This is a genomic window from Marinilactibacillus piezotolerans (genome assembly GCF_900169305.1).
GTDB classification, from domain to species: Bacteria; Bacillota; Bacilli; order Lactobacillales; family Carnobacteriaceae_A; genus Marinilactibacillus; species Marinilactibacillus piezotolerans_A.
On record NZ_FWDP01000004.1, the window covers coordinates 1 to 57,671 of the forward strand.

A 57,671-nucleotide genomic window follows, 5' to 3' on the forward strand; every position below is an offset into this window, starting at 1 on the left:
ACCAAACAAGTAAAGTGGAACGAGCCGTTCAGGCTCTCTCGAAATACAAGAGTTTCTCTTAGGCTGTCGTCAGACAGACAAATAGAAACGAAGTATTTCAGAGGAGCCTGGCGAGTGAAACTAGAACAATGTTGGTCTAAGCGTATGCGGTGTTGTCAAACATGTGAGTGAGCAAGATCAGCTATCTAGTTTTCAGAGAACAAGGTTCTCTTACAATAGAAAAGAGTCATTGTGCGGTAATGATGGCGGGAAGGATCCACCTGTTCCCATTTCGAACACAGCCGTTAAGCTTCCCAGCGCCGAGGATAGTGAGGGGTTTCCCCTTGTGAAAGCAGGACGTTGCCGTGCAGCTCTTATCTTAATTCGGAGGTTTAGCTCAGTTGGGAGAGCATCTGCCTTACAAGCAGAGGGTCAGCGGTTCGAGCCCGTTAACCTCCATTTTTTCGAGACATTAGCTCAGTCGGTAGAGCATCTGACTTTTAATCAGAGGGTCGCAGGTTCGAACCCTGCATGTCTCATAACACGTTAAGTGTTAATTATATATGAAGATCACAACGCGGATGTGGCGGAATTGGCAGACGCACTAGATTTAGGATCTAGCGCTTCACGGCGTGGGGGTTCAAGTCCCTCCATCCGCATGTAGTTTCTTCAATTCATTTAATGCCGGCTTAGCTCAGTTGGTAGAGCAACTGATTTGTAATCAGTAGGTCGAGGGTTCGACTCCTTTAGCCGGCATCATTCAGCGGAAGTAGTTCAGTGGTAGAACATCACCTTGCCAAGGTGGGGGTCGCGGGTTCGAATCCCGTCTTCCGCTTGGTTTACTTTTTGGAGTAATCAAGCAATCGAATAATTTTGATCTACAAAGTTTTTCATACCCTGATATCAGCCGGGGTGGCGGAATTGGTAGACGCACAGGACTTAAAATCCTGCGGTGAGTTTTCACCGTGCCGGTTCGACTCCGGCCCTCGGCACTTAATTTAATAAGCACCCTTAGCTCAATTGGATAGAGTACCTGACTACGAATCAGGCGGTTAGAGGTTCGACTCCTCTAGGGTGCATTTAAAGACACGGGAAGTAGCTCAGCTTGGTAGAGCACTTGGTTTGGGACCAAGGGGTCGCAGGTTCGAATCCTGTCTTCCCGATTTCTTATGAAGAAAACACCGTTTATATTTTTCTTACATAGGATCATGGCGGTGTAGCTCAGCTGGCTAGAGCGTACGGTTCATACCCGTGAGGTCGTGGGTTCGACTCCCTCCGCCGCTATAATGGATATAGTTCGCGGACCTTTAGCTCAGTTGGTTAGAGCAGACGGCTCATAACCGTCCGGTCGCAGGTTCGAGTCCTGCAAGGTCCATTTACACTTTATATTATCGCGGGGTAGAGCAGCTGGCAGCTCGTCGGGCTCATAACCCGGAGGTCGCAGGTTCGAATCCTGTCCCCGCAATTGCCATTTTTGTAGTTGCTTCAGCAACGTACAGCCATGGTACAATCGAGCGAAACCTCTCAATGTTTCATCTAAATTTTTCATTCAAAAGGTCCCGTAGTGTAGCGGTTATCACGCCTGCCTGTCACGCAGGAGATCGCGGGTTCGATTCCCGTCGGGACCGTCTAACTTAATGCGGGTGTAGTTTAGTGGTAAAACCACAGCCTTCCAAGCTGTTGTCGCGAGTTCGATTCTCGTCACCCGCTTTTTGTTTGGGGCCTATAGCTCAGCTGGTTAGAGCGCACGCCTGATAAGCGTGAGGTCGGTGGTTCGAGTCCACTTAGGCCCATTTCGTATCAATATTATATTGGTATGGGGAAGTACTCAAGTGGCTGAAGAGGCGCCCCTGCTAAGGGTGTAGGTCGTTTACGCGGCGCGAGGGTTCAAATCCCTCCTTCTCCGTTCTTTAAAATTAATAGGCCCCTTGGTCAAGCGGTTAAGACACCGCCCTTTCACGGCGGTAACACGGGTTCGAATCCCGTAGGGGTCATTAGTGGATAACCACTAAAGTATAGAAGTATTTTTGGAGGATTACCCAAGTCCGGCTTAAGGGAACGGTCTTGAAAACCGTCAGGCGTGTAAAAGCGCGCGTGGGTTCGAATCCCACATCCTCCTTAACAAAAGGGTTATTGTAACAAAATGGTCCCGTAGTGTAGCGGTTATCACGCCTGCCTGTCACGCAGGAGATCGCGGGTTCGATTCCCGTCGGGACCGTTTTTGTATTGGCGCAGTAGCTCAGTTGGTAGAGCAACGGATTGAAGCTCCGTGTGTCGGCAGTTCGACTCTGTCCTGCGCCATTTAATGCTGCGAGTGTAGTTTAGTGGTAAAACTACAGCCTTCCAAGCTGTTGTCGCGAGTTCGATTCTCGTCACTCGCTTAAAAATCATGACTATTTAAAAAAGTGTTTCAACTCGATTAAGAGAGTTGAAACACTTTTTTTGCTATAGTGATTGATTTCTACCAATATAGGTCGATTCCTTAAATCTTACAGTCGATGTATCGAAAAATTATGAAGATTAAAGTGTTTTTTTAAAGCAGATAATACGGGTGACTTCTTCAAACCCCATCTGTAAATGATAGGCTGCGCTGACTGTATTGTTCAATTCACAATCGCTGGCAAACTCTTTACAGTTATTTTGTTTTGCCTAGAAATCGCAGGCAGAAAGCAGAATTTGAGCAATCCCTTTTCTGCGATGTTCTGAGAGGACATAAACGCCCTCCAAATAACCGACGGGCGTGGTCGATGTTTCTTCTACATAATCCATTCGGAGGGAGGCATGAGCAAACCCGATGGCTTCGTTTGCTTCCAGATACAGATAAATTATTTCAGATTCATTATGGGTGACTTGGGTAAATTCATGAGTCAGTTCTTCCTCTGTTGTTGATTGCCAGAGCTGGCTGGCTAATACTGCAGCAAGATGAACCGCGTTGATTGTCATTTCAGTCAGCATAAAGCTACACGCTCCTAAATGTTAAATTAATGAATGAAAAGAGTACCAATTGTAATAAGTATTAAATAATTGGCAGAGAAACAAAAAACAAAAAATAATGTCGTTTTATAAGAAGGGTGTTTCCACAGTATTGGCACCGTAACCATTGATATTAAAGAAATCAAACTCCACCAAGCATAATGAGGCCAGGTCATCATCAATGTGACAAAGTAGGTCATAATCAGTAAAGCAAGCATGAGTCTTTTAGAACGTATTTCTTGCCAGCTTGTTGCTTCTAATAAAAAAGCAGGGATCAGTAGTGGAACAACAATATAGAGGACTTGATTAGGAATAAACCCGGTATGGATATAAAAGCTGAAACTATTCAATAAGAAAGTTTTGAGCAGTGGTAAAAGAATAATGGATAATAAATCTAGTTTATAGTAAATAGACAGATACTTACCCTGAGCGAATAGAGTGTAACTGAAAAGCAGCAGCCCAGCGGTCAAAGAATGAACAAGCATGAAGTATGACAGGCACATCAGAATCAGAAATTCAGTGAGCCAGTACTGATTGATTAGTGCATCTTTTTTTAGTATAAAGTATCGGCGCATTTTGGATTCTATCGTCTGATTAAGTATGAGATAGAGATAAAAAACAAAAAATGAAAATAGATTAATTGAAGAATAGGGAGTAGCATAAATTGTACCAAATAATAAATAGAGTCCTGGAAGAGCAAATGATAAAAACAGCGGATTTTTAATAATGTTCAATGATTTCAATAGTTCTTTCCGTCCTTTAAAAGTCTTTTGCTTTATCATAACATAATTGATTTATTCTTATCTCAATATTCTCAATTTAAGAATGATTGTTTCATAATATTATGGTAAACTAGTATAGGTTTACAATGAATTCCCGATAGGACGGCCACAGACCTGGTCGGAAGCCTTGTAACCGATAATAATGTAGGGGGAATACTACAATGGAAGAAAGAAAATTATTTACCTCAGAATCTGTCTCTGAAGGTCACCCGGATAAAATTGCGGATCAGATTAGTGATGCTATTTTGGATGCTATATTAGAGAAAGATCCTGATGCTCGTGTTGCCTGTGAGACAATGGTCACAACCGGTTTAGTTTTAATTGCCGGTGAAATCAGAACCAATACTTACGTAGATATGCAGAAAATTGCGAGAGATACGATTAGAGAAATCGGTTATACACGTGCGAAGTATGGGTTTGATGCAGATACGTGTGCTGTGTTGGTTTCCATTGATGATCAGTCTCCGGATATATCTATCGGTGTAGATGATTCGGCAGAGTTTAAGGCAACAGACGGTGAAGATGAATTAAATAAAATCGGTGCAGGGGACCAAGGTTTGATGTTTGGATTTGCTTCAAACGAAACGCCTGAGTTAATGCCGTTACCGATATCGTTGAGTCATAAACTAACCAGAAGGATTGCTGAGATCAGAAAAACAGGAGTAGTCGGTTACTTGCGACCTGATGCAAAAGCTCAAGTCACAGTAGAATACGATGAACAAGATCAGCCAAAACGTATTGATGCAATAGTGGTTAGTACGCAGCATTCACCAGAAGTACCATACGAAACATTGAAACAGGACATTATCAATCATGTGATTAAAGAAGTCATTCCCGAAAAATGGCTGGATGAAGAGACGAAATACTATATTAATCCTACTGGTCGTTTTGTCGTAGGCGGACCTCAAGGAGACGCCGGTTTGACAGGACGTAAGATTATCGTAGATACGTATGGCGGATATGCTCGTCACGGCGGCGGTGCATTTTCAGGGAAAGATGCTACTAAAGTCGATCGTTCTGCTAGTTATGCAGCCAGATATATTGCTAAAAATCTAGTTGCTGCTGGTATTGCAGACAAAGCAGAAGTTCAGCTGGCCTACGCTATTGGGGTAGCTCATCCAGTTTCTATAGCCGTTGATACCTTCGGAACAGGAAAAGCAGCACATTCTGAAATCATTGAAGCAGTTCGTCAAGTATTTGACTTGAGACCAGCTGGTATTATCAAAATGCTGGATCTTCAAAGACCTATCTACAGACAAACAGCTGCTTACGGGCATTTCGGCAGAACAGATATTGAACTGCCATGGGAAAATACGGACAAAGCAGAACAGCTGAAAAAATTATTGTCCATTTAGAAAGCTGAATCATGCAGTAAAAAGACTGGAGCATAAGTGTTCTAGTCTTTTTCTGTTTTAAAAGAATCAACAATAAGATAGTTAATTCTTTCCATTTTGATTGGAATTTACTAAGATAGACAGATAAAGTGTCAATAGGAGTGAAAACATGCAAGTGCGTTTAGCAGAAGGTGTCACATTGAATATTATTCGAACAGACAAATTTAAAACAACTACGATCAAATTTAAATTCAAATCACTCTTAAGGACAAAAGATGTAACACCAAGGACATTGATATCTAATTTACTGAATACAAATAGTCTCCATTATCCAACACAAACTGATTTCAGAAAAGTCCTTTCAGATCTGTATGGAGCTTCTTTATCAACAGATGTTTCTAAAAAAGGAAATGTCCATATTCTCTCGTTAGATATGAGAGTCGTAAACGAACAATTTGTAGAGGAAAAAGATCTATTAGAAAAAGCACTTCTTTTTTTACAGAATATTTTATTCTATCCTAATGTATATGGAAAAGCTTTTCATCGTGAAACGACTGTAAGAGAAATCGAGAATCTTAGAGATGAGTATGAAGCCATTTATGATGATAAGCAAGACTATGCTTCTCTTAAATTGAATGAACTGACTTTTGATTCTGAAGCTCAAAAATTGCCATCTTTCGGTAGAGAATCTGATCTCCAAAAGATTACAGCAGAGGGAGTATATGAAGTCTATCAACAGATGCTTTCAAAGGATGAAATTGAAATTTTCGTATTAGGTGAAGTCGAAGAAGAAAAAATAAGAAAAGTTTTTGAAAAATTTGAATTTAACGATAGAGCCTTGAAGACCACTGAGCTCTTTTACCGCCATCCTGAAAATAATAATGTGAAAGAACAGACTGAGAAGCAGAGGATTACCCAGACAAAACTGAATCTTTCCTTTGTAACCGATATTTATTATCGTCAAGCAAGTTATTTACCAGGACTAATTGTCAATGGCCTTTTCGGAGGATATGCACATTCGAAACTCTTTGTAAATATCAGAGAAAAAGCGAGCCTCGCTTATTCGATTTCAAGTGGTTTAGATACATTCACCGGCACAATGTTTGTAGAAGCTGGAATTGAAGAGAGCAGAGCTGACGAAGTAGAGCGTATGATTTTAAAAGAGTTAGAAGATATTCGGCAAGGGAAGTTCAGCGATGATGCTTTAAACCAGACTAAAGCTTTATTGAAAAACGATTTCTATCAGTCTGAAGATAGTGCGAGCAGTCAGATTGAAAGACGATACGTAAGCAAACTAGCTGGGCTGCCGGAACTTGAGTTAGAAAAATGGATAGCAGATATTGATGCAGTCACTAAAGAAGAGGTTGCCGCGACTGCAAATCATATCTTCTATAAAGCAAAATTTTTATTAGCAGGGAAGGGTTAGTTTGGATATTATTCAGTACGATCACTTAAAAGAAACATTATATAAAGAAGTGCTGGCAAATGGTTTGACAGTATTTATGCTGCCGAAACAGGACTATTATAAAACTTATGCATTATTCAGTACAGATTTCGGATCGATAGATCAAGAATTCAAACCGCTCAATGATTCGAAGTTGATTCAGTTTCCAAATGGTATCGCTCATTTTCTAGAGCATAAGATGTTTGAAAAAGAAGAAGGGGATGTTTTCGATCGTTTTTCTAACCAGGGAGCTTCAGCGAATGCTTTCACTTCCTTTACAAATACAGGCTATTTATTCTCCAGTACCAGCCGATTAAAGGAGAATATTCATACTTTATTGGATTTTGTTCAAAAACCTTATTTTACTGACGAAACCGTTAAAAAAGAGAAAGGAATTATTGCACAAGAGATTCAAATGTATGATGATTTACCTGAATGGAGGGTATTGTTTGGATTATTAGAAAATTTATATCCGAATCATCCGGCCAGCATCGATATTGCCGGTACCGTTGAGAGCATACAGGACATTACGGCAGAGATGTTGTATCAGAACTATTCAACTTTTTATCATCCATGCAATATGCAGCTGTTTATTACTGGCAATATTGATCCTGAAGAGACTTTAAATTGGATAAAGGACAACCAAGCCTCAAAAGTATTTTCACCGCCTGAACCAATCATAAAAGCAGTGCCTGAAGACAGCAGTACAGTCTGTTCTTTTAATAAAATAGAAATGTCAGTAAACAAACCGAAAGTCTTGGTAGGTGTAAAGGGGAAGCAGCATAAATTAAAGGGAATAATGGCGCTGAAACAAGTGATTTTAATAGAATTTCTGCTGAAACTGTTATTTGGTGAAACCTCGTCAACCTACTTAAGACTTTATGATGAAGGGTTGATCGACGACAGTTTCGATTATGACTATACTTTTGAAAGAAGCTTTGATTATATCAGCGTTGGCGGTGATACTAAAGAACCGGATTTACTGGCTGATATTTTGCAAAACTTGCTGCAAAATGCTGCTGAGAATCCAGACTTAAATGAACGGCATTTTCAAACAGTTAAGAAAAGAAGTATTGGTCAAGTGCTGCAGTCATTAAATTCCTTAGAGTTTATTGCACATCGTTTCAGTGATCTGCAGTTTGGAGATGCTACGATTTTTGATGTTGTTCCTTTGATGGAAGAAATTCAATTGGATGAGGTTAAAAGTGTTGTGGCAAGTTACATGTTAAAAGAGTGTTTTTCAACGTTTCAAGTACTGCCGGAATCAGAGTAAGACGCTCAGCGATATGTAATGAAATCTTAAGGATTAACTGCTTTCATACGGGGAATCACCCTATACTCAATGTTTTTCGTATGGTATACTTTTAGAAATGAAACGTAGAAGGATGTTATATTTCTACTAGATATATGCGTTTTCTATAAAAGCATATTCAGAATCTTAAAAAAGTATTTTGAAGCAGAAGAACATTAAAAAATCAAACCATACAATATTATTATTTGTTATACTAAAAAAGACGGTTAATAGATGTTTATTTATCATGGTTCAACAAAGAAACAACATTAGGGTAGGTGACAAGGTTGAATGAAGTAGGCGAAAAGCTTAAAGATGCTAGAAAAGCCAAAGGATATACATTAGATGATTTACAACAAATGACGAAAATCCAAAAAAGATATTTGATCGCTGTTGAGGAGGGCAATTTAGATGTGTTGCCTGGAAATTTTTACGCTCGCGCATTCATCAAGCAATATGCTGATACTGTTGGGTTAAACGGAGAACAGCTGCTAAAAGAGCACTCTGGCATTCCAGATACCAAAGGGGAGGACTATACTGAAAAGGTTATAACAACTCAGACAAGGTCCAAGAAAAAGAGTAATGGGATGATGAATACCATTCAAGATAGTCTTCCCACCATACTGATTGTTTTACTGGTGCTTGCAATCGTTGTCGTGTTTTATATATTTGCCTTTAATAATTCCGGTGAAAATACGCAACCTGTTATCAATCAAGAAGAAACTGCTGATGACCAGGGTGTTGAAGTAGGAAGTAACGAAGAAGCTTCAAATGATGAATCAACCGGAAATGAATCTGAAGAAACAAATCAGAATGAACAATCTGACGAGACACCTAGTGACACAGAGACAGATGAAAATGCAGCTGAAGAGCAGCAAGAGGAAGAACAAGAAGAAGGATTGACGGTTTCTCAAGTTTCCAGTACTGGCGGAGAAACAACTTATTCTGTAACAGGTACTCAAACACCTGATCAAGAAATAACACTTTCTGCAGAAGGCGGAGATTCTTGGGTCAGTGTAACAGTCGACGGCACAACCGTTGACCAGCAGCTGCTTGAAGCCGGAGGTTCTCTAACAGCTCCATTAGGTGAAGGGATTCAAACCGTCACAGTCGTTATCGGTAATGCTGCGGTGACTTCTGTACAATTGAATGGTCAACCTGTTGAACCAGCTGAAGAATCTGCAAATGCAGTAAGACAAGAGCTTATATTTGAGTTTGAATAATTTTTAGAACATCCATGCAGATGAAAGACCGGGAGAGTAAGAAATTTTTAGGCTTATCTTTGGTCTTTCATTTGGATGCATAGGAGGACGTAATGAATTTACCGAATAAGTTAACCTTGCTCAGAATTTTTATGATACCGATTTTCATCTTATTAATTGTGCTGCCATGGAACTTGGGTACAATAGATGTATTGGGTTCTGTAATCGAATGGCGCTTGTTACTAGCAGCGATCATTTTTTCTGCAGCCAGCTTCACAGACTGGCTGGATGGTTATTTAGCCAGAAAAATGAATATAGTATCCAACTTCGGAAAATTTGCTGATCCATTAGCAGATAAAATGCTGGTTATGACAGCTTTGATTCTTTTGATAGAATTAGGTTTGGCACCTGCATGGGTCGTTGCAATCATTGTCTGCAGGGAATTAGCAGTTACCGGATTGAGACTGTTGCTAGTAGAGCAAGGCGGGACAGTGTTGGCGGCAGCTTGGCCGGGAAAAGTCAAAACAACTACACAGATGTTTGCCATAATCCTATTATTATTAAATAACTTTCCCTTTAATGGTATTGGGATACCCGTTGCAACGATTCTACTATACATCAGTCTGATTTTTACAATTTATTCTGGTGTTGATTATTTCAATAATGCCAAACATGTCTTCAAAGGAACATTTAATTCCTAATATACTGTGCATAATATATTATTTTTCAAGGTAAGTAGTCTAAGGATTGCTTGCCTTTTTTTGTAATCAAAAAAAGAGTGAGAACGTTCAGCTTATGATAAAATGATGACACGTATAGAAAGTTTCGCGACTTTCTCAATCGTTTGTCAGTATATATAGTAGGAGGATAATGATGAGAGCAGAAATTATTTCAATTGGAACAGAATTATTAATGGGCCAAGTAGTGAATACCAATGCGGCATTTTTGGCAAAAGAACTCTCTTTATTAGGCATTGAAGTTTACCATCAAGTAACCGTTGGAGATAATGCAGAGCGCTTGAAAGAAGCGATAGAGGTAGCAGAAGCTAGAGCAGATACGATTATTTTATCAGGCGGTCTGGGACCGACTGAAGACGATATTACAAAAAAGGTGGTATCTGAACATCTGGGTGTTGACCTTGTTCTTCATGAAGAAACAGAAAATAAGATTATCACCTATCACAAAAATTCAGATTTTGAAATGCCGGAGAACAACCAACTGCAAGCGCTTATGCTGATGGGATCTATTGCTCTGCCTAATGACACTGGTTTAGCAGTCGGCATGTTTCTTGAAAAAGAGAAAAACAGTTATGTACTGCTTCCCGGTCCGCCAGATGAACTGCAGCCGATGGTAAACAATCATTTAAAAAAGGTGTTAGTAGAGCAAGTGCTAAATGAGCATAAGCTAGTTTCTCGCGTAATAAGAATTTTCGGCATTACAGAAGCTAAGCTGGCTCTTGAACTTGAAGAAATGATTCAACAACAAACCAATCCTACTATTGCCATTTATGCAGAGAGTGGAGAGTTGACTGTTCGTGTAACGGCTAAAGGGGAAACTGAAGAAGAGTGTGAGAAGCTGCTCGACAAAGTCGCTTCATCCATTGAGGAGATCGTTGGTGAATACATTTTCGGTTACGGAGAAAACCGATTGTCGGATGTGGTCAAGGAGATTCTGATTGATCAGAAAAAGACAATTACAGCAGCAGAAAGTTTGACTGGTGGAGCATTTTTGAGCAGTATCTCTAGTAATCTAGCCGCCGGATCAGCATTTGAAGGCGGGATCGTAACGTACAGTGCAGAACAGAAAATTCAATCACTGGGTGTATCAAAAGAGATTGTTGAAGAATATGGCGTAGTCAGCGCTGAGTGTGCAATTGAAATGGCTGAAAAAGCTAAAGACATGTTTAGTGCTGATATTGCAGTTTCCTTGACAGGTGTAGCAGGACCCGGATCACTAGAAGGAAATATTCCTGGTACCGTTTGGATCGGTATTGCGCATAATGATGGAGAGTCTTTTGCCAAACATTATCACTTTGCGTATAGACGAAACAAGAATAGAAGACTGGCCGTACAGAATGCAATGGACCTGGTAAGACGAGTGTTGTTGGGACTTTCAGTTGAAAAGTCAGTCTATTTCGGAGAAGACAAGTCGAAAGAAAACTAGTAAAATGAATCAGAATTATTGCGAATGAATGTTCGATTTACTGTTGCTTTTTATATCTGAAAACAGTATAATATAGAAGTAGCAGAGAGAATACAGACTTGTAATTTTGCAGAAATTAAAAGAACTTTTCTTATTGATCTATATAGGTTTATAGGATGTCTCTCAGGTTCTGAATTAAACACAATTAAGAAGAATGAGTATAAGTATATAGTCCTGAATTAATAGGAGGAGAACTGATTAATGACAGATGATCGTAAAAAAGCGTTAGAAACTGCATTGAAGAAAATCGAGAAGAACTTTGGTAAAGGCTCCATCATGAAAATGGGAGAAAAAGTCGATACTCAAGTCAAAACGATTCCGAGTGGATCGCTGGCACTGGATGTAGCATTAGGAATAGGCGGATATCCTCGAGGTCGTATTATCGAAGTCTACGGTCCGGAAAGTTCCGGTAAAACCACGGTTGCTTTACATGCAATTGCTTCTGTACAAGCAAACGGCGGAATTGCAGCATTTATTGATGCCGAGCATGCGCTGGATCCTAAATATGCACGAGCATTAGGCGTAGACATTGACGAGCTTCTGCTATCTCAACCGGATACTGGCGAGCAAGCTCTTGAAATCGCTGATGCTTTAGTTTCTAGTGGTGCTGTAGATATGATCGTAGTCGACTCAGTTGCTGCACTAGTACCTCGTGCTGAGATTGATGGTGAGATGGGTGCTTCCCATGTTGGGTTGCAAGCCAGACTGATGTCACAAGCGCTTCGTAAATTATCTGGATCCATCAACAAGACGAAAACGATTGCCTTATTTATCAATCAGATCCGTGAAAAAGTCGGTGTAATGTTTGGAAATCCTGAAACAACCCCCGGTGGACGTGCGTTGAAATTCTATTCAACAATTCGTCTTGAAGTACGTCGTGGAGAATCAATCAAGTCCGGTAAAGACATGACTGGGAATAAAACAAAAATTAAAGTTGTTAAAAACAAGGTTGCACCACCATTCAAAGTGGCGCTTGTTGATATTATGTACGGTGAAGGGATTTCTCAAGTTGGAGAACTTGTCGATATGGGTGCAGATGCAGAAATTATTGATAAAGCCGGTGCATGGTATTCATATGGCGATGAACGAATTGGTCAAGGACGCGAGAACTCCAAACAATATCTGGTTGAACATCCAGAACTGTTAGCTGAGATTCAAAGAAAAGTCCGTGTAGCCTATGGTGTTGGAACTGAAGAAGAGGTGCGGATTGAAAATGAAGCAACTCAATCTGAAGGTGCCGCTGAAGTTGATAGTAATACTGATACTGAAGAAACTCATTCAGAACCAGAAACACTAGACGTTTAATCTGAATAAATTTATATACTACAGGATACGTCGGCCGAACCAGCTTGCGTATCCTGTTTTTGCAGGTCCCGAAAGAGATCGGTCTTGTTGAAAATATGCATATTTTAACGATTTTTCAAAAAATGACCGCAAATTCATTCTCTTTCTTCAAACTGTATTGACACAGTGACGGAAGACCTTTAAAATTAAATTGTCTGTTACAGTATTATGTTAAGAATAAATAAAGAATATCAGTATTATTCGTGTTCTTTAATAAAGGTCTGATTAACATAAGTAGTACCTGACTATTTTTATACATGAATAAAATGTAAAACTAAATAATGATACGGAGGTGACCAAATGACTCTATTTTACGTAATAGCCTTTGCCTTCGCTATCGTTACTTTAATAATCGGAATAGTTGCAGGAGCATATTTTAATAAAAAAAGCTTTGAAAAAAGACTAGCTGATTCAAGAAAAACAGCTGAGAATATCGTAGAAGATGCGAATAAAGAAGCTGAGACCTTGAAGAAAGAAGCGTTGCTGGAGGCAAAAGAGGAAATCCATTCTTACCGTACAGAAGTAGAATGGGAGTTGAAAGAACGACGCTCTGAAGTAGCTCGTCAAGAAAATCGTTTGGACCAGAGAGAAGATAACTTAGAACGTAAAGCTAATACCATGGATAAAAGGGAAAGTGCTTTACAGAGCAGAGAAGATCGATTAAACAGCAAACAGAAAACGATCGAAGAACTTGAAAGAAAAGCGGATGAACTGATTGAACAGCAAGAAGAAAAACTGCATTCAATCGCAGCTTTATCTCAAGAAGAAGCAAAATCTATCGTATTATCCAACACTGAAAAAGATCTATCTCGAGAGTTAGCAATTATGGTTAAACAATATGAAGACAAAGCGAAAACAGAAGCAGACCGCAGAGCTAAGAACTTGATTACTCAAGCAATCCAGCGTTCTGCAGCTGATAAAGTCACGGAAACGACAGTCAGTGTAATCAATCTTCCAAATGATGATATGAAAGGTCGTATTATCGGTAGAGAGGGACGTAATATTCGTACGCTGGAAAGTCTGACAGGAATGGATCTTATTATTGATGATACACCAGAAGCAGTAGTTCTGAGCGGATTTGATCCTATTCGACGCGAGACTGCAAAAATGGCTCTTGAAAAACTGATCTCTGATGGACGTATCCATCCAGGCCGTATTGAAGAAGCTGTTGAGAAGTCACGTAAAGAAATGGATGAGCGCATCCGAGAAATCGGAGAAGAGGCTGTCTTTGAATTAGGTATTCATTCGATTCACCCTGATTTAATTAAAATCATCGGACGCTTACACTTTAGAACTAGTTACGGTCAAAATGTGTTGAACCACTCAATTGAAGTTGCAAAAGTAGCTGGTGTTATGGCAGCAGAGCTAGGAGAAGATATTCAATTAGCTAAACGTGCTGGATTACTACATGATATCGGTAAAGCTTTAGACAGTGAAGTTGAAGGCTCTCACGTTGAGATCGGTGCACAAATTGCAATGAAATATCAAGAAAATGAAACGGTTATTAACGCCATTGCTTCTCACCACGGTGATGTCGAAGCAAGTTCAATTATTGCGGTATTAATAGAAGCAGCAGATTCCATCTCTGCCGCAAGACCTGGCGCTAGAAGCGAATCTCTGGAAAACTACTTGCAAAGACTTGAAAACCTTGAACGAATCTCTAACAGTTTCGAAGGGGTTAAAGAAAGCTATGCTATTCAAGCAGGTAGAGAAGTTCGTATTATAGTAAGACCGGATCAGCTTGATGATAGCATGTCTGCCAAACTAGCACGCAGTGTTCGTCAACAAATTGAAGAAGATATGGACTATCCGGGCCACATTAAAGTAACGGTAATCCGCGAAACGCGTGCCGTTGAATACGCAAAATAATATTAATAGAATGATTCGAAAACTAGAGCAGCTTCCAGCGCTCTAGTTTTTTTGTGCGTTTTCTGCAAATCTTTTTTATAGCAAAAAACCGACAACTCATTAGAGTGCCGGTAGTTAGCAGTATCCTGGTTTACTGTATACAATTTATTAAATAAACAATCTACAGTTTACTGTTGAACAAAAGCTTTAAAGATATAACGTACGACCGGACCCATAATAATAATCTGCAGCGGAGCTGCTACAATATGTTTTTTACCGAATATCACAAGAAAATCTAGTATCATCGAATCTGAAACAGGACTTACATGAATATAAGTAGTGATGAGTCCGTAAATTGACATAAAAAAGGCCATTCCAAGCACCATAAAAATGGATATTGCTAAAATCTTATGCAAAGGTTTTTCTGTTTGTTCAGTCAACTTCAAAGCGATTTTTTTTGCATTAGGTCCAACGACAAATATATCGAGCAGTAACGCAATGACATATCCGACGACAAGTTCTAAGGTAGTTTCCATAAAAGTCATCTGACCTAATATCCCATTTAAATATAGATTGTAAAGTGACATGACTAGTACCATGCCAAAACACATAATCATTCCAAAAATGATGGATTCTTTCTTTGTTGCAGGCATTTATACATTCCTCTTCTCAAATCATTTCATCAGTATACTTGATTTGTGAGCAGCTTCGTAAGTAAAAGTCTGATGAGAATTTTTAAATATAACAGAAATGACAAGCTTTAAGGGTCATACTCCAAAATAATGATATTTAAAGATAAAAGAGATGGCTGATTCACTTTGATTTATACAGCAGAATACTGGTAAAATAGGAAGTACCTAATGGAGAAGAGGAATAGCAGTGAAAGTATTGTTTATTGGAGATGTTGTAGGGTCGATGGGTCGCGAGATGATTCAAGACTATGTACCAAAGTTAAAAAATAAATTCAAACCGCAAGCGACTATAGTAAATGGTGAGAATGCTGGCGCTGGCGGCAGAGGAATTACTGAAAAGATCTATAAAGAGTTTCTCCAGTGCGGCGTGGATGCTGTTACGATGGGCAATCATACATGGGATAAAAGAGAAATCTTTGAGTTTATAGATGATGCAAAGAAATTGATTCGTCCAGCAAACTATCCAGCAGCTGCTGATGTTCCTGGAAAAGGCATTGCTTACATCAAAATCAATCAACAAGAGTTGGCTGTGATCAACTTGCACGGGCGCACATTTATGGGAGATTTTGAAGATCCTTTTAGAGTCGGAGAACAGCTTGTTGAAGAAGCAAAGAAACGGACTCCTCATATTCTGATTGACTTTCATGCAGAGGCAACCAGCGAAAAAGAAGCGATGGGATGGTTTATGGATGGTAAAGCATCCGCTGTCGTCGGTACGCATACACATGTCCAGACTAATGACCAGAGAATTTTATCGTCTGGTACTGGTTATATGACGGATGTCGGCATGACAGGATTTTATGATGGAATCCTGGGCATGAAAAAAGGACCGATACTGAATAAATTTTTAACTCAGCTTCCCAATCGGTTTGAAGTGCCGGAAAACGGTCGAAAACGGCTGAATGGCTGCTTTATAGAATTCGATAATCAGACAGGGAAGACCAAACATATTGAATCTATTCGTATTGATGATGATCACCCTTTTGACCTTTAAACCGCAATCGATCCATTAAAAGTGATAAAGAAAAGTTAGATAAAAGGAGTGAGGCAGCATGCCTCAAGTAACAAAACATACCCCAATGATGCAGCAGTACTTAACGATCAAAGAACAGTATCCGGATGTTTATTTATTTTACCGGCTAGGTGATTTTTACGAACTGTTTTTTGATGATGCTGTGGAAGTGGCTCAGATATTAGAGCTGACATTGACCAGCAGAAATAAAAATGCTGCTGAACAAATCCCAATGTGCGGAGTGCCGCATCATTCAGCTCAACGCTATATCAATATACTGATCGAAATGGGGCATAAAGTGGCGATCTGCGAGCAAGTTGAAGACGCAAAAGAAGCCAAAGGAATGGTTAAACGAGAAGTCGTACAAGTGATTACTCCAGGGACAGTGATGAATGCTGCTTCCGTAGAAGCAAAAGAAAACAATTATATTGCAGCTGTTTTAGAAACGGATAACACTTACAGCTTTGCTTATGCGGATCTTACTACTGGAGAGCTGAAAACAGCGCTGCTGCATACCCAAGAAGAAGTGAGAACGGAACTGCAGTCCTTAAAAATAAAAGAAGTTGTATTTGAAAAAGAAAATCAACCTGATTTTCAAGAAAATTTAAAGACTCAGCTGGAACTGGTTATCTCATACAGCAAAGTGAACAAAGAATCAGAGTCCTTTGATTATTTGAAGAAAAAGTGTGAATCTGTGCAGTTGCATGCGGTCATTGATTTACTGCTGTCTTATCTGTCGAGCACGCAAATGCGGAGTTTAGATCATCTCCAGGCAGCTGAGCAATACGAGATTTCACACTTTTTAGTATATGGACAAGAGGCACGCAGAAATCTTGAGCTATCGACTTCTCTAAGAGACGGGACAAAAAAAGGAACACTGCTTTGGTTATTAGATGAAACTAAAACAGCAATGGGCGGAAGAATGTTAAGACAATGGCTGGAAAAGCCGCTGATCTCGAAAACAGCTATTGAAGCAAGACTAGATATTGTCGGTGTACTGATGGATCACTTCTTCGAACGGACTGATTTATCAGATTGTTTAAAACAGATTTATGACCTGGAGCGATTGGCGGGAAGAGTTGCTTTTGGATCTGTCAATGCACGAGATCTGATTCAATTAAAACAGTCATTGAATCAGATTCCTTCTTTAATGGCGATCATTCACTCGATGAATGATCAGCGTGAGTGGGATCATTTATTAGAAAAAATCGATCCGGTTGAAGAAGTTGCAGAATTAATTGAACAAGCGATCGAAGAGGAACCGCCGCTGTCTGTGACAGATGGTGAAATCATCAAAATGGGTTACCATGAGCAGTTGGATGAATATAAAGATGCGATGATCAATGGTAAAAAATGGCTTGCCGGTCTGGAGGCCAGCGAGCGAGAAGAAACCGGAATCAAGAATCTTAAAATTGGTTTTAATAAAGTGTTCGGCTACTTTATAGAAGTAACAAAAGCCAATGTGGATAAAATTGATAATGAACGCTATGAGAGAAAACAGACGCTTACAAATGCAGAACGATACAGCACGCCGGAATTAAAAGATAAAGAATCCTTGATTCTGGAAGCAGAAGAAAAGTCAAAAGCATTGGAATATGCTCTTTTTGCTGAAGTAAGAGAGCAAGTCAAAACCCATATCGACCGCTTGCAGCGTCTAGCTAAAATCGTAGCGGAAATTGACAGTCTGCAGTCGTTTGCAGTCATAAGCGAAATGTATAATTACACAAGACCCGAATTTAATACTGCTTCGCAAGATATTATGATTAAAGAAGGACGCCATCCAGTCGTTGAAAAAGTCATGAAAGAACAAAAGTATGTACCCAATGATGTTGAATTAAGAGAGGGTACAGATGTTTTGCTGATCACAGGTCCGAATATGTCAGGGAAGAGCACATACATGCGCCAACTGGCTCTAACGGTCATTATGGCACAAATGGGCTGTTTTGTACCAAGCCTGTCAGCTGAACTTCCTATATTCGATCGCATTTTTACTAGAATCGGTGCAATGGATGATTTGATTGGTGGACAAAGTACATTTATGGTGGAGATGATGGAAACAAATCATGCTTTAGCATATGCTACTTCAAAAAGTCTTTTGTTATTTGATGAGATCGGACGCGGAACAGCGACTTATGATGGAATGGCTTTAGCAGAAGCGATTATTGAATATGTTCATGACAATATCGGTGCAAAAACCCTTTTTTCAACACATTATCACGAGTTGACAGTACTGGATGAACGCTTAACGAAACTGAAGAATATTCATGTAGGAGCCGTCGAAGAAAACGGTAAATTGGTCTTCTTGCATAAAATGCTGGAAGGACCGGCTGATAAAAGTTATGGCGTACAAGTCGCCAAGCTGGCAGGGTTGCCTGATTCCTTGATTGAGCGTGCTGATGCCATATTGACGCACCTTGAGGACCAGAAGGACGAGTTATTTGAAACTGTTAGACCAAGCGTTGAAGTTGAGCAGAATCAACCTTATGAAATAGAAGAACTAAAAGAGAAAAATAAAAAAGCAGAAAATATAGACAACACGGTTGATGAACAGCTGACGTTGTTTACTACAGCTGAATCAGAAGTTGAAGAGTCTGTGATTCAAGAATTGAAACAGACAAATTTATTAAACTTAACACCGCTTGAAGCCATCAATCTGCTCAACCAGCTGCAGAGCCAGTTGAAAAAGTAGATCAATGTGTATTAGACCACTTTTAAATAGAGAGGGGGGCGCAAAATGAGTGCAATTAAAATCATGTCTGCTACACTAGCTAATCAAATTGCCGCGGGAGAAGTGATCGAAAGACCCGCTTCAGTTGTTAAAGAGCTAGTGGAAAATGCGATTGATGCAAACAGCAGTCGAATTGATATTACAGTTGAAGAAGCGGGCTTGAAAAAAATACAAGTTACAGATGATGGAGAAGGTATCCATTCTCTGGAGGTCGAATCTGCTTTTGAACGCCACGCTACAAGCAAATTGATTTCCAATGAAGATCTTTTTCGTATTCGAACACTTGGATTTAGAGGAGAAGCGCTGCCCAGTATTGCCTCTGTTTCGATGATCTCAATCGAAACCGCCCAACAAGATCAGCCGGGCAGGGCTTTATCTCTAAAAGGCGGAGAAGTCGTAGACAACAAGCCGGCTGTATCACGAAGAGGAACAACGATCAAAGTAGAGCAGCTGTTTTATAATACGCCTGCTCGTCTTAAATATGTTAAGACGTTGAAAACAGAATTGGCCCATATCAGCGATACAGTGAACAGACTGGCATTGGCACATCCTGAAATCAGTTTTCGGTTAGTCAGCGACCAAGCGGTTCTGCTGAAGACTTCAGGAAATGGAGATGTTCGTCAAGCGGTTGCGGGTGTTTACGGAGTGCAGACAGCCAAAAAAATGAAGCCGATCACAGCAGAAAACTTTGATTTTAAGGTGAGCGGTTATATCTCATTGCCGGAATTGACTAGAGCCAGTAAATCCTACCTGACGCTTATTGTGAATGGGCGACATATTAAAAATTATAGTCTGGCCCAAGCTATTGTTGATGGTTACGGGTCAAAACTCATGGTAGGAAGATACCCGATAGCAGTTATTAATTTAGATATGGATCCGCTGCTATTGGATGTGAATGTGCATCCAACCAAGCAGCAGGTTCGTATCAGTAATGAAAAAGCGTTAAGTGAATTGATCAAACAAGCTGTAAAAGCAGTTATGGATCAGGAACAGAGAATCCCGAATGCTTTGAACAATATTTATTCCAGTAAAAGAAAATCCGAAGACTATAAGCTGGAGCAGACAGTGCTGGATTGGAATAGTCGCTCAGAAGTCCAAGAAACCAACCGAATCAAGGCAGATATCATAAATGCTGAGAATCAGACCATGCCGGCAGAACCGTCAGATGATGGAGAATCAATAGAAGTTGCGCTGAACAAATTAGACTCAAAATCAGATAATCTGAAAGAACCAATGAAGTCAGAACCTAACGAACGACGTGCTTCAACTTTTGAAAGAGAATCTGAGGAGATATATACTGCTCAAGCAACATACAGTGGTAGAACAAGCGAACCGCTTATTGATCAGGCACATGATGTAGAGTCGCCGCTTCAGACGGCCAATAAGACGCTGAAAGAAGCAGAGGCGAGTCAAACATTCCCACTGCTTGAGTATGTAGGTCAAATGCATGGAACGTATCTGTTCGCTCAGAATGAAGAAGGGCTCTATATTATTGATCAGCATGCTGCTCAAGAACGAATCAAGTATGAATATTACAGAAAAGAAATTGAACATCAAGGAACTGCCAAACAAGAACTGTTGGTTCCAATCGTTTTAGAATATCCTTCAAATGATGCCATTACCATAAAAGAAAATCTAGATAAACTGGCACAAGCCGGGGTAGAACTAGAGGGGTTCGGTCAAAATAGTTTTCTGGTCCGTCACCATCCAACATGGTTCAAATCTGGACAAGAGGAGTCTATTATTAGAGAAATGATCGATTTTTTACTGGAAACAAAAGAGTTGTCGATCGCAAAATTCAGAGAAGCTACAGCCATTATGATGAGCTGCAAACGATCCATCAAGGCTAATCATTATCTGACACCGATGGAGGCAAGGGCATTGCTTGAAGACTTGAAACAAACTAAAAATCCATACAATTGTCCGCATGGCCGTCCAGTTTTAGTGAAACTGACAAACAAAGATATGGAGAAAATGTTTAAAAGGATTCAGGATCCGCATTAATCAAGCGGGCAGCTGTGTCAATAGCTTTAAATCTTGTGACGTTGCTGATACAATATAGACTACGAGGAGGGATGTTGTATGGCTAAACAATATTCAGATGAAGAATTAAAACAGAGATTGACTAGAGAACAATATGAAGTGACACAAAACAGCGCAACAGAGAGAGCATTTACAGGAGAATATGACGATTTTTATGAAGAGGGTATCTTTGTAGATGTCGTCAGCGGAGAACCATTATTTTCTTCTAACGACAAGTATGATGCTGGCTGCGGATGGCCGTCATTTTCTAAGCCGATCAAAAAAAGAGGCATTGCAGAACTTCGTGATACCTCACACGGTATGGAAAGAGTAGAAGTGAGAAGTGCTGAAGCTGATTCTCATTTGGGACACGTCTTCAATGATGGACCAATGGATCAAGGCGGACTACGCTATTGCATCAACTCAGCTGCAATGAGATTTGTACCAAAATCAAAATTAAAAGAAGAAGGATACGAAGAGTATCTTCCAGAATTCAATTAATTTATCCGAACTGTCCAGCTCAAAGAACCTTTTTGGGCTGGGCATTTCTGTGTTACAATAGACAAGAATCTATTTTGAAAAGGGGAACTTATGTGTATGAATACATAAAAGGAATCTTGACGCATATCTATCCCAGCTATCTGGTTGTAGAGACAAATGGTGTCGGGTATCATCTTTTAATGGCAAATCCATTTAGATATACAGACTATCACGGACAAGAAGTCATGATTTATCTTTATCAGAATGTGACTCAAGATGCGATACAGTTGTTTGGTTTTAAATCTCATGAAGAAAAAGGGTTGTTTCTTAAGCTGATCAATGTTTCTGGGATTGGTCCTAAAAGTGCATTGGCTATTTTAGCAAATGAGGATCACTTGGGTCTGATACGGGCAATTGAACAAGAAGATACAGCATTTCTGCAGAAGTTTCCCGGTGTAGGGAAGAAAACAGCCTCTCAAATCGTTTTGGACCTTAAAGGAAAGCTGTCTGAATTAAGTGTAGATCAATTTACTGGTCAATTATCAGAAGAATTGAAGTTGGACGATCCTAAGCAGAATCTTTCCTTGGAAGAGGCGATTGAAGCACTGTACGCTTTAGGATATGCTAAAAGAGAAGTCGCGAAAGTGAGTAAAGCTCTAGAAAAAATGGAAAAAACAACGACAGATGGTTATATTAGAGAAGGACTGAAATTGTTGATGAAGTAGTGAAGAACGCTGAGTGAGCAACACTCGCTTTATGGAGGTGAAAAGATGGAACATGAGGATAGAGTGATCTCGGACGAAGCAATCAATCCGACAGAGCTTTCTTTGGAGAAATCGCTGCGTCCGCAGTATTTCCGCCAGTATATCGGTCAGGATAAGATCAAAGAAGAATTAATGATCTATATTGAAGCTGCTAAGAGCCGAGAAGAGGCATTGGATCATGTATTGCTTTATGGCCCTCCTGGTTTAGGGAAAACAACAATGGCTATGGTCATTGCAAACGAGATGAATACGGCAATCAGAACAACCAGCGGACCAGCTATCGAGAAACCGGGAGATTTAGTTGCGCTGTTAAATGATTTGGAACCAGGCGGGATTTTGTTTATTGATGAAATTCATCGTCTGCCAAGAGTGGTGGAAGAGATGCTGTATTCGGCTATGGAAGATTATTATGTCGATATTATTATCGGTCAGGGAGAGACAGCTCATCCTGTTCACTTTCCACTTCCGCCATTTACCTTGATTGGTGCAACAACACGGGCTGGAAATCTTTCTGCACCGCTTAGAGATCGTTTTGGTATCTTGGCACATATGGAATACTATGCGGTTTCTGATCTGACCAACATTGTCGAACGAACTGCTGATGTATTAAATACTAAAACAGATCAAACAGGAGCAATAGAAGTGGCAAGACGGTCAAGAGGAACACCGAGAATTGCCAACCGACTATTAAAACGCGTACGGGATTATGCTGAAGTGGTAGGTGAAGGGATTGTTACGGAACAAATCGCTTCGAAAGCACTGAATCTACTGAATGTAGACAGTCATGGACTAGACAGAGTAGATCAAAGACTGCTGAAAACGATGATTGAACTATACAGTGGCGGACCAGTAGGCTTAAACACCCTTTCTGCGAATATCGGAGAAGAAATGACGACGATCGAAGATATGGTTGAACCTTACTTACTGAAAGAAGGGTTCATACAGCGGACACCTAGAGGAAGAGTCGCTACTTTAAAAGCCTATCAGCATTTTAATATTCCGATGAAATAAAAGGGACTGTCACCAGTCAAAAGAGGAGAGAACAACGTGGCATTAGTAACAGAAGATTTTGATTTTGAATTACCGGAAGAACTGATTGCACAAACACCACTAAAAGACCGGGCATCTTCGAGAATGATGGTGCTTTCTAAAAGCAGTCGAACGTATAAAGATCAAACCTTTGAAGATATTATAGAAGAATTGGATGCTGGAGATGCTCTAGTAATGAACAACACTCGAGTCTTGCCGGCAAGGTTATATGGTGAGAAAGAAGAAACTGGAGCACACATTGAACTGCTTCTTTTGAAAAATATTGAAGGAGACCGATGGGAAACATTAGCGAAACCAGCTAAAAAGGCAAAAGTCGGATCCAATATTCGTTTTGGAGATGGCCGATTAGTTGGTACTGTAACAGAAGAATTAGAGCATGGCGGCCGAGTTATTGAATTTTCTTATGAAGGGATTTTCTTAGAAACTTTAGAGTCGCTGGGAGAAATGCCGCTACCGCCATATATAAAAGAAAGACTGGATGATCCAGATCGTTATCAGACTGTCTATGCAAAAGAAAACGGATCTGCTGCTGCACCAACTGCAGGGCTGCATTTTACTGAGGAAATTCTTCAGAAAATAAATGACAAGGGAATAAACATTGTTTTCTTGACTTTGCATGTTGGACTTGGAACATTCCGTCCTGTAAATGTGGAAAACCTTGATGAACATAAGATGCATGAAGAGTTTTATCAGTTGACAGAAGAAGCAGCAGAAACATTGAATAAAACGCACGAAAATGGAGGCAAAATCGTAGCAATTGGAACGACATCCATTAGAACGCTGGAAACCATCGGAACGAAATTCAACGGGAAGTTGGAAGCAGATAGTGGCTGGACTGATATCTTTATCTCACCAGGCTATGAGTTCAAAGTGGTTGATGCCTTTTTGACGAATTTCCATTTGCCGAAGTCTACGCTGATTATGCTGGTGAGTGCTTTTGCAGGTAGAGAATTTGTGTTAGACGCTTATCATCATGCGGTTGAGGAACGATACCGTTTCTTTAGTTTTGGTGATGCGATGTTCTTGAAAAAATAATGCAAGAAATGAATAGAAATCGAGGGATAGAATGATCGACCATCCAATTAAATATCATTTAGAAAAAAAAGAAAAGCACACTGGAGCAAGACTAGGAAAAATCGAAACACCTCATGGCACTTTTGAGACTCCGATGTTCATGCCGGTAGGAACCCTGGCAAGTGTTAAAACTATCGCACCTGAAGAACTAGAAGAAATGGGTGCGGGGATTATTTTGAGCAACACCTATCATTTGTGGCTGCGCCCGGGTGAAGATATTGTAGAAGAAGCCGGCGGACTGCATGAGTTTATGCAGTGGGACAAGGGAATCTTGACCGACTCAGGTGGTTTTCAGGTGTTTTCACTATCCGATATGCGAAATATCGAAGAAGAAGGTGTACACTTTAGAAGCCATTTAGATGGATCAAAGCTGTTCTTATCTCCTGAAAAAGCCATCCAGATCCAAAATAGTTTAGGTTCTGACATTATGATGAGTTTTGATGAATGTCCACCGTTTGACGAAAGCTATGATTATGTGAAAAAATCAGTAGAACGTACGTCTAGATGGGCTGAGCGCGGTCTGCAGGCACATCAGAAATTTGACAAGCAGGGACTTTTCGGCATCGTTCAAGGGGCCGGATTTGAAGACTTGAGAAAACAGTCTGCCAAAGACCTTGTCAGTATGGACTTTTCAGGATATTCAATTGGCGGTCTGTCCGTTGGCGAACCAAAGAAAGAAATGTATCGAGTATTAGATTTCACTACGCCGCTGCTGCCTGAAGACAAACCGCGTTATTTGATGGGCGTCGGAACGCCGGACGCTTTAATTGAAGGGGTCATGCGAGGCGTAGACATGTTCGACTGTGTTCTTCCGACGCGTATTGCTAGAAATGGAACGACAATGACCAGTAAAGGCCGAGTAGTCATCAAAAATGCAGTTTATGCCAGAGACTTTCGTCCATTAGATGAAAATTGCGATTGCTATACTTGCCGCAATTATTCTCGTGCTTATATTCGCCATTTGATCAAGTCAGATGAAACGTTTGGATTGAGATTAACCAGCTACCACAACTTATATTTCTTACTGGATCTGATGAAAAAAGTCCGTCAAGCTATCCGAGAAGACAACTTGCTGGAATTCAAGGAAGCTTTTTTTGAAGAGTATGGATATAATAAACCCAATCCTAAAAACTTTTAATTCGAACAAATCTTTAGTAGCATTCGCTTACAAAATCTGATAAGGTTATAGGTGTCATTAGATGAATAGCCATGGGTTATCTCATTCGTACGTAACCGAGAAGTGAAAAAAGCAAGTATATGTACAATAGTCACTTTTTTCATCAATGAATTCTCGACTATAGAATTAAATAATGGAGGAAAACAAATGGAAGCATTAGTAGGATTATTAGGGACGATTGGTCCTTTTATCGTCATTATAGGAATTGCGTATTTCTTGATGATCAGACCGCAACAAAAACGTGCTAGAGAAGCACAGGATATGTTGAACTCACTTCAAAAGGGAGATTCAATTGTAACCATCGGCGGTTTACACGGTGTGATTGATGAAGTACAAGCAGACGGCAAGACGGTTGTCGTTGATTGCGAAGGGATTTACTTAACGTTTGAACGCCGTGCTATTGCACGAATCGTTACAAAAGCAGACAGTGCAGCAAGTCCAGCAACAGAAGAATTAGGAACAAATACACCGGATAATACGGACGAAGAAAAGTAATCCGTTGCACGTTTGATCGTAAGAGGAGGGGTTCTTTTTGGACTATCAACAGCAGTCTTTTTTTAACTATGAAATCTGGTTAAGAATGAAGCAGGAAGAATTTTCGATGCATGGATACGATCAGGTAACGGTAGATGATCTATGGAAGTACTGCAATACCTTTTTGTGGAAACATTCTCGTCCAGAGAGGTATCATCAGGAAGTGAAAGCAATTATGGACATTACGTTAAATGATTACTTTAATTTTGCTTCACTGGAAGCACAGGTCTACAATGTTTCATCATTAGATGAAATGGAACTTGAAGATTTGCTGGGATAATCTATTGAGCAGAGAGCGGAAATCCGTTCTCTGTTTTTTTGCGATCAGTGAGAACGTTTATTCGAAAGAAATTCGTGATTTAACAAAATTTCTAGTATAATAAAGAGGAATCTTTTGAATCTAATGTTAAAATCAATACATTAATATTATTATTAAAGAATAGCAGGAAAGGCTGAAAAGAGGTAAGTCGATGAAGTATGGCATATTGACGTTTGATGAACCGAAAAGAGACATCTCTAGAAAAATCATTCATATCGATATGGACGCTTTTTATGCTTCTGTAGAAGTCCGGGAAAATCCCTCTCTAAAAGGAAAGCCTGTGATTATCGCTCGCCACCCAAAAGAAAATGGCGGCAGAGGAGTCGTGGCTACGGCCAGTTATGAAGCCCGTCAATATGGTGTCCATTCAGCAATGAGTGCCCAAAAGGCATATGAACTCTGTCCAGACGGCATATTTGTCTCCGGAAACTTTGAACTGTATCGATCTATTTCCAGGGAAATTAGAGCGATCTTCAGCCGATATACTGATTTAATACAACCTTTGTCACTGGATGAGGCTTATCTTGATATTACAGAAAATAAAATTCAGTTGAATAGCGCTACACTGATTGCACAACGTATTCAGAGAGAAATCTATCAAGAGTTGCGGCTGACTTGTTCTGCTGGCGTTTCTTATAATAAATTTCTGGCTAAACTAGCATCAGACTTCAAGAAACCATCTGGCATAACGGTCATTCCGCCAGAAGATGCACATCATTTTTTAGTAGAACTGCCAATTGAAAAGTATCATGGTGTAGGCAGAAAGTCTGTAGAAAAAATGCATGAATTAGGTATTTTCAAAGGCCAGGACTTATACGATAAATCAGAAATGGAACTCGTCAGCCATTTTGGAAAGATGGGGCATTCTCTTTACCGGAAAGTTCGTGGAATCGATGACAGCAGAGTAGAAGCAGACCGCGACCGTAAATCAGTCGGAAAAGAAAGAACTTTTCTGGAAGATTTAAAGTCCGATGAAGAAGTCACACAATCCCTGCGGCAAATTGCTCATTCTGCATTTAATGCTTTAAAGAAAAATCAGAAACATGGAAAAACTGTAGTCTTAAAAATACGGTATAATGATTTTAGTACTCTGACCAGAAGAAAAACTTTTCCGAATTATATTCAGGATGCAGATGAACTGTTTGTGATTGCGTTGAGAATATTTGAGGAAGAAGGTTCGCTTGCAAAAGGAATAAGACTGCTGGGCATAACGGTAACCAACTTAGATTCAGTACTTTTCGAAAATATTCCGCTCCCACTGTGGGTCAAAGCCAAGGAATTAGAGGAGGAAGAAGCGCCAGATGGCAACTAAACATGAACAAATCCTATCATTTATCGAGTCGATTCCAATCGGCAGCAAACTGTCCGTTCGACTGATTGCGAAAGAACTGAATGTCAGTGAAGGGACAGCTTACCGGGCGATCAAAGAAGCGGAAAATACAGGACTAGTCACGACTATACAAAGAGTCGGTACGATCCGTATCGAAACAAAAAAGGAAGAAAACATTGAAAATCTAACGTTTGAAGAAATTTTAAAAATCATTGACGGCGAACTGCTTGGTGGTAAAGACGGACTGAATAAAACGTTAAATAAATTTATTATTGGCGCAATGACCGAAGATGCTATGCTGCGCTATATTACAGAAGAGTCTCTAATGATTATAGGAAACAGAGAATCTGCTCAACGCTTATCGCTTGAAAATGGAGCAGCTGTTTTAATTACAGGCGGTTTTAGAGCCGATCCGAATATTATTGCTTTATCGGATCAGTTAGGTTTGCCGATTATGACAACTTCCTATGACACGTTTACAGTGGGGTCAATGATCAACCGGGCTATGACTGATCAGCTGATCAAAAAAGAAATTATGCTGATTGAATCTATCTACACCCGCTTGAAAAAAACCCATTACTTATCTGTCAACGATACGATCTATGATTATCGTATCGCTAATCAGAGCAGTCAACATACGCGTTTTCCGGTAGTAGGACCAAATAATCGCCTAGTAGGGATTGTTACAGCCAAAGATATTATTGGAAAAGAAGATACCGTCTCTATCAAACGAGTGATGACAAAAGAACCGGCTTACACGACTACTCATATGAGTGTAGCAAGTATATCGCATACGATGATCTGGGACGGGTTAGAGGTAATGCCAGTTGTTTCAGATGAAATGAAACTGCTTGGAATCGTTTCTCGGCAGGATATTATGAAAGCAATGCAGACTCAGCAGCGGCAACCTCAAACGGGAGAGACGATTGCCGATCAAATCAATCAATTAATCAAAGAAGTAGAAGAGGAAGCTTATACATTCAATGTTACTCCCCAGATGACAAATGGAACAGGTACGATATCGTTTGGTGTGTTAAGCGAGATTATAAATGAAACGACGCATCTGACTTTATCGAATCAGAACAAGCGGAATCTTGTAGTAGAGCAGATTCAACTGCATTATTTGAACTTGATTCAATTGGGCAGCGATCTAGTTATCAGACCAAAAATCTTTGATAAGAGCCGTCGATCAGCTAGACTGGATATTGAAGTATTTTCAGAAAGCGGACTGGCTGCCAAAGCATTGGTCGTTTGTCAGTTATTCCAGAAACAGTAAGGCATTAAACGAAATACAAAAAAATCAGAAACGGAAAGGGAGATACTGTGGCTTTACAAACTGTGAATATGAAAGATATGGAAACAAAACTGGAGATATTAAATATTATCAAAGAATGGGATACGATCATTATTCATCGTCACGAAAGACCGGATCCAGATGCTATCGGATCGCAATGCGGACTAGCAGAATTGATCAAGGCGAATTTTCCTGAAAAATCAGTATTCACTGCTGGATCCAGTACCGGAAATCTGTCTTTCTTGGCGGATATGACACCACCGGATAAGGAAGACTATGAAAATGCTCTAGTCATCGTTACAGACACAGCAAACGTTAAAAGAATTGATGGGAAAGATTACCATTTAGGAAAACAGTGGATCAAAATCGATCATCACCCTCTTGATGATTCTTATGGAGAAATCGAATGGGTCAATACGGAAGCCAGCAGCTGCAGTGAAATGATTGCAGATCTTTGGATCACCTTTCCAGAAGAGTTGAGTATGACGACAGAAGCCGCAAGACTGTTGTATGCAGGGATAGTTGGGGACACGAATCGTTTTCTATATAATGGTACATCGCCTTATACGATGCAAATTACTGCTGAACTGATGAAATATTCTTTTTCACATACAGACTTGAATAATGAAATGAATGTGATCAAACCGCCCCTTGCTAAACTGATGGGGTATGTATTGGACCAATTCTCTGTATCAGAAGAAGGCGTCGGCCACATTATAATCGATCAATCTACCCTGAAAGAAATGGGTATCGAAGACAAGGATACAAATGGTGTTGTATCATTGCCGGGTTCTATAGAAGGGGTAAAAACCTGGGGGATATTTGTCCAGCAGACTGATGGTCATTATCGCTGCCGTCTGCGGTCAAAAGGACCTGTGATCAATCAAATTGCTAAAGAGCATGATGGAGGCGGCCACCCATTAGCCAGCGGCGCTAATGCAGCAGATAAAGAAGAAATAGAAGCGATTCTAAATAAAATGAAGCAAGCTGCTGACTCTTGGGAATCATCCAAGTAAGCCGATTTTCATAACTCCTACTTGAGTCGGATATCAGTAAGCTTTATTTCTGTTAAACTGAGAATGCCAGAGATGTAAAATATTGTAAACTGGATAAAAAATAAGAAAATTGTCTGCTGATATAAGTGAATAGATAATTGAGGGATAAGTTATGAAACAAAATCATATAGTAGAAAAAATCAAGAAACAATTAACTGTTTTTTATAAGCGGCTCTTGCCGATTTTTAAGCGATTTATGATAACTCTGCGTAAAATCTGGAAAAAATACCATTTGACCAAGAGCATCATACTTGTTGTACTGACGGTTTCGTTAGGATTCAGCGTTTATCTTGCTTATCTGGCTAAATCAGCTAACGTGGGAACTTTCCAAGCGGGGATGGCGGAAGTAACAACTATTTTGGATGCTCAAGGAGAAGAAGCAGGGACATTATACGATCAAAAAGGAACCTTCGTAGAACTTGACCAGATTGCTCCAGTTGTTCAAGATGCCGTCACGTCAACGGAAGATCAGCGGTTTTATGAGCATCGAGGGTATGACTTGATCGGAATCGGTCGAGCTGCTGTTGGGTTTCTGACAAGCGGCGGTATAAGCGGCGGAGGAAGTACGATTACGCAGCAATTGGCGAAAAACGGCTTCTTGTCTGCTGACCAAACGATTATCCGTAAGCTGAGAGAACTATTTTTGGCAATTGAAATTGAGAAGCAGTACACTAAAGATGAAATTCTGGAAATGTATTTAAATAAAGTCTATTTTGGTAATGGTGTCTGGGGTGTCGAAGATGCAGCACATAAATACTTCAACAAGACAGCCTCAGAGCTCAATCTATCAGAAGCTGCTGTGATTGCAGCTATGCTGAAGGCACCGTCTCATTACAATCCATTAGACCATTACGACCGAGCAATCGAAAGACGAAATGTTGTCTTAAGCCTGATGGTCGACACTGGAAAGATTACAGAAGCAGAAGCACAGACAGCTCAGCAAACAGAATTAGCTCTTGCAGATGGGTATGTCAATGATGATAATTATCAGTTTCCTTATTATTTTGATGCTGTAATCAATGAAGCCGTTAATCGTTATGGGTTTGAAGAAGAAGCACTTTTAAATGACGGATATAAGATTTATACAAGCTTGAATCAACGCTATCAGATTCAGATGGATGAAACTTATCAGAATGATCAGCTATTTCAGGATGCGTCTGATGGTACGATCGTCCAGAGTGCATCCATTGCGATTGACCCGGCAACCGGAGGCGTTGCTGCAGTAGTAGGCGGACGCGGAGAATACACTTTCAGAGGCTTCAATCGTGCCACTCAGATGAGAAGACAGCCTGGATCTGTTATCAAACCGCTTGGCGTTTACACACCGGCACTTGAGAATGGATATGAAATTGACTCCATGCTGAAAGATGAATTGATTTCATATGGAGATACCAATTATAAACCGGAAAACCTTTCTGGAACTTATTCAGGAGAAATACCGATGTATGAAGCTTTGTCGCATAGTATTAATGCTCCGGCAGTTTGGCTGTTAAATGAGATCGGTATAAGTAAAGGGATCAATAAACTTAAACAGTTTGGTCTGCCATTAACAGGAAAAGATAATACTCTGGGTGCTATTGCACTAGGCGGAATGGAAAAAGGTGTTTCTCCCTTAGAAATTGCAAGTGCTTATTCTGCCTTTGCCAATAATGGTGTAATGGTTGAACCGCACTTTATTACTAAAATCGTTGATGCGACAGGTGCAATTATTGTTGACAATACTACACCAGATACAAAACGAGTCATGTCTGAAGAAACTGCAGAAGAAATGAATAAAATGCTATTAAGTGTCTATTCTTCTGGAACAGCAAGCAGCAACCAGCCTTATGGATATACTGTAGCTGGCAAGACAGGAACTACTCAGACCAGTACAGGAACAGGCGCTACAGATCAGTGGATTGTCGGAATGACACCAGATATCGTACTGACCAGCTGGATGGGCTTTGACAAAACAACGGATGAACATTATCTTGAAAATAATAGTTCTCAAGGGGTAGGAATGGTCATGAAGTCTGAGCTGGAACATATTCTTCCGTATACCGAGGAGACCGCCTATGCGATAGAAGCTGCCAACACTGAAATGGCTGCAGTAGAAAGTACGGATGACTTTTTGAATCAAGTAACTGAGGGGATAGAAGGTACAAAAGAATTTATTCGAAAAGGAACTTCCTACTTCCTGGATGGTGCCAGCAAAGTCATTGATTTCTTTAACAATTAGCAGAAACCCGCTGTGCATGAAGCTTGATATATAGAAATATGGTTGAGACTAGTATAGAAAACACATTCATGATAAACTGGAAATATCAAAATAATCGGCATATAATTGCGGATTTATAACGAAGGGATGAGATTATGTCTGTCAATATTTATGACACGGCTAACCAATTAGAAAGAGAAATCAGAGAAACGGATCAGTTTGTTGCACTGAAAGAAGCTTTCTCAGCAGTTAAAAGTAATGAAGAAGCAAACCAGATTTTTGAAGAATTCAGAAGTGTTCAGCAAGTCCTTCAGCAAAAACAAATGACTGGTCAGGAAATCACTGAAGAAGAAGCACAAAATGCACAAGCTATTTCAGCGAAAATTGGTGAAAATGACATTATTTCCAATCTGTTGGAAGCTGAAAAACAAGTTGGTCAAATGATCGACGATATTAATCAGGTAGTATTAAAGCCTGTTCGCGAGTTATATCAATAAAACAATTAAAGCGTAAAGCGGATGATCAAGGACTTGCTTATGCAGTAAGTCCTTTTCATTCATTCTAAAAAGAACATACGTACCCTGTTTGTGGATAGGGATAGATAGGAGGATTTAAATGATTCGATTTATACATGCGGCAGATTTGCATTTAGACAGCCCCTTTTCTGGACTGAAAGAGCTCCCGAAACAACTTCTAGCAGCTATTCAGCAGTCAACTTTTCAATCACTTGGCCGACTAGTGGATGCAGCTATACATAATCAAGTAGATTTTGTTTTACTTTCAGGAGATATTTATGACCTGGAAGACCGCAGTGTAAAAGCACAGGTCAGATTCAAAAGAGAAATGGAGAGGCTTCAAGCGGTGGACATTCCTGTCATAATGATTCACGGCAATCATGATTTCATCGGAAATGAGACACTGCATTTATCTTTGCCGGATAATGTGCGCATTCTAGGAACATCGGTTGAAACAATAAGGTTAACCACCAAGAATAGTCAAGCAGCAGCAATATCTGGATTTAGTTACGGTAAACGCTGGGTTACTGACAGAATGATTGCTGACTATCCTAAAAGAGCAGACCAAGTTGATTTTCATATTGGTCTGCTGCACGGATATCAGGAAGGACTGAACAGTGAGCACGCACATTATGCACCGTTTACAATCAATGAGTTGAGAGAAAAGCAATATGATTATTGGGCTCTTGGCCATATTCATACAAGAGAAAAGGTAGCAGAATTCCCTTTGGCATATTATCCAGGAAATCTTCAAGGAAGAAACAAAAAAGAAACTGGAGAAAAAGGTTTTCTAATGGTCGAATTGGAAAAACAGTCTGGAGCGCAGGTTGCGTTTATTCCAAGCGCGCCTATCCTATGGGAGAGAGTAGTGGTCGATGTGCTGCAGACTTCTACAATGGATGAATACTATCGTAAAATTCAGGAAGCATTACCTAAAAAGACAAGCTATAACTACTTGGTTTCACTAGAAGTGCTAGTTTCTGAAGAAATTGAAGAGAGCTTGCTAAGAAAAATAAGCCGCCCAGATTTTATTGAAGCGCACCAGCAAGTGAACCAAGATCAGTTTATCTGGATTACGGATTATACAGTGACTTCCAGCAAAAACGGAGACCAGAAGATGGATCTGAGTGCTTTATTCCCAGAGGCTTGGACAATGGTACTAGAAGATGTCACTAAAGAATCTGTGTTTTCTGACATCACAGCGGATTTCTTCGAACAATCAAAGTATGCTTCTCTATTAAAGGAACGAACAGACTTTTACCGAGAAGAATTGATCAAACAGGCATTATCAGAATTAAATATGAGACCAGAGATTAGAGGAGCAGAAAACAGTGATCATTAAACGCTTAGTGATATACGGATATGGAAAATGGGTGGACACCACTTTTGATCTTTCTTCTGATCTTCATTTATTTTACGGGGAAAACGAAGCCGGTAAATCGACATTGATGTCTTTTATTCATAGCATTTTATTTGGGTTTCCTACTCGACACAGTGCCTTACTTAGATATGAACCAAAGGACAGCAGCCGATATGGCGGAAAAATGATTATCGAGGACCACAGATTTGGAGAGGTCAGTATAGAACGGATTCAAGGAAAATCTACTGGAGATGTGACCGTTCTGTTGGAAGATGGTGCTACTGGCTCAGAAGAATTATTGCATACTGTCCTGCAGGGTATAGACCGAAATTTATATCAGTCTGTTTTTTCTTTTCATTTAAGAGGCATTGAACAAGTAGAAGAAATGACGAAAGAGCAGCTGAATCGATATTTCTTAAGTGCAGGAGCTTTAGGAACAGAACAGTTTTTACAGCGGGCCGATCAGCTCAAGCAGCAAGCAAATAAATTATACAAACCCACTGGCAGAGTGCCTAAAATCAACCGAGCTGTCAAATCGCTGGAAAAGAAAAAAAAAGCTTTAGAGGCAGCAAGAAATCAAAACACTCAATACCTAGCCTGGCTGGAAGAAGCAGAACAGTTTAAAGCGCATATTGCTCAAACAGAACAGCGAATCGATTCTATCCAGCAAACACTGGAGCAGCTTCAAACGATGGAACAGCAGTGGGAACTGGTTAAGGAAATACAATCTATTGAAAAAGAGATCAAGCAGTTAGATACTGCTGATTTATCTGAAAACGGCTTGTATGCTTTAAATCATTTGAATCGTTCTATTGAACAGAATAGAAGTGAAATTCGTAATTATCAAGAAAAATTAAAAGCATTTCAACAAGCTTATGAACCTTCAAAAGAGCTGTTGCTTTATCAAGAAAACGAAAGCAGCATTGAGACGCTTGCTGTTCAAGTAGAAGACATCAATGAAATGATCAGAGAAAAACAGTTTATTAAAAAAGAAGCTGATCGTTTAGAACAACAGTTGATACGAATGAAGCTGCAGGGAGGTCTCGATATCGACGATGAACTCTCTAAAGCTATTACTCAAGCTGAAAAGGAAAAGATCCAGCAGAACCAGACGTCCGTTCTAAGGCTGGAAACAGAATGTCAAACCTTAAAAGAAAACGAGCAAAAATTGGAATATAGAATCAGTTCAACTGTCGATCAGATTGATCAATTGGAAAAAGGGTTATGGTCCAATGAAGCCTTTAAGAAAGCAGAAGACCATCATTCCAAAGAGAACAGGAACAAAGATATCAAACAATCTGCCACTTTAGAAGTGAGTTTGATCAGTGTTTTGACAATAGTATTATTAGGAAATGTATTTTTGGAATTGCCATTCTCAGGAATGATTTATCTCTTAGGAGTTTTAGGGATTGCAGCAACCGGGGCTAATCTGCTGCGTAAACGTCGTCTTCAAAAACAAGAGAGTCAAGAATATGATGACTATGAGACATTTATAGAGCAAAAAGAGTTGCGTAAACAGTGGCGTCAATACTTGTTTGCCATTGACCAGCTGGAAGAAGAAAAAAGGCATAACGAAAAAACAATACAGGAAAAGCAGATACAGTTACAGCAATTAACTGAAGAATGGAAAAAAATACAAGAAGATAAAAATATTCCAAAATCTGTGCAGCTCAGCCAAGCATTGCAGTATGAAGAAAACATGATGAATCTGCGTAAAGAGGAAAAAGAGCTGATTAAGCTGCAGCGCAGCATTTCAGAATTAGAGACAGCTGTTTTTCTTAAATCTGAACAGTTTGATTTAGTTTCTGAGTTGTTTACAGCAAATGAAACACCTGAACAGAAATTTGACCGATTCAAGTCTTTTTATACCAAGGTGAAGCAAGAGAGAAATCAGCTGCAGCAGTATGTCCTAGATAGTCAGGAAGTTCGACGTATTCTCAATCAATCGTTCGAATCTGAAAAAAATCTTTTGAATCAAAAGCAAACGCTGCTGCAAGAAGCTGGAGCGGACTCAGAAGAGGTATTCAGACATTTATATGGTATATTAAAGCAAAAGAACGAAAAGACAGAACGGCTGACAGTCTTAAAAGAGCAGCTGAAGGTAGGAATCGAACAAATCAACAGTCGATCTATTGAGGATATCCAGCAGGAACGCAAACAACTAGCAGCAGAAAAACAGCAGTTGAGCGCAGACATCAAAGAAAAGACAGAACAGAGAATCGAACTTGAGATTCATATCAAAAAATTAGAAGAAGGCGGTGAGTATACAACGCTGCTGCAAGAATTCGAAAACGAAAAAAGCAGTCTTCAGACACTCGTGAACGATTGGGTTGCTAAGCAGCTCGCTTCCTATATGATTGAAAGAACCCTTCAATACGCACGGAAAGATCGTCTGCCCGAAACCATTAAAGATGCAGAACGATTTTTCAGCTACCTGACAGAAGGTCGTTATCAGAAAATTGTTATTCAAGAGGATAATGTGCATGTATTGGATGCTGAAGGTCGTTATTTTGAAGCAACAGAACTATCCAGAGGTACAGCGGAACCCCTTTATGTATCGCTGCGACTGGCATTTATCCAGAATATCAGCGATATGATTCAAATGCCGCTGCTGATCGATGATGGATTTGTAAATCTGGACCAGAAAAGACGGAATAAAATGTATACTTTACTAAAAGAAATCAGCCAGACGACACAAGTCATCTATTTTTCGTTTGATTTATTTTCTTCTGAAGTTCTGGAAGAGTATAGTAAAACACAGTTAAAAAAATAAACCCTGGTCATCCCAGAAAGGAAGAGGACTTTGGAGAAAAAATTATATGAACATCATATGGACGAAACCGTCAATTTGTTTTTATTGATCAAATCAGCGGAAGAAAAAACGACCAGAAACGGGAAACCCTATCTAGCATTTACCTTCCAAGATACGAGTGGAGAGATGTCAGCAAACTTCTGGGATGCATCTGAAGAGGATGTTGAACGCTATCGCCCTGGTACAGTTGTGAAACTCACTGGTAAAAGAGAAGAGTATAAAGGAAGCCCGCAGCTCCGGATCAATCAGATCCGCCCAGCGCAAGACGGAGAACCTTCAAATCCTGAACTATATGTTGAAAGAGCACCTATTAAAAAAGAAAAGATGATCGAACAATTCAATAAAGCCATATTTGATATTACGAATGCGAATATGAATCGAATCGTTCGGTTTATTATGAATAAATATCAGAAAGACTTCTTTCAAAGTCCTGCAGCCAAGACCAATCACCATGCTTTCTTAGGCGGTCTGGCTTTCCATACGATTTCCATGCTGGATATTGCTCGTTCGATCAGTGATCAGTATCCATTTCTGGATAAGTCGCTGTTATTCTCAGGATTGATCCTGCATGATGTAGGAAAAGTAATAGAACTGTCAGGACCAACAGCAACCGAGTACACATTGGAAGGGAAATTGATCGGTCATATTGTGATTATTCATGAAGAAATCTCTAAGGCTTGTCAGCAGCTAAAAATAGAAGAAGCCAATGAAGATGTCGTTTTACTAAAGCATATGGTATTGTCTCATCATGGAGAATTAGAGTATGGTTCACCAGTACGTCCGCAAGTACCGGAAGCAGAGGCTCTGCATTATATTGATCAGATTGATGCAAGGATGAATATGCTGCAAGCTGCGATGAGAAAAACTGAAAAAGGTTCTTTTTCAGAAAGACTATGGGCAATGGAAAATCGGTCATTCTATAAACCGAATTTCACAGAAAAATAAACTAGGATAAAAGATAAATCTTCTAATTTTATTTGAGATTTTACATTTATTGTATAAAACTATGATGTTTTAATGAAACTTAGTGGTTTACTTGGATCTTAGGTTTAAAATTTCTCAATGCTGTGTTATATTATTCAAAGTATAATGATTAAAACAAACAGGCAGCTTAATCTTGCCGGACCGGTATCGTCTTAGTTTGTTTATACAATCAACTTTTAAAAATAGGATGTGTATTGAGAAATATGAAAAACATGAAAAAATGGTTAATGGCTACGATGGCCTGCTCAACATTATTATTAGCAAGCTGCTCGAGCAGCCCGGAAGTTGCCTCTACTGAAAATGGCAGAATCAGACAAGATGAGTTCTATGAACGCATGAAAAATGAAACAACAAGCAGCGGTCAAAAATTCGGAGAACAAGTTCTTCAGCAGATGATCTTAGAAGATGTACTTGAAAATGCACATGGTGATGCTGTAACTGAAGAAGATGTAAATGCAGAATATGAAACCGAAGCTGAACAATACGGTGGAGTAGATGCCTTTGAAGAATTGATCACTGCGCAAGGAATGACGGCTGAAGACTTGAAACAGTCTATCCGTACTTCTTTACTAGTAGAAGAAGCCATTATTTCTTATGCTGACTTTACTGACGAAGAAATCCAGACAGCCTATGATGAATATACTGTGAACAGTACAGTTGCGCACATCTTAGTTGAAGATGAAGAGACAGCTAACGACATTATTCAACAATTGAATGATGGTGCAGACTTCGCTGAGCTTGTACAAGAGTATTCTACAGATACTGCCTCAGTAGCTAACAATGGGGAAATGGAGCTCGTTGAAGGGCAGTTCCTTCCTGAATTTGAAGAAGCTGCAATGGCATTGGATGAAGAAGGCGAAATCACTCAAGAGCCGGTTCAAACAGATTATGGCTACCATATCATCAAATTAGTTGAAAAAGGTGAAAAAGGTACACTTGAAGAAGAGCGTCAAAACGTTATTGATTCACTAGTAGAAGAAAGACTAGCTGATCAGGAATATGTATTAGAAGTCATTTCAAGTTTAGTTGCAGACGCCAATGTTCAAATCGCAGATGAAGACTTAAGCAATGCAATGAGCGCTTATATGCAGCCAGCTGAATCTGAAACAACAACTGAAGAAGATACAACAGAAGAAACAGAAGATACAACAGAAGATACAACAGAAGAAACAGAAGATACAACGACTGAAGAAGAATCAACAGAAACAACAGATGACTCAACATCTGATGAAAGTAATGACACTAGCACAGAAGACGCTGAATAAGATTTAAATGAGTAAGATTTTAAAATAAAAGCAAAAAAGGAGGAAAGACCTGAATTCAGATCTTTCTTCCTTTTTTAGTACGCTGTTTATTGTGTAGTCGTTGCTTTGATATTGACGGTTGCTGCTTCGACATCTTTGTTGATTTTATCGGTTTTTCGTTTGATACGATCCATTCTTGGCTGAGCTTCATACAAGTAATCATTAGAAATTCTTTGAATATCAGTCATGAACTCCGTCTGAAGCTTCATACCTTCATCGGTTACATTTTGAATGGCCATTTTCAGATCTTTTAACTTGTCTTGAACATCATTGAATTGCTCAGTATTGTCATCGATATAGGCTTTGAACATTTCCTGATTTTCTTTTCCAGAACGTGGTGTGTTTAATAATCCATACACACCGCCTAAAACAATGCCGCTTAGTGTACCTAGTAAGAAATGTTTCATGAATTTGTCTCCTCCAATGCTTTAATGAGATCTGCTTTGATTTGATCAAGTTCTTCATCCGTATAATCGCTCGAATGATCTTCCCATTTCAATCCGAAACCATCTTGTTCACCATAACGGGGCAACAAGTGAAAATGGCTGTGAAATACGGTCTGTGATGCTGCCGCTTCATTGTTCATTAAGATGTTCAATCCTTTAATGTCAGGATTGTGATTTCTAACCGCTTTGGCGATACGCGGAATACTGGCGAATACATTTGCAGCCAGTTCCTCATCATATTCAAAAATATTTCGAACGGGCTTTTTCGTGATCACTAAAGTATGTCCTCTGGTTACTTGGGAAAGATCCATGATAGCAACCACATGATCATTTTCAAAAATTTTACGTGCGGGGATTTCGCCAGCGATAATTTTAGAAAAAACGCTGTCTGTCATATTCATTCCTCATTTCTTTCTACTCTATTACGTATTCAAGTACTTGTGTCTTCTAGTTTATCATAGAAAACAGCAAATTGTTAAAAAGAAGCATAAAACTTCCTTTTGTCTGAATAGACTTATGGTAAAATGAAAAGAACTAAAACAGGAAGGAAATGTAACTATGAGTTTAGCGATCGAACATGTGACAGGCGGATATACGAGGAGACCTGTCCTGCAAGACATTTCTTTTAAAGTTAAGGATGGTGAACTTGTTGGCCTGATTGGATTAAACGGAGCAGGCAAAAGCACAACCATTAAACATATTATGGGACTGTTGAATCCTTTTGAAGGAAAAATTACGGTCGATAATGAAACGATTCATTCAAACAGTAAAAAATACAGAAGAAGTATCGGATTTATTCCTGAAACACCGGTATTATATGATGAACTGACGTTAAAAGAACATATTCAAATCACGGCTATGGCATATGAAATTGAGGAGCAGACAGCTTTTGATCGTGCAGAGCCTTTATTGAAGATTTTTCGCCTTCACGACAGATTAGAATGGTTTCCGTCTGATTTCTCAAAAGGGATGAAACAGAAAGTCATGATCGTATGTGCTTTTATCATAGAACCGAGCTTGTATGTGATTGATGAGCCTTTTTTGGGACTTGATCCTTTAGCCATTAGGGATTTTTTAAAATTAATTGAAGAGAAAAAGCAGGATGGAGCTTCAATTTTAATGTCGACGCATGTCTTGAACAATGCTGAAAAAATGTGTGACGGCTTTGTTATACTACATGATGGAAAAATTTATGCTCAAGGAACATTACAAGATTTAAGACAGCAATTCGGTATGCCGACTGCCAGCTTGGATGAAATTTATGGTCATCTTGCAGATGAAGAAGGTTTTTTGGTATGACAGTTACTTCTTTATTCAAACAAAGGGCTTCAATTTACAACAAGCAGATTTCTCGGTATGCTAAATATGTCTTAAATGATCACATGGTCTTAGCTCTGCTGATCATGCTTGGAGCAGGGGGATTCGCCTATTCCAATTATGTTGAGACAGTCACTGTCGGAGCAGTGCTTCCAAGACTGATTTTAGTCGTATTGATGGTTGTTGTCATCTCATCCGGAACAATCTCTACGCTGATACAATCAGCAGATGCTGTCTTTCTCCTGCCAATGGAAGAAGGTGTACGGAAAGAACTGAAAAAGCGGAACGGATACAGTTTCCTGCTTTTAGCATTTCCTGTAGGATTTGCTGCTGCTGCCGCTATGCCGCTGCTTGTAGCGACACTGGGGATCGGTTTTCAATGGTGGCCTGTCTTTTTAATCACAGCAGTCAGCTACAAATTTATTGATTTAAGAGCTCAGTTTTCAGCCTGCTTGGAACCTGACGACCGTAAAAGAATGATGTTAAACAGTTTAGGGAAAGTTATCAGTACTGTCGGATTGCTTATCAGTGTATTTATCGACTTGTTTGCAGGATTAGCCTTCAGCCTGGCAGTCTGTGTAATCTCTACTATTCTTTTAAATAGAATAGAGCAGCAGAAAAGTCTGCAGTGGCATTACCTGATTGAAAAAGAAGCCAATAGAGTACAGAAGTTATTCCGATTTATCAACTTGTTTACAGAAGTTTCATTTATTGAGACTCATCCAAGACGTCTGAAATGGCTGGATCAGTGGATCGCATTGCAGTCAAGAAGTCAGGCAGATGCCCACTATTTCTATATTCTGAGGTCCTTTTATCGAAATTCATCTTATAGCGGCCTTGTATTGAGATTGGTATTGATCGGCACCCTGTTCATCATGTTCAGTCCCGGTATCTTACTGAAATTGATATTATCCATCGTCTTTTTATATTTGATTGGATTCCAGCTGATACCGATTTATCAACAGTTCAAAAATAATTTTTATTTTCAATTGTACCCAGTCGAAGAGACTGGTAAAATAAAATCCATCCAGCGAATCATAACAGAGATTCTTGGAGCTGCAGCTTTGGTTTTTACTGCTGCAAACATTCCGCAAGGAATCATCAGCAGCGTTATTATTTTGGCGGCTGGTCTACTGTTTATCACAGTCTTTACTCGATATTATATCCCTAAACGATTAAAACGCATGACATAAAAGAGATTTGAGAAAAGAGGAATCAGTTATGAAAGTAATCTGGAACAGTCAAATTGTTGAACGAGAAGAAGTCAGTATCGATCCAGAAGACAGAGGCTATCAATTTGGAGATGGAATCTATGAAGTGGTCAGAGCCTATAACGGTGTTTTTTTCTGTTTAGATGAGCATATCGACCGCTTATATTCCAGCGCTCAAAAAATTGAGATGGCGATTCCGCAAACAAAAGAAGAAATGAAGTCATTAATGAACCAGCTGCTGAAAGAAAGCGGAGTAGAAACAGGCAATCTGTATCTGCAAGTTACTAGAGGCATTGCTTCTCCGAGAAATCATGTGTACCCTGATTTAAGTGTATTACCGACGATTACCGGCAATATGACCATCGTTCCAAGAGATGCTGAAAAAATTGCTTCAGGTATCACAGCTGTTACAGAACCGGATATCAGATGGCTGAAATGTGATATCAAATCAATCAGTCTGCTGGGGAATATCATGGCCAAGCATGAAGCACACAAAAGAAACGCAGATGAAGCGATTCTTCATCGAGACGGCATTGTTACAGAATGTTCTGCATCTAATGCAGCAATCGTAAAAGACGGCGTGATTTATACTCATCCAGATGGCAACTTGATTTTACCGGGTGTTACAAAAATTGTATGGCTGAAATGTGCTGAAGCATTAGGAATTGAAGTGAGAGAAGAGCCATTTACATTGAATCAGCTCGCTGAAGCCGACGAAGTGTTCTGTTCCAGCACCACAATTGAAGTAATGCCGATACATACCATTAACGGTGAAAAAGTTAATAATGGTAAAAGTGGAGAAATTACTCGTCAGTTAGCTGACGCTTTCAAACAAAAAATCGAAGAACACTGTGGTACTGTTTAAAGACTCAAAGCAGTTTTGCTGCTTTAAAGATACAAACCGGTACAGTTGTTAAATTTTTTTACGATCTTATTTATTGAAAAAGAACATCTATCCGCTTGACGATTCCATGATTTCTTTCTACAATGGAATGGAGAATGACAACAGGAAAGAGTAAAAGCGATTATGGATAAAAGGATTGAGTATACATGGAATTAGAGAGAGAATCGGGGTGGAAACTACATCCTATCGGCGGGGACACGGGACAAGCATATATGGGCATAAAGGATGAAGAAAAGTTGTTTTTAAAACGCAATTCTTCTCCTTTTTTAGCTGCTTTATCGTTAGAAGGGATTTCACCTAAACTCATCTGGACAAAGAGAATCGGTAATGGAGATGTCTTGACTGCACAAGAGTGGTGCAATGGGAGAAATTTATATAAAGGTGAAATGCTTTCTTCGAGGGTCGCTACCATAATGAAAAAAGTGCACCGTTCTGAAAGCCTTAAACGGATGCTGCAACGTCTCGGCGGTAAAGTGATTGAACCTAAAAGCCTGCTCTTAGATTATAAGCTGATGCTTTCAAGCGACTTGGCAGAGCATCCTCAATTGAAAAGAGCGTTTCAGTGGCTGAGTGATACAGAATCCGAAATTAAAAATAATGCGGAGATCACCGTCTGTCATGGAGATGTTTCAAGAAAAAATTGGCTGCTGTCCGAAGAAGATCAGCTTTATCTCGTTGATTGGGACTCAGCGATTCTCGCGGATCCTGCCTATGATATTGGTCAGTTGTTCAGCCGCTATATTGAAAAAGAACAATGGACTGGCTGGTTGGCAGAATATGACCCTGAAATTTCAGAAGTATTTTTGAAACGAATTAACTGGTATGTACTGATGACTTTATTGATGGATGTAAAAGAAGCTCATCGCAAAAGACAGTTTATCAAAATGAATAAATCGATCATTAAAATCGACCAATTATTGAAATAAAGTACAGCAATTATATTATCGACAGTTTATACAGTTCATTTGGGGCCAGATCAATCCATCTGTCCCTATTTTTACGTAAAGGAGAAAGAATATGCGTTTAAGAAACAAACCAGGAGCAGAAGAAAAACTGCAGAAATACAGTCAATATGTCGTAGCCGATCCCGAAAAGTGGAAAGGGAAATGGCGAGAAAAGTTTGAAAAAAATCAACCTCTTCATATAGAAATTGGTATGGGGAAAGGCCGCTTCATTATGGAAATGGCGAAACAGCATCCGGACATTAATTACATCGGGATCGAGCTGCAGACCAGTGTGATCGTCTCCGCTTTAGATAAACAAATTGAAGAAGAGCTTCCAAATGTTCAGCTGCTTCAGGTCAATGCACAAAATCTGCAGTCTTTTTTTGAAAAGGGAGAAATAGATCGTATCTATTTAACATTTTCCGATCCTTGGCCAAAGAACAGACATGAAAAAAGACGGTTGACCTATCGAGACTTCTTGAACAGCTATGAAACGGTTCTGGATGAAGACGGTGAATTGCACTTCAAAACAGATAATCAGGGCTTGTTTGAATACTCGCTGATCAGCTTTTCTCAAAAAGGGATGGTTTTGAAAGAGTTGTATCTGGATCTGCACAATAGTGATGTAGAAGGCAACATTATGACTGAGTATGAAGAGAAATTTTCTAAAAAAGGGAATCGTATCTATAAAACCGTTGCATACTTTCCAACTGAACAATAAGCGATAAAAAATGCAGTGAGGACTCTCCTAAATGAAGAGTGCTCACTGCATTTTATCTTTTGATTTATACTCTATATAGATCAATCAGACTGCCAGTATAAGCATCGGCAATAAATTCGTATTGTACCAGTACATTTTCTTCTAAGCGAGAAATTCCGCCATAGTAGACATCGGTAGAATAAGCGAATTTCTTCCAAGGCACTTTTGTCAGTTCAATCCAAGAACCATCAATCGGTCCTTCCTCACGAAACTGATCTTTCACTTGTTCTAAGATTGTATCCGCATGAATCGTCTGTTTTTTTGAAACCTTAGGATACAGTAGAAAACCTAACAGGAAAGAAACAATGAATCCGATTGCGCCCAGAAGATAGGTTGTCTGTTTTTGAGTAAATTTATTTTCCATTGTACAGCCTCCAGATTGTGTTTACTTAAATAGGTTCTCTTGTATTTTAACATACATATGGAATAATCGTAATAGAATATAAATGAAAGAGACTTAAAAAGAAAAGATTTTTTGTGTATAATTAAAAAGATCGTTCTAATCCTTTAGAACAGCGAAAGAATGAACGGCGCAAACCTGTGAACAGTAAGCTTGAGTATTCTAGAATTGACATAAAGGGAGGAAAGCCAGTCAGGTTGCTGGCGAGAATAATGGGAGATCAAACGTTTGAACTGATTAAAAAAGTAACAGAACTACAAGGGACCAGCGGATTTGAACATGCCGTCCGTCAATATATGAAAGAAGAAATGACCCCGCTTGTAGATCGGGTAGAACAAGATGGCCTAGGTGGCATTTTTGGGATCAAGCAGTCCGAAAATACAGGAGCACCGAAACTGATGATTGCGGCTCATATGGATGAAGTCGGGTTCATGATTGGAGCTATAACAGAAAAAGGCTTGTTTAAAGTTGTACCGCTTGGAGGATGGAACCCTTATGTCGTCTCTGCCCAGCGCTTTACACTGCAGACAAGTAAAGGAAATTATCCTGTGGTTTCTTCTTCTATCCCGCCGCATTTATTGAAAGGGAAAACGGCTAGCGCACCCTCAGTTGAAAATATTTTATTTGATGCCGGATTCGAATCAAGAGATGAAGCGATGGAATATGGCGTAAGACCAGGAGATACAATCGTTCCGCAAGTAGAAACCATTAAAATGGCAAATGGAAAAACGATTTTGGGCAAGGCCTGGGATAACCGTTATGGTGTTGCAGTTGTATTAGAAGCACTGAAAGCTGTGCAAGGAGAGCATCTTCCGAATACATTGATTGCTGGTGCAAATGTTCAAGAAGAAGTTGGATTGAGAGGAACAAAAGGGGCTGTTACGAAGTTTGATCCAGATGTCTTTATGGCAGTTGACTGTTCCCCTGCGAATGATATTGCCGGCGGACCGGATGCCTATGGAAAACTGGGAGAAGGCTTTTTACTGCGGATACAAGATCCAGGAATGATACTCTCAAAAGAAATGCGTGACTTCTTACTGGATACTGCAGAGACGCATAATATTCCGTATCAGTACTTTATCTCTAAAGGCGGAACAGACGCTGGAGCTGCTCACCAGATGAATCACGGAATCCCTAGCGCCGTTATTGGAGTATGTGCTCGTTATATTCATACACATCAGACGTTATTTAATATTGAAGATTACGAAGCTGCAAGAGAAATGGTCATTCAAGTCATCAAATCTTTAGACAAGTCAACACTGGAAACATTGAGAAATCATTAAAAAGAAGATTAAAGAAAGCAAGAGGAGTAGATTATGTTAATTAGCAGTTATAACAATAAAGGAATGAACGATGTATTGACCGTTCAGCTGAAACAAATTTCTGTTGAAGAACAAATAGCAGAACGAAAAGGAAATGTAACAAAAATCAGCATTAAAGAGACAGGGGAAACAGCAGGTTATAATTTTTTTGATGCATCTTCTATTATAGAAGTTGCTGAAAATGGTCCCATTACTTTAACGGAATCTCAAGTATCGGCTTTAAATCAACAAATAGAAGCGAACGGCTGGAAAGACACATTGACAGCTGATGAATCACCGAAATTTGTGGTTGGATTTGTTAAAGAATGTACCCCTATGGAAGATTCAGATCATTTAAATATTACACAAACAGAAATAGACAATAACGAAGTTGTTCAGATTGTCTGCGGAGCTTCTAATGTCGAAAAAGGGCAAAAAGTAGTCGTCGCAAAACCAGGAGCTGTTATGCCGGACGGATTAGTGATCTGGCCAGGTGAACTACGCGGCGTAAAAAGCAGCGGCATGATCTGTTCTGCAAAAGAACTAGGTATGGAACAAACAACCAAAGGAATTTTAGTACTGGAAGATTCAGAAGAAACGGGTAAACCTTTTACCGCACAACGTTAAGCTAACAGAAATTTAATCTAGATGCGAAAGGAGGAAGCGATGTGAAAGACTACGATGGACCAAGTTTTTTAAAACACACTTATAAGCAGATAGAACATACTTCTACAGAACGTCTAAAAAATAATATGGGGCTTTTTAAGACAGAAGATGAAAAAGCAAATGATCGGAAGCTGTTCAAAGAAAAAACTGCTCATACGCTTCCCAGCCAGATTAAAAAAAGAAATGATATTGAGAAAGGGTTCCAGGAGTATTTGAATGAGCGAAAAAGCAATCCTGCGTCTATACGTTCAGAGCATTATATCGAACCGCCATTTGAAGCCAGTAAAGTGCCTTCTCCCATCTTTGGTTATAAACAACCGGCGTTAAAGCAAGAAGAAAAATGGAGTTACGAACAATTAAAGCAAGAGCTTGAGAAACCGGCAGAAGACTTTATCTTGTTTGAAGAATTTGCGACACCTGAATTGCGTCAACAGTGGAGTAAAGAAGGACAGCGGGATTCAGAGAAAAGTCAGTCGTTCGAAAACGCTGAAAAATTGCAGTATAGTCAGCAGCCTAAAACTTTGAAAGAACAGTTTTCTTCAAAAGATACCCAAAGCAGCGAAAATCCAAATAACAAAAGAATGCGCTTGAAACGATCACTGATGCATATCATCCAAGAAGAACAGTTAGGCAATAATGAGAAAAAAAGGAATATTCCAGGATTTTTTTCTGATGAAAATGAATAAAGTCTTATCTCTTAAATGTGTCAAAGACTAGATTTTTTGAACTTTTTCCATTATAGTATACAATCGTATGTAATTAATCTAGTTTATGCCATAGGCAAGAGACTATGCGGATCAGCGTATAGCAAATATTTGGAGGATTTTAAAAATGGATCAATCGAAAATTTACCATTTTGTTGGAATTAAAGGTTCTGGAATGAGTGCGTTAGCGCTGATTCTGCACGACAAAGGATTTGATGTACAGGGTTCAGATGTCAACAAGTTCTTTTTTACCCAAGAAAATCTTGAAAAAGCTCACATTCCAATTTATGTTTTTAATGAAAACAATATTAAAGAAAATATGATCATTATTGCAGGAAATGCATTTCCTGACACACATGAAGAAATTGTTCGGGCACGAGAATTAGGATTAAAAGTCATTCGCTACCACGACTTCCTTGGAGAATTGAGCAATCAGTTCACAAGTGTATCTATTACCGGATCACATGGTAAAACCAGTACAACTGGGCTATTATCTCACGTTTTGAGCGGAATCGAAAAGACAAGTTACTTGATTGGAGACGGTACAGGACATGGCGAAGAAGATGCAGAATACTTTGTATTAGAAGCCTGCGAGTACCGCAGACATTTCTTGGCTTATCAGACGGACTACGCACTGATTACCAATATCGACTTTGATCATCCAGATTATTATACGAGCATTGAAGATGTGGAAGAAGCTTTCCAGACCTTCGCTTCGCATATTAAAAAAGCAGTATTTGCCTGCGGTGATGACGAGCGGTTACAAAACCTGCAGGTAGCTGTCCCCGTTGTATTCTATGGCTTTGGCAATAATAACGATTTTCAGGCAAAAAATCTGGTCCGCACTACAGAAGGATCTTCCTTTGATGTCTATGTGCGTGGAGATTATTATGGCCAGTTTACGATTCCTTCTTTCGGAAAGCATAATGTACAAAATGCATTAGGCGTTATTGCTTTTTGCCATTACGAAGGAGTCAACCAGGATAAAGTGGCTGAACGTCTGAAAAGTTTTTCTGGAGTTAAAAGAAGATTCACTGAAAAACAAGTGATGGACACAGTTATTATAGATGATTATGCTCACCATCCTGCAGAAATCAAAGCAACTTTGGACGCAGCACGTCAAAAATATCCTGACAGAGAAATCGTTGCTGTTTTCCAGCCGCACACATTCACCAGAACAGTAGCTTTGCTGAGCGAGTTTGGTGAAGCACTGGATTTAGCGGATTTTGTTTATCTCTGTGAAATCTTCACTTCTGCCAGAGAACAGTCGGGTACGATCACGATTGAAGACCTGCTGGATAAAACAGAAAAAGGTGTTTCTGTTGTCAGCGAAGAAGACATGTCCCCGCTGCTGAAACATAGAGGATCTGTTTTTGTCTTTATGGGAGCTGGGGATGTTGAGAAGTTTGAGCATGCCTTTGAATCATTGTTAAGTCAGACAAAAGCACAATATTAAAAAAATGTTTAGATAAATATGGCTATTTTCATAAAACTATCTCGTTAGAGGTAGTTTTTTTGTGGCTAAAAACCAGTTTTGTCATCTCTTGAATGAATAAAGCTGCAGAATAAGGACGTTCTCTTTTTTAAAGTATCCATTTTTGATAAAATAAGTAAAATGATGTCTTAATTGAACGGATAAAATGAGGAGTCGAAGCTGATGGCTGAGCAAAAGAAATTATTATTAATTGATGGGTATAGTATAGCATTTCGTGCTTTTTACGGCTTACATAGCCAGTTAGAACGAATGAAAAACAGAAACGGTCTACACACAAATGCATTATATGGTATTCATAATATGCTGGAAGTAATTGTAGACAAAGAACAACCAACGCATGCATTAGTGGCCTTTGATGCCGGGAAAACGACTTTTCGTCATGAATACTTTGAAGATTATAAAGGCGGAAGATCCAGTATGCCAGCGGAATTCGCCGAGCAGATTCCTTTTATTAAAGATCTGCTTGCCGGTTTCGGTTTGAAATCTTATCAGCTTGTCAATTATGAAGCGGATGATATTATCGGAACACTTTCGAAACAGGCTGAAGCTGAAGGGTTTGATGTAGTGATTCTGACAGGAGATCGAGATTTGACACAGCTGGCATCTCATAAAGTCAGGATTGATATTACCAAAAAAGGCGTCAGTGATTTAAAAGAATACTCAGCAGACTCGATTATGGAAGAAATGGGCATCGAGCCGTATCAGATTGTGGATATGAAAGGGCTCGCAGGAGACTCATCCGATAATATCCCTGGTGTAACTAATATTGGAGAGAAAACCGCTCTGAAACTGTTGAAAGAGTATCATTCTATCGAAAAACTTTATGAAAAAATAGATGAAATGAAAAAGTCCAAGCGAAAAGAAAACCTGATCAATGAAAAAGAAACTGCACTGCTCAGTAAAAAGCTGGCTACGATCGATGTCAATGCTCCAATCGAGATCACCTTGCAGGAACTGGCTTACGCTGGAATGAATATGGAAGATTTGATTGCTTTTTATAAAGAGATGGACTTCCAATCTCACTTGAACAAACTAGACACAGCTGAATATATGGAACAGCTAGCAGATGAAGTGGATGATATTGAGTATCAGTATGTGCACGAAATCACTGATGATATGTTTGAACCGGATATGGCACTTTACATTGAAATGCTGGACGATAATTACCATCAATCAGAAATCGTTTCTGTCGGATGGGGAAATGAAAAAAATCGGTTCGTTGCGGAACCGCTTCAAGCTTTCCAATCAGAGGCTTTCAAAAAATGGATAGAGTCTGAAACGATCCGAAAAGCTGTATACGATACAAAGCGGACCTATGTAGCATTAAATCGTAAAGGATTGAAGTTAAGAGGAACAAGTTTTGATATTCTGCTTGCTTCTTATCTGCTCACAGCAGAAGACAGCAGCAGCGGAGATGTAGCGGATATCGCTAATAAACATGACTATCAAGCAGTTTCTCCAGATGAAGTGGTCTATGGAAAAGGCAAAAAGAAGAAAGTCCCTGATGATTTATCATTAATGAGAGACCATATTGCACGAAAATTACAAGCAATTGTGACGCTCTCTAACCAGATGAATGCTCAACTAGTGGAAAATCAGCAAGAAGAGCTGTTGAAAGACATGGAAATTCCGCTGGCAGTTGTATTAGCGGAGATGGAGATTCAAGGAATCACAGTAGACGCCGACCGTCTTGAAAGAATGAAAGCAGAATTTGCAGAGACATTAACTTCAATCGAGGAAAGAATCTTTGAAGAAGCTGGCGAAGAATTCAACATCAATTCCCCTAAACAATTGGGCGTAATCTTGTTTGAAAAAATGGGATATCCAGTTATTAAGAAAACAAAAACAGGTTACTCTACAGCTCAAGATGTTCTGGAAAAATTAAAAGACGAAGCACCGATCGTTGAATATATTTTGCAGTACAGACAGATTGCCAAGATTCAGTCTACTTATATTGAAGGCTTGTTGAGAGTGATTCATCCAGAATCAAGCAAGATCCATACTCGTTACTTGCAGACAGTAGCTCGTACAGGACGGTTAAGTTCAGTAGATCCTAATCTGCAAAATATTCCAGTGCGTCTGGAAGAAGGCCGAAAGATCCGGGAAGCTTTTATTCCTAGAAAAGAGGGCTGGAAAATCTTCGCATCAGATTATTCACAAATCGAATTGCGAGTCTTAGCGCATATTTCAGATGACGACCATCTGAAGCAAGCATTTATTGAAGAACAAGATATCCATACCAGTACAGCTATGCGAGTCTTTGATCTGAAGGATCCCAGCGAAGTAACGGCGAATATGCGCAGAGATGCAAAAGCCGTTAACTTTGGTATCGTCTATGGAATCAGTGATTACGGCTTATCTCAAAGTCTGAATATTACCAGAAAAGAAGCGCAAGAATATATTGATACGTACTTTGACAGATTCCCTGGTGTTAAACAATTTATTGATAATATTATACGAGAAGCCAAAGATAAAGGATTTGTAGATACCTTATTCCACAGAAGAAGGTATCTGCCTGAAATCAACTCTCGCAACTTCAATCTGCGGACGTTCGCAGAAAGAACGGCGATGAATACGCCGATTCAAGGGAGTGCTGCCGATATACTGAAAGTAGCAATGATCAATATGGCAGATAAAATTGAAGAAAAAGGACTGCAGGCTACAATGCTGCTCCAGGTTCATGATGAACTGATTTTTGAAGCTCCGGAAGAAGAAATCCCCGTATTAAAAGACTTAGTCAAAGAAGTCATGGAGACGGCCGTTGATTTATCTGTACCGCTTAAAGTAGAAAGCAGCTGGGGAGACAGCTGGTATGAAGCAAAATAATTAAATAAAAGAAGCAAGAATCAAAGCGGAATATTAAGCTTTTTCTTGCTTCTTTCCCTTTGAACCCTGAAAAAGAAAGGAAGAAAGCAGTGCCTGAATTACCAGAAGTAGAAAGTGTCAGAACAGGTCTAGAAAAATTGATCAAAGGTAAAAAGATTACGAATGCCAAAGTTTTATGGCCCCGGATCATAGCGGAACCCAACCGTATAGAAGACTTTGAGCAACGGATCGTTGGACAAACCATTCACTCCATTGATAGAAGAGGGAAATTTTTGATCTTTCATTTGAGTAAAGATGTTTTGATTTCTCACCTTAGAATGGAAGGAAAGTATCGTATAGAAAAGAAAGAAGTTCCATTCTCTAAGCATACGCATGTGATTCTTGAACTGGATGAAGAAGCGGAATTAAGATACTTGGATGTCAGGAAGTTCGGACGCATGTCATTGATTGAGCACAGCGAGCTGGAAAATCATCCTTCCTTGAAAAAATTAGGGCCCGAGCCTATTGAAGAAGGGTTGCTTATTGAACCATTTCAACTAAACTTAAAGAAACGGAAAAAATCGATCAAAGCTGTTCTGTTGGACCAGACGATTGTGGCTGGTATTGGGAATATATATGCGGATGAGATTTTATACGAAGCCAGCATCCATCCTGAAAGATATGCTGATTCACTGAAGGTTGAAGAAGTGCAAACCTTGCGGACGGCGATCCTCGATGTTATGAGGAAAGCGGTAGCTGCTGGCGGAACAACAATTCGTACGTATCAGAATGCTTTTGGAGAAACGGGTGCCTATCAAGCACAATTAAACGTATATGGACGAAGTGGCTTAAATTGTCGGCGATGCGGAAATACAATTGAAAAAATCAAAGTCGCTCAAAGAGGCACGCATTTTTGTCCTGTTTGTCAGGATTAAGCAGTTTTGATTAAGGTGCAGGTTTATATTGAGCAGGTCGAAGGTGGGAAAGTATGTCATATGTATTGGGGTTAACCGGCGGAATTGCTACAGGCAAATCAACAGTCAGCTGCCTATTTTCTAAGCACGGATTTAAAATCGTCGATGCCGATCTAGGTGCTCGAGCGATATTGGAACCTGGTACACCTGGGCTGGAAGCTGTCAGAAAGCTGTTCGGAGACCAAGTGTTGTTAGAGACAGGTCAGCTGGACCGAAATAAAGTAGGACAGATGGTCTTCAGCGACCCAGTAAAACGGAAAGCGCTAGATCAATGTTTAGCAGTCTATATTAAGGAATGGATTATCAAAGAGAAAAATAAACATATAAAAAATCACGAATCCTTGATTATTCTAGATATTCCTTTGCTGTATGAGGCAGGGTATGATCAGGAAGTTGATGAAGTAATGGTTGTTTATGTAGATGAGCAGACGCAGATGGACCGCTTAATGAAAAGAAATCAGTTAACAGCAGCAGAGGCTAAAGCTCGAATCTCAGCGCAAATACCGCTATCTGAAAAAGCAAGAAAAGCTGATACAGTGATTCATAATGATGGAACCATTGCCGAAACAGAAGCGCAAGTAACGGACTGGCTTATTCATAAAGGGTATTACAGCGAATAAACCTGTGGTATAATAGGCATTATCAAATTATCGGAAAGATCATAGAAAAGGACTGATAACTGTGCAATGTCCTCGCTGTCAAAATAACGGAAGCAAAGTAGTCGATAGTCGGCCGGCAGATGATGGAAAAGCCATTCGCAGACGCAGAGAATGTGAAAAATGCGGATATCGTTTCACAACATTTGAACGATTGGAACAAGCACCAATATTAGTGGTGAAGAAAAATGGCAACCGAGAAGAGTTCAGCCGAGAAAAGCTGCTGCGTGGATTAAGAAGAGCATGCGAAAAACGTCCTGTCACAGCTGAAGAACAAGAGCGGATTGTCAATCGAGTAGAATACAAGATCCGAGACCATGGAGAAAGCGAAGTGAAATCTACAAAAGTCGGAGAATACGTAATGGAAGAACTGGCCGATTTAGATGATGTAGCTTATATTCGTTTCGCAAGCGTTTATAGACAATTCAAAGATATTGAAGTATTCATGAAAGAAATGCAGGAACTAGATAAGAAACGAAAAGAACATGAGTAAGAAATATATTTAATCAACCTCAAAGAAAGGGGAAAGAAATGAATTACCCATGGCAATATGTTAGTCCAAAAGATCATTACACATTAAAACAGTCAATTCCCCTTTCTGATCAGGATGTTCAGGTATTAACGGCGATTTATCAGCCGCTTATAGGAAATGCAGCTTATGCACTGTATATGCAGCTGAAAGCTGCTATCCATTCAGCAAACAGCTGGACGGAACCAAAACCGCTATCTACATTATTGGCGGTTTTAGATATGGGGATTCCTGAATTGTATCAAGCTCGTATCCGTTTAGAAGGACTCGGGTTGTTGAATGTATATAAAAGCAATAAGGAAACAGATCATTATCTTTTTGAACTGAAGCCGCCATTGTCTGCTGTTCAGTTTTTCAACGATCATATGATGAGATTGATTCTGTTTGAAAAAGTCGGTGAACGACTATTCAATGAAATCAGAAGCCAGTTTGAAATAGATGAACCGAATAAACAAGACTATACAGAAATTACAAAATCGTTTCTGGATGTTTACCATTTTAATATACAGAAACATAATCAACTGAACACGATTCCAATCAAGCCGATCTTGAACGAGAAGCCGGATTTTTCACCCGGCAGTCAACTTAACGAACAAAGTGAATTTGACTGGAAATTTTTTATGGACGGGCTGAATCGTCAGTTTATTGACAAGCGCTCTATTAACCAAGAAGTCAGAGCCGTGATCCTTTCCCTTCATGAGATTTACGGGTTGAACGAATTGGATTTGCAAAAATACGTTTTGCAGGCAACGAATATTGAGACCTCAAAAGTAGATCAGGATAAATTGGCGCAAATTGTACAGCAAGCCTTTCATCGCCAGCAAGCCAATCGAGTTCAGTTGAATGATTATGTAGGCGAAACAATCCAATCTGAACAAACACAATCTTCCAATCGCCGCTACCGGTTGACGCAAGAGGGGTTTAATGATCATGAGATTGAAGTGATCCTTCACGCAGAAGAAGTAAAACCAGGCGAATATCTCAGCTCAATCAAGTCACAAAAAGGCGGGTTTGTCTCAAGCAATGAAATGTGGGTCATCAAAGAGCTGGTCGAACAGTCGTCTTTACCCTCAGCCGTAGTGAATATCTTGATCAACTATATTCTGATCGGGAAAAACGCTCCTGTACTGGAAAAGAACCTGGCTCTTAAAGTGGCCAATGACTGGGCTCAAAATCAAATTGCTTCCCCGGAAGCGGCGCTTAAAAAAGTAAAAACACTATACGCTGAGTCCAGAAACAATACGCAACGGAAAACTCAGAAAAAACATCCATCCAGATATAAGAATCAATCAAATGCAAAAAAAGAAACGCTTCCTGAATGGGCGACCGAAGAAAATAAAGGGGAAGAGATTGACCTGGAAAAACAAGCAGAATTCCGAAAACGACTGGAACGGATTCGAAATCGGAACAAAGGTGGTGAGCAATAATGGAAAGTATTCGCAGCCAACTGGAAAATATGATGGATACGAGTAAAATGAATCAGCGCTTCAGAGAAATTATGAAGAATGAAGTGTTCTCTGATCCTGATGTTCGCCAGTTTATTGCAGAACATAAAAATATTCTGGATAAAGAAGCAATCGAAAAAAGTGCAGCCAAATTATATGAGTTCGTCATTGAAAAAAAGAAGGCGGCTGCCAAAAGCGGTGAATTAATGCCGGGATATGTTCCTAGACTGCTGATCAATAACCGAAGAGTGGACGTTGCTTACGAACCCTCTGCGGATTTATTGAATCGTCAGAAACTGGAAGCAGTGCAAGAGCGGATCCACTCAATGTATATGCCTAAAGATATCAAACAGTTTAGTATGGAACAGTTTGAAAGTACAGCTGGAAGAGTCGATGCAGTCCAGAAGGCTTACGATTTCATTGACCATTTCTTGACAGATCCCAACAAATTTCATAAAGCATTATATCTGCATGGGAAATTTGGAGTAGGAAAAACGTTCTTACTTGGAGCCATCGCTCATGAGCTTTCAGAGCAGGGGCATGCCTCTACGCTCGTACATTTTCCAACATTTGCAGTAGAAATGAAAAACTCTATTGGACAGAATACAACAGAAGAAAAGTTGAATGTCTTTAAAAGAGCGCATATTTTGATGATTGATGATATAGGTGCTGATTCAATGTCCAGTTGGATTCGTGATGATGTCCTAGGCGTTATTCTCCAGTATCGGATGCAGGAACAGCTGCCGACCTTTTTCTCCTCTAACTTTGATATGGCCCATTTGGAAGAAGAACATTTCCGTGTTTCTCAACGTGGAGAAACTGAACCGCTGAAAGCCAAACGTATTATGGAACGGATCAAATTCCTGGCAGAAGAAGTGGAAATGACAGGGGACAACCGTAGAAATGGGTAATAGAAATAACGGTTGAAACTTTACAACAAGCATGATATTCTACTATTATTAATTGAAAGAAAAAACTTTGAGAAAGACATCTTTGATTTCCTATCATTTTCCTAGAGAGGAAGACAGTTGCTGCAAGTCTTCTAAAATGAGTAATCATCGACCCCTTTCGAGTGCTGTTTTGAATGAAGTAGAAACGGCCGTCTCTCTGCGTTAAAGAGCTGAAAGAAGATAGAAACAGGAATCACCTTGTTTTCTATAAATTTGGGTGGAACCACGTAAACCATTGCGTCCCATTGAAAAAGAACTATTCTTTTTCAATGGGACTTTTTATTTGCAGTTATAAAAGATTTAGTCCAAATAACAGAATAAACTCACTATAGGAGGAAATTGAATGTCAGATATATCCGTTAAATTACCAGATGGTTCAGTAAAAACTGTTGAAGCTGGTTCAACACCAAAAGATGTTGCCGGCAGTATTGCCAAGTCACTTCAAAAGAAAGGTCTAGCTGGAAAGTGGAATGGAATTCAGGTTGATTTTAATAAACCTTTATATGAAGATGGAGAACTGGAAATCATTACTCCTGATCATGAGGATGCACTAGGCATTTTGCGCCACTCCACTGCTCATTTGATGGCGCAAGCTGTCAAACGTCTTTATCCTGATGTGAAATTCGGTGTCGGTCCATCAATCGATACAGGTTTTTACTATGACACAGATACTGAAACACCCATCACAGATGAAGATCTTGAAAAAATTGAAAAAGAAATGATGACGATCGTAAAAGAGAATCTTCCAATCGTTCGTAAAGAACTTTCTCGTGAAGAGGCTTTAGAATTATTCAAAGACGATCCTTATAAAGTAGAATTGATTACAGACCTGCCGGATCAAGAAGTCATCTCTGTATATGAACAAGGAGAATTTGTTGATCTATGCCGCGGGATTCATGTTCCTTCAACTGGCCGTATCCAAGTATTCAAACTGTTATCACTAGCAGGTGCTTACTGGAGAGGAAACTCTGACAATAAAATGATGCAGCGTATCTACGGTACAGCATTCTTTGATAAAAAAGCATTAAAAGAGTTTATTAAGATGCGTGAAGAAGCAAAAGA

The 57,671-nt window shown here is 39.6% G+C and carries 49 protein-coding genes, 20 tRNA genes, 1 rRNA gene, 1 riboswitch and 1 other annotated feature (1 of these 72 running past the window's edge); of the genes, 64 read left to right on the forward strand and 6 right to left on the reverse strand.

Translation table 11 applies throughout. The annotated features are described in order from the left end of the window. Window positions 1-232: 232 nt before the first annotated feature. The 21 genes from rrf to B6F02_RS04015 all read left to right on the forward strand — a co-directional run bounded on the left by rrf (window position 233) and on the right by B6F02_RS04015 (window position 2,360). Window positions 233-348, forward strand: a 5S ribosomal RNA gene (gene rrf / locus B6F02_RS03915). A gap of 17 nt (window positions 349-365) precedes the next feature. Continuing rightward, window positions 366-438 (forward strand) — tRNA-Val (locus tag B6F02_RS03920). 7 nt (window positions 439-445) lie between these two features. Beyond that, window positions 446-518: transfer RNA gene (locus tag B6F02_RS03925), tRNA-Lys, on the forward strand. A gap of 38 nt (window positions 519-556) precedes the next feature. Next, window positions 557-638 (forward strand) — tRNA-Leu (locus tag B6F02_RS03930). Between the two features lie 24 nt (window positions 639-662). Next, window positions 663-735: transfer RNA gene (locus B6F02_RS03935), tRNA-Thr, on the forward strand. 7 nt (window positions 736-742) lie between these two features. Continuing rightward, window positions 743-814, forward strand: a tRNA-Gly gene (locus B6F02_RS03940). A 71-nt stretch (window positions 815-885) separates the two neighbouring features. Beyond that, window positions 886-971 (forward strand) — tRNA-Leu (locus tag B6F02_RS03945). 13 nt (window positions 972-984) lie between these two features. Further along, a tRNA-Arg gene (locus B6F02_RS03950) sits at window positions 985-1,058 on the forward strand. 10 nt (window positions 1,059-1,068) lie between these two features. Beyond that, window positions 1,069-1,142, forward strand: a tRNA-Pro gene (locus B6F02_RS03955). Between the two features lie 47 nt (window positions 1,143-1,189). After that, window positions 1,190-1,263: transfer RNA gene (locus tag B6F02_RS03960), tRNA-Met, on the forward strand. Window positions 1,264-1,280: 17 nt separating this feature from the next. Then, window positions 1,281-1,354: transfer RNA gene (locus B6F02_RS03965), tRNA-Ile, on the forward strand. A gap of 17 nt (window positions 1,355-1,371) precedes the next feature. Continuing rightward, a tRNA-Met gene (locus tag B6F02_RS03970) sits at window positions 1,372-1,444 on the forward strand. 90 nt (window positions 1,445-1,534) lie between these two features. Further along, window positions 1,535-1,607, forward strand: a tRNA-Asp gene (locus tag B6F02_RS03975). A gap of 11 nt (window positions 1,608-1,618) precedes the next feature. Beyond that, window positions 1,619-1,689: transfer RNA gene (locus B6F02_RS03980), tRNA-Gly, on the forward strand. Between the two features lie 9 nt (window positions 1,690-1,698). Further along, a tRNA-Ile gene (locus B6F02_RS03985) sits at window positions 1,699-1,772 on the forward strand. Between the two features lie 25 nt (window positions 1,773-1,797). Beyond that, window positions 1,798-1,885: transfer RNA gene (locus B6F02_RS03990), tRNA-Ser, on the forward strand. A 16-nt stretch (window positions 1,886-1,901) separates the two neighbouring features. Beyond that, window positions 1,902-1,973 (forward strand) — tRNA-Glu (locus B6F02_RS03995). 35 nt (window positions 1,974-2,008) lie between these two features. Beyond that, window positions 2,009-2,098, forward strand: a tRNA-Ser gene (locus B6F02_RS04000). A 26-nt stretch (window positions 2,099-2,124) separates the two neighbouring features. Beyond that, window positions 2,125-2,197: transfer RNA gene (locus tag B6F02_RS04005), tRNA-Asp, on the forward strand. Between the two features lie 10 nt (window positions 2,198-2,207). Beyond that, window positions 2,208-2,280, forward strand: a tRNA-Phe gene (locus B6F02_RS04010). Between the two features lie 9 nt (window positions 2,281-2,289). Further along, window positions 2,290-2,360, forward strand: a tRNA-Gly gene (locus B6F02_RS04015). A gap of 268 nt (window positions 2,361-2,628) precedes the next feature. Here the strand turns inward: B6F02_RS04015 and B6F02_RS04020 are convergent. Together B6F02_RS04020 and B6F02_RS04025 are read right to left on the reverse strand one after the other, a co-directional pair. Continuing rightward, on the reverse strand, window positions 2,629-2,934 hold the full coding sequence (locus tag B6F02_RS04020; protein WP_218672166.1) for a GNAT family N-acetyltransferase: 306 nt from the start codon (window positions 2,932-2,934) through the stop codon (window positions 2,629-2,631). A gap of 26 nt (window positions 2,935-2,960) precedes the next feature. Further along, window positions 2,961-3,695, reverse strand: coding sequence for a hypothetical protein (locus B6F02_RS04025; protein ID WP_080146092.1), 735 nt, complete (start codon window positions 3,693-3,695; stop codon window positions 2,961-2,963). 115 nt (window positions 3,696-3,810) lie between these two features. Next, a riboswitch (SMK box riboswitch) is annotated at window positions 3,811-3,898 on the forward strand. On the opposite strand from B6F02_RS04025, the gene metK reads away from it, so the two are divergent. From metK to rny, 8 genes are all read left to right on the forward strand, one after another. Further along, on the forward strand, window positions 3,896-5,089 hold the full coding sequence (metK, locus tag B6F02_RS04030) for a methionine adenosyltransferase (RefSeq protein ID WP_080146093.1): 1,194 nt from the start codon (window positions 3,896-3,898) through the stop codon (window positions 5,087-5,089). Its footprint overlaps the riboswitch before it by 3 nt. A gap of 148 nt (window positions 5,090-5,237) precedes the next feature. Then, window positions 5,238-6,494 carry an EF-P 5-aminopentanol modification-associated protein YfmF gene (gene yfmF / locus B6F02_RS04035; RefSeq protein WP_080146094.1) on the forward strand — a complete coding sequence of 419 codons (1,257 nt, stop codon included), beginning with the start codon at window positions 5,238-5,240 and terminating at the stop codon, window positions 6,492-6,494. A gap of 1 nt (window position 6,495) precedes the next feature. Then, entirely contained in the window at window positions 6,496-7,785 is a 1,290-nt protein-coding gene (gene yfmH / locus B6F02_RS04040) for an EF-P 5-aminopentanol modification-associated protein YfmH (RefSeq protein WP_080146095.1), read from the forward strand. 296 nt (window positions 7,786-8,081) lie between these two features. After that, complete coding sequence (locus B6F02_RS04045; protein WP_256864644.1) at window positions 8,082-9,026, forward strand: helix-turn-helix domain-containing protein; 945 nt, start codon at window positions 8,082-8,084, stop codon at window positions 9,024-9,026. A gap of 92 nt (window positions 9,027-9,118) precedes the next feature. Beyond that, window positions 9,119-9,706 carry a CDP-diacylglycerol--glycerol-3-phosphate 3-phosphatidyltransferase gene (gene pgsA, locus B6F02_RS04050; protein WP_080146097.1) on the forward strand — a complete coding sequence of 196 codons (588 nt, stop codon included), beginning with the start codon at window positions 9,119-9,121 and terminating at the stop codon, window positions 9,704-9,706. A gap of 172 nt (window positions 9,707-9,878) precedes the next feature. Continuing rightward, window positions 9,879-11,168 (forward strand): competence/damage-inducible protein A, encoded by a 1,290-nt coding sequence (locus B6F02_RS04055; protein ID WP_080146098.1) that lies wholly within the window; start codon window positions 9,879-9,881, stop codon window positions 11,166-11,168. A 240-nt stretch (window positions 11,169-11,408) separates the two neighbouring features. Beyond that, entirely contained in the window at window positions 11,409-12,512 is a 1,104-nt protein-coding gene (gene recA, locus B6F02_RS04060) for a recombinase RecA (protein ID WP_080146099.1), read from the forward strand. A 339-nt stretch (window positions 12,513-12,851) separates the two neighbouring features. Further along, window positions 12,852-14,420, forward strand: coding sequence for a ribonuclease Y (gene rny, locus B6F02_RS04065; RefSeq protein ID WP_080146100.1), 1,569 nt, complete (start codon window positions 12,852-12,854; stop codon window positions 14,418-14,420). A gap of 167 nt (window positions 14,421-14,587) precedes the next feature. Here the strand turns inward: rny and B6F02_RS04070 are convergent, their stop codons facing one another. Beyond that, window positions 14,588-15,052: a DUF2798 domain-containing protein gene (locus B6F02_RS04070; protein ID WP_080146101.1), complete on the reverse strand. Its 465-nt coding sequence runs from the start codon at window positions 15,050-15,052 to the stop codon at window positions 14,588-14,590. 226 nt (window positions 15,053-15,278) lie between these two features. On the opposite strand from B6F02_RS04070, the gene B6F02_RS04075 reads away from it, so the two are divergent. The 19 genes from B6F02_RS04075 (at window position 15,279) to B6F02_RS04165 (ending at window position 39,063) form a co-directional block, all read left to right on the forward strand. Then, complete coding sequence (locus tag B6F02_RS04075) at window positions 15,279-16,085, forward strand: TIGR00282 family metallophosphoesterase (RefSeq protein WP_080146102.1); 807 nt, start codon at window positions 15,279-15,281, stop codon at window positions 16,083-16,085. Window positions 16,086-16,143: 58 nt separating this feature from the next. Continuing rightward, complete coding sequence (gene mutS / locus B6F02_RS04080) at window positions 16,144-18,792, forward strand: DNA mismatch repair protein MutS (protein ID WP_080146103.1); 2,649 nt, start codon at window positions 16,144-16,146, stop codon at window positions 18,790-18,792. 45 nt (window positions 18,793-18,837) lie between these two features. After that, complete coding sequence (gene mutL / locus B6F02_RS04085; protein ID WP_080146104.1) at window positions 18,838-20,835, forward strand: DNA mismatch repair endonuclease MutL; 1,998 nt, start codon at window positions 18,838-18,840, stop codon at window positions 20,833-20,835. A 78-nt stretch (window positions 20,836-20,913) separates the two neighbouring features. After that, a complete protein-coding gene (gene msrB, locus B6F02_RS04090) occupies window positions 20,914-21,354 on the forward strand; it encodes a peptide-methionine (R)-S-oxide reductase MsrB (RefSeq protein WP_080146105.1) in 441 nt (146 codons plus the stop codon). Between the two features lie 92 nt (window positions 21,355-21,446). Next, on the forward strand, window positions 21,447-22,058 hold the full coding sequence (ruvA, locus tag B6F02_RS04095) for a Holliday junction branch migration protein RuvA (protein ID WP_080146106.1): 612 nt from the start codon (window positions 21,447-21,449) through the stop codon (window positions 22,056-22,058). 45 nt (window positions 22,059-22,103) lie between these two features. Next, window positions 22,104-23,108, forward strand: a complete 1,005-nt coding sequence (ruvB, locus tag B6F02_RS04100; RefSeq protein ID WP_080146107.1) for a Holliday junction branch migration DNA helicase RuvB — start codon at window positions 22,104-22,106, stop codon at window positions 23,106-23,108. Between the two features lie 36 nt (window positions 23,109-23,144). Next, window positions 23,145-24,182, forward strand: a complete 1,038-nt coding sequence (gene queA, locus B6F02_RS04105) for a tRNA preQ1(34) S-adenosylmethionine ribosyltransferase-isomerase QueA (RefSeq protein ID WP_080146108.1) — start codon at window positions 23,145-23,147, stop codon at window positions 24,180-24,182. Between the two features lie 31 nt (window positions 24,183-24,213). Beyond that, the gene (tgt, locus tag B6F02_RS04110; protein ID WP_080146109.1) at window positions 24,214-25,359 is read left to right on the forward strand and encodes a tRNA guanosine(34) transglycosylase Tgt; all 1,146 of its coding nucleotides are present in this window, start codon (window positions 24,214-24,216) and stop codon (window positions 25,357-25,359) included. 186 nt (window positions 25,360-25,545) lie between these two features. After that, window positions 25,546-25,893, forward strand: coding sequence for a preprotein translocase subunit YajC (gene yajC, locus B6F02_RS04115; RefSeq protein WP_080146110.1), 348 nt, complete (start codon window positions 25,546-25,548; stop codon window positions 25,891-25,893). Window positions 25,894-25,930: 37 nt separating this feature from the next. Next, window positions 25,931-26,212: a post-transcriptional regulator gene (locus tag B6F02_RS04120; RefSeq protein ID WP_256864645.1), complete on the forward strand. Its 282-nt coding sequence runs from the start codon at window positions 25,931-25,933 to the stop codon at window positions 26,210-26,212. A 190-nt stretch (window positions 26,213-26,402) separates the two neighbouring features. Further along, complete coding sequence (gene dinB, locus B6F02_RS04125; protein WP_080146111.1) at window positions 26,403-27,563, forward strand: DNA polymerase IV; 1,161 nt, start codon at window positions 26,403-26,405, stop codon at window positions 27,561-27,563. Beyond that, the gene (locus tag B6F02_RS04130) at window positions 27,553-28,857 is read left to right on the forward strand and encodes a DRTGG domain-containing protein (RefSeq protein ID WP_080146112.1); all 1,305 of its coding nucleotides are present in this window, start codon (window positions 27,553-27,555) and stop codon (window positions 28,855-28,857) included. The genes dinB and B6F02_RS04130 overlap by 11 nt, the downstream gene beginning before the upstream one ends. A 47-nt stretch (window positions 28,858-28,904) precedes the next feature. After that, window positions 28,905-29,891, forward strand: a complete 987-nt coding sequence (locus B6F02_RS04135) for a DHH family phosphoesterase (RefSeq protein WP_372924828.1) — start codon at window positions 28,905-28,907, stop codon at window positions 29,889-29,891. 151 nt (window positions 29,892-30,042) lie between these two features. After that, the gene (locus B6F02_RS04140; RefSeq protein ID WP_080146113.1) at window positions 30,043-32,148 is read left to right on the forward strand and encodes a PBP1A family penicillin-binding protein; all 2,106 of its coding nucleotides are present in this window, start codon (window positions 30,043-30,045) and stop codon (window positions 32,146-32,148) included. A 134-nt stretch (window positions 32,149-32,282) separates the two neighbouring features. Next, window positions 32,283-32,624: a YlbF family regulator gene (locus B6F02_RS04145; RefSeq protein WP_080146114.1), complete on the forward strand. Its 342-nt coding sequence runs from the start codon at window positions 32,283-32,285 to the stop codon at window positions 32,622-32,624. A 118-nt stretch (window positions 32,625-32,742) separates the two neighbouring features. After that, window positions 32,743-33,984: a metallophosphoesterase family protein gene (locus B6F02_RS04150; protein ID WP_080146115.1), complete on the forward strand. Its 1,242-nt coding sequence runs from the start codon at window positions 32,743-32,745 to the stop codon at window positions 33,982-33,984. Beyond that, complete coding sequence (locus B6F02_RS04155; protein ID WP_080146116.1) at window positions 33,974-36,775, forward strand: ATP-binding protein; 2,802 nt, start codon at window positions 33,974-33,976, stop codon at window positions 36,773-36,775. Before B6F02_RS04150 ends, B6F02_RS04155 begins: the two co-directional genes overlap by 11 nt. 57 nt (window positions 36,776-36,832) lie before the next feature. Next, window positions 36,833-37,759 carry a 3'-5' exoribonuclease YhaM family protein gene (locus B6F02_RS04160; RefSeq protein ID WP_080147371.1) on the forward strand — a complete coding sequence of 309 codons (927 nt, stop codon included), beginning with the start codon at window positions 36,833-36,835 and terminating at the stop codon, window positions 37,757-37,759. Window positions 37,760-38,001: 242 nt separating this feature from the next. After that, window positions 38,002-39,063 (forward strand): peptidylprolyl isomerase, encoded by a 1,062-nt coding sequence (locus B6F02_RS04165; RefSeq protein WP_256864646.1) that lies wholly within the window; start codon window positions 38,002-38,004, stop codon window positions 39,061-39,063. 86 nt (window positions 39,064-39,149) lie between these two features. On the opposite strand, the gene B6F02_RS04170 is transcribed toward B6F02_RS04165, so the two are convergent. Next, window positions 39,150-39,509, reverse strand: coding sequence for a YtxH domain-containing protein (locus tag B6F02_RS04170; RefSeq protein WP_080146117.1), 360 nt, complete (start codon window positions 39,507-39,509; stop codon window positions 39,150-39,152). Further along, the gene (locus tag B6F02_RS04175) at window positions 39,506-39,943 is read right to left on the reverse strand and encodes an HIT family protein (RefSeq protein ID WP_080147373.1); all 438 of its coding nucleotides are present in this window, start codon (window positions 39,941-39,943) and stop codon (window positions 39,506-39,508) included. Before B6F02_RS04175 ends, B6F02_RS04170 begins: the two co-directional genes overlap by 4 nt. Window positions 39,944-40,106: 163 nt before the next feature. Between B6F02_RS04175 and B6F02_RS04180 the strand changes: the two genes are divergently transcribed. The 5 genes from B6F02_RS04180 (at window position 40,107) to trmB (ending at window position 44,645) form a co-directional block, all read left to right on the forward strand. Then, on the forward strand, window positions 40,107-40,847 hold the full coding sequence (locus tag B6F02_RS04180) for an ABC transporter ATP-binding protein (RefSeq protein WP_080146118.1): 741 nt from the start codon (window positions 40,107-40,109) through the stop codon (window positions 40,845-40,847). Further along, entirely contained in the window at window positions 40,844-42,058 is a 1,215-nt protein-coding gene (locus tag B6F02_RS04185; protein ID WP_080146119.1) for an ABC transporter permease, read from the forward strand. The genes B6F02_RS04180 and B6F02_RS04185 overlap by 4 nt, the downstream gene beginning before the upstream one ends. A gap of 28 nt (window positions 42,059-42,086) precedes the next feature. Beyond that, window positions 42,087-42,941: a D-amino-acid transaminase gene (gene dat / locus B6F02_RS04190; RefSeq protein WP_080146120.1), complete on the forward strand. Its 855-nt coding sequence runs from the start codon at window positions 42,087-42,089 to the stop codon at window positions 42,939-42,941. Between the two features lie 185 nt (window positions 42,942-43,126). Continuing rightward, window positions 43,127-43,906, forward strand: coding sequence for a phosphotransferase family protein (locus tag B6F02_RS04195; RefSeq protein WP_080146121.1), 780 nt, complete (start codon window positions 43,127-43,129; stop codon window positions 43,904-43,906). A 91-nt stretch (window positions 43,907-43,997) separates the two neighbouring features. Beyond that, window positions 43,998-44,645 (forward strand): tRNA (guanosine(46)-N7)-methyltransferase TrmB, encoded by a 648-nt coding sequence (trmB, locus tag B6F02_RS04200; RefSeq protein WP_080146122.1) that lies wholly within the window; start codon window positions 43,998-44,000, stop codon window positions 44,643-44,645. 64 nt (window positions 44,646-44,709) lie between these two features. Here the strand turns inward: trmB and B6F02_RS04205 are convergent, their stop codons facing one another. Then, entirely contained in the window at window positions 44,710-45,048 is a 339-nt protein-coding gene (locus B6F02_RS04205; RefSeq protein ID WP_080146123.1) for a hypothetical protein, read from the reverse strand. Between the two features lie 248 nt (window positions 45,049-45,296). Here B6F02_RS04205 and pepA point away from each other — a divergent pair, with 248 nt between their 5' ends. From pepA to thrS, 11 genes are all read left to right on the forward strand, one after another. After that, on the forward strand, window positions 45,297-46,367 hold the full coding sequence (pepA, locus tag B6F02_RS04210; protein WP_080146124.1) for a glutamyl aminopeptidase: 1,071 nt from the start codon (window positions 45,297-45,299) through the stop codon (window positions 46,365-46,367). A 33-nt stretch (window positions 46,368-46,400) separates the two neighbouring features. Then, on the forward strand, window positions 46,401-47,012 hold the full coding sequence (gene ytpR / locus B6F02_RS04215; protein WP_080146125.1) for a YtpR family tRNA-binding protein: 612 nt from the start codon (window positions 46,401-46,403) through the stop codon (window positions 47,010-47,012). Between the two features lie 41 nt (window positions 47,013-47,053). Further along, window positions 47,054-47,737 (forward strand): hypothetical protein, encoded by a 684-nt coding sequence (locus B6F02_RS04220; RefSeq protein ID WP_080146126.1) that lies wholly within the window; start codon window positions 47,054-47,056, stop codon window positions 47,735-47,737. A 145-nt stretch (window positions 47,738-47,882) separates the two neighbouring features. Beyond that, a complete protein-coding gene (gene murC, locus B6F02_RS04225) occupies window positions 47,883-49,211 on the forward strand; it encodes a UDP-N-acetylmuramate--L-alanine ligase (RefSeq protein ID WP_080146127.1) in 1,329 nt (442 codons plus the stop codon). A 201-nt stretch (window positions 49,212-49,412) separates the two neighbouring features. Beyond that, entirely contained in the window at window positions 49,413-52,076 is a 2,664-nt protein-coding gene (gene polA, locus B6F02_RS04230) for a DNA polymerase I (protein ID WP_080146128.1), read from the forward strand. Window positions 52,077-52,165: 89 nt separating this feature from the next. Continuing rightward, the gene (gene mutM / locus B6F02_RS04235) at window positions 52,166-52,990 is read left to right on the forward strand and encodes a DNA-formamidopyrimidine glycosylase (RefSeq protein ID WP_080146129.1); all 825 of its coding nucleotides are present in this window, start codon (window positions 52,166-52,168) and stop codon (window positions 52,988-52,990) included. A gap of 53 nt (window positions 52,991-53,043) precedes the next feature. Further along, on the forward strand, window positions 53,044-53,649 hold the full coding sequence (coaE, locus tag B6F02_RS04240) for a dephospho-CoA kinase (RefSeq protein ID WP_080146130.1): 606 nt from the start codon (window positions 53,044-53,046) through the stop codon (window positions 53,647-53,649). Between the two features lie 61 nt (window positions 53,650-53,710). After that, on the forward strand, window positions 53,711-54,178 hold the full coding sequence (gene nrdR / locus B6F02_RS04245) for a transcriptional regulator NrdR (RefSeq protein WP_080146131.1): 468 nt from the start codon (window positions 53,711-53,713) through the stop codon (window positions 54,176-54,178). A gap of 38 nt (window positions 54,179-54,216) precedes the next feature. Continuing rightward, window positions 54,217-55,641: a replication initiation and membrane attachment family protein gene (locus tag B6F02_RS04250; RefSeq protein ID WP_080146132.1), complete on the forward strand. Its 1,425-nt coding sequence runs from the start codon at window positions 54,217-54,219 to the stop codon at window positions 55,639-55,641. Beyond that, window positions 55,641-56,570, forward strand: a complete 930-nt coding sequence (gene dnaI, locus B6F02_RS04255; protein ID WP_080146133.1) for a primosomal protein DnaI — start codon at window positions 55,641-55,643, stop codon at window positions 56,568-56,570. The genes B6F02_RS04250 and dnaI overlap by 1 nt, the downstream gene beginning before the upstream one ends. Window positions 56,571-56,628: 58 nt before the next feature. Then, window positions 56,629-56,857, forward strand: a binding site (T-box leader). 95 nt (window positions 56,858-56,952) lie between these two features. Further along, a protein-coding gene (gene thrS / locus B6F02_RS04260; protein ID WP_080146134.1) for a threonine--tRNA ligase crosses the window boundary here: on the forward strand, window positions 56,953-57,671 show its beginning. It continues 1,210 nt past the right edge of the window; the window shows 719 of its 1,929 coding nt (coding positions 1-719); its start codon is at window positions 56,953-56,955; the stop codon falls past the right edge of the window.

Bases quoted from the DNA above. Each gene is read 5' to 3' on its own strand.
- B6F02_RS04250 (WP_080146132.1), top strand. From the start codon at position 54,217: ATGAATTACCCATGGCAATATGTTAGTCCAAAAGATCATTACACATTA.
- trmB (WP_080146122.1), top strand. From the start codon at position 43,998: ATGCGTTTAAGAAACAAACCAGGAGCAGAAGAAAAACTGCAGAAATAC.
- dat (WP_080146120.1), top strand. From the start codon at position 42,087: ATGAAAGTAATCTGGAACAGTCAAATTGTTGAACGAGAAGAAGTCAGT.
- B6F02_RS04055 (WP_080146098.1), top strand. From the start codon at position 9,879: ATGAGAGCAGAAATTATTTCAATTGGAACAGAATTATTAATGGGCCAA.
- B6F02_RS04195 (WP_080146121.1), top strand. From the start codon at position 43,127: ATGGAATTAGAGAGAGAATCGGGGTGGAAACTACATCCTATCGGCGGG.
- B6F02_RS04140 (WP_080146113.1), top strand. From the start codon at position 30,043: ATGAAACAAAATCATATAGTAGAAAAAATCAAGAAACAATTAACTGTT.
- msrB (WP_080146105.1), top strand. From the start codon at position 20,914: ATGGCTAAACAATATTCAGATGAAGAATTAAAACAGAGATTGACTAGA.
- yajC (WP_080146110.1), top strand. From the start codon at position 25,546: ATGGAAGCATTAGTAGGATTATTAGGGACGATTGGTCCTTTTATCGTC.
- coaE (WP_080146130.1), top strand. From the start codon at position 53,044: ATGTCATATGTATTGGGGTTAACCGGCGGAATTGCTACAGGCAAATCA.
- pepA (WP_080146124.1), top strand. From the start codon at position 45,297: ATGGGAGATCAAACGTTTGAACTGATTAAAAAAGTAACAGAACTACAA.
- ruvB (WP_080146107.1), top strand. From the start codon at position 22,104: ATGGAACATGAGGATAGAGTGATCTCGGACGAAGCAATCAATCCGACA.
- B6F02_RS04160 (WP_080147371.1), top strand. From the start codon at position 36,833: ATGGACGAAACCGTCAATTTGTTTTTATTGATCAAATCAGCGGAAGAA.
- pgsA (WP_080146097.1), top strand. From the start codon at position 9,119: ATGAATTTACCGAATAAGTTAACCTTGCTCAGAATTTTTATGATACCG.
- B6F02_RS04205 (WP_080146123.1), bottom strand. From the start codon at position 45,048: ATGGAAAATAAATTTACTCAAAAACAGACAACCTATCTTCTGGGCGCA.
- B6F02_RS04175 (WP_080147373.1), bottom strand. From the start codon at position 39,943: ATGACAGACAGCGTTTTTTCTAAAATTATCGCTGGCGAAATCCCCGCA.
- B6F02_RS04170 (WP_080146117.1), bottom strand. From the start codon at position 39,509: ATGAAACATTTCTTACTAGGTACACTAAGCGGCATTGTTTTAGGCGGT.
- ytpR (WP_080146125.1), top strand. From the start codon at position 46,401: ATGTTAATTAGCAGTTATAACAATAAAGGAATGAACGATGTATTGACC.
- B6F02_RS04150 (WP_080146115.1), top strand. From the start codon at position 32,743: ATGATTCGATTTATACATGCGGCAGATTTGCATTTAGACAGCCCCTTT.
- mutL (WP_080146104.1), top strand. From the start codon at position 18,838: ATGAGTGCAATTAAAATCATGTCTGCTACACTAGCTAATCAAATTGCC.
- dinB (WP_080146111.1), top strand. From the start codon at position 26,403: ATGAAGTATGGCATATTGACGTTTGATGAACCGAAAAGAGACATCTCT.
- B6F02_RS04165 (WP_256864646.1), top strand. From the start codon at position 38,002: ATGAAAAACATGAAAAAATGGTTAATGGCTACGATGGCCTGCTCAACA.
- mutS (WP_080146103.1), top strand. From the start codon at position 16,144: ATGCCTCAAGTAACAAAACATACCCCAATGATGCAGCAGTACTTAACG.
- B6F02_RS04185 (WP_080146119.1), top strand. From the start codon at position 40,844: ATGACAGTTACTTCTTTATTCAAACAAAGGGCTTCAATTTACAACAAG.
- polA (WP_080146128.1), top strand. From the start codon at position 49,413: ATGGCTGAGCAAAAGAAATTATTATTAATTGATGGGTATAGTATAGCA.
- recA (WP_080146099.1), top strand. From the start codon at position 11,409: ATGACAGATGATCGTAAAAAAGCGTTAGAAACTGCATTGAAGAAAATC.
- yfmF (WP_080146094.1), top strand. From the start codon at position 5,238: ATGCAAGTGCGTTTAGCAGAAGGTGTCACATTGAATATTATTCGAACA.
- B6F02_RS04070 (WP_080146101.1), bottom strand. From the start codon at position 15,052: ATGCCTGCAACAAAGAAAGAATCCATCATTTTTGGAATGATTATGTGT.
- rny (WP_080146100.1), top strand. From the start codon at position 12,852: ATGACTCTATTTTACGTAATAGCCTTTGCCTTCGCTATCGTTACTTTA.
- B6F02_RS04180 (WP_080146118.1), top strand. From the start codon at position 40,107: ATGAGTTTAGCGATCGAACATGTGACAGGCGGATATACGAGGAGACCT.
- dnaI (WP_080146133.1), top strand. From the start codon at position 55,641: ATGGAAAGTATTCGCAGCCAACTGGAAAATATGATGGATACGAGTAAA.
- B6F02_RS04020 (WP_218672166.1), bottom strand. From the start codon at position 2,934: ATGCTGACTGAAATGACAATCAACGCGGTTCATCTTGCTGCAGTATTA.
- metK (WP_080146093.1), top strand. From the start codon at position 3,896: ATGGAAGAAAGAAAATTATTTACCTCAGAATCTGTCTCTGAAGGTCAC.
- B6F02_RS04145 (WP_080146114.1), top strand. From the start codon at position 32,283: ATGTCTGTCAATATTTATGACACGGCTAACCAATTAGAAAGAGAAATC.
- tgt (WP_080146109.1), top strand. From the start codon at position 24,214: ATGATCGACCATCCAATTAAATATCATTTAGAAAAAAAAGAAAAGCAC.
- B6F02_RS04130 (WP_080146112.1), top strand. From the start codon at position 27,553: ATGGCAACTAAACATGAACAAATCCTATCATTTATCGAGTCGATTCCA.
- murC (WP_080146127.1), top strand. From the start codon at position 47,883: ATGGATCAATCGAAAATTTACCATTTTGTTGGAATTAAAGGTTCTGGA.